At 52.6% G+C, this 57671-nt stretch carries 45 protein-coding genes, 1 tRNA gene and 2 pseudogenes (1 of these 48 running past the window's edge); 14 read left to right on the forward strand and 34 right to left on the reverse strand.

The genetic code is table 11. The features are described from left to right. Both leuB and RZS32_RS08365 read left to right on the forward strand, forming a co-directional pair. Positions 1-51, forward strand: partial view of a 3-isopropylmalate dehydrogenase gene (leuB, locus tag RZS32_RS08360; RefSeq protein ID WP_317056541.1) — the 3' end only. It extends 1056 nt beyond the left edge of the window; 51 of the gene's 1107 nt are visible here — the last part of the coding sequence; its start codon lies off the left edge, out of view; the stop codon is at positions 49-51. 333 nt (positions 52-384) lie between these two features. After that, a tRNA-Pro gene (locus RZS32_RS08365) sits at positions 385-461 on the forward strand. Between the two features lie 505 nt (positions 462-966). Here the strand turns inward: RZS32_RS08365 and RZS32_RS08370 are convergent. The 10 genes from RZS32_RS08370 to RZS32_RS08415 all read right to left on the reverse strand — a co-directional run bounded on the left by RZS32_RS08370 (position 967) and on the right by RZS32_RS08415 (position 14978). Next, positions 967-1365 (reverse strand): hypothetical protein, encoded by a 399-nt coding sequence (locus RZS32_RS08370; RefSeq protein ID WP_317056542.1) that lies wholly within the window; start codon positions 1363-1365, stop codon positions 967-969. A gap of 9 nt (positions 1366-1374) precedes the next feature. Continuing rightward, positions 1375-7581, reverse strand: coding sequence for an RHS repeat-associated core domain-containing protein (locus tag RZS32_RS08375; RefSeq protein WP_339106880.1), 6207 nt, complete (start codon positions 7579-7581; stop codon positions 1375-1377). After that, a complete protein-coding gene (locus tag RZS32_RS08380; protein WP_339106881.1) occupies positions 7557-8156 on the reverse strand; it encodes a hypothetical protein in 600 nt (199 codons plus the stop codon). Before RZS32_RS08380 ends, RZS32_RS08375 begins: the two co-directional genes overlap by 25 nt. Beyond that, the gene (locus RZS32_RS08385; protein WP_339106882.1) at positions 8153-9052 is read right to left on the reverse strand and encodes a SpvB/TcaC N-terminal domain-containing protein; all 900 of its coding nucleotides are present in this window, start codon (positions 9050-9052) and stop codon (positions 8153-8155) included. Before RZS32_RS08385 ends, RZS32_RS08380 begins: the two co-directional genes overlap by 4 nt. A 206-nt stretch (positions 9053-9258) precedes the next feature. After that, positions 9259-9603 (reverse strand): hypothetical protein, encoded by a 345-nt coding sequence (locus tag RZS32_RS08390; protein ID WP_339106883.1) that lies wholly within the window; start codon positions 9601-9603, stop codon positions 9259-9261. Then, on the reverse strand, positions 9600-9995 hold the full coding sequence (locus tag RZS32_RS08395; RefSeq protein ID WP_339106884.1) for a UvrD-helicase domain-containing protein: 396 nt from the start codon (positions 9993-9995) through the stop codon (positions 9600-9602). The genes RZS32_RS08390 and RZS32_RS08395 overlap by 4 nt, the downstream gene beginning before the upstream one ends. 325 nt (positions 9996-10320) lie before the next feature. Beyond that, a complete protein-coding gene (locus RZS32_RS08400) occupies positions 10321-11916 on the reverse strand; it encodes an ATP-dependent nuclease (protein WP_317056545.1) in 1596 nt (531 codons plus the stop codon). Positions 11917-12046: 130 nt separating this feature from the next. Continuing rightward, complete coding sequence (locus RZS32_RS08405) at positions 12047-12985, reverse strand: recombinase zinc beta ribbon domain-containing protein (protein ID WP_317057875.1); 939 nt, start codon at positions 12983-12985, stop codon at positions 12047-12049. Further along, entirely contained in the window at positions 12916-13545 is a 630-nt protein-coding gene (locus RZS32_RS08410; RefSeq protein WP_317056546.1) for a recombinase family protein, read from the reverse strand. Before RZS32_RS08410 ends, RZS32_RS08405 begins: the two co-directional genes overlap by 70 nt. Before the next feature lie 218 nt (positions 13546-13763). Beyond that, on the reverse strand, positions 13764-14978 hold the full coding sequence (locus RZS32_RS08415) for a type IV secretory system conjugative DNA transfer family protein (RefSeq protein WP_317056547.1): 1215 nt from the start codon (positions 14976-14978) through the stop codon (positions 13764-13766). Positions 14979-15112: 134 nt separating this feature from the next. Between RZS32_RS08415 and RZS32_RS08420 the strand changes: the two genes are divergently transcribed. Beyond that, the gene (locus RZS32_RS08420; RefSeq protein WP_317056548.1) at positions 15113-15643 is read left to right on the forward strand and encodes a DUF3768 domain-containing protein; all 531 of its coding nucleotides are present in this window, start codon (positions 15113-15115) and stop codon (positions 15641-15643) included. A gap of 53 nt (positions 15644-15696) precedes the next feature. Here the strand turns inward: RZS32_RS08420 and RZS32_RS08425 are convergent, their stop codons facing one another. Further along, positions 15697-16026, reverse strand: a complete 330-nt coding sequence (locus RZS32_RS08425; RefSeq protein ID WP_317056549.1) for a hypothetical protein — start codon at positions 16024-16026, stop codon at positions 15697-15699. 454 nt (positions 16027-16480) lie between these two features. Here RZS32_RS08425 and RZS32_RS08430 point away from each other — a divergent pair, with 454 nt between their 5' ends. After that, entirely contained in the window at positions 16481-16828 is a 348-nt protein-coding gene (locus tag RZS32_RS08430) for a helix-turn-helix transcriptional regulator (protein ID WP_317056550.1), read from the forward strand. Further along, positions 16815-17300, forward strand: a complete 486-nt coding sequence (locus RZS32_RS08435; protein ID WP_317056551.1) for a hypothetical protein — start codon at positions 16815-16817, stop codon at positions 17298-17300. The genes RZS32_RS08430 and RZS32_RS08435 overlap by 14 nt, the downstream gene beginning before the upstream one ends. On the opposite strand, the gene RZS32_RS08440 is transcribed toward RZS32_RS08435, so the two are convergent. The 8 genes from RZS32_RS08440 to RZS32_RS08475 all read right to left on the reverse strand — a co-directional run bounded on the left by RZS32_RS08440 (position 17297) and on the right by RZS32_RS08475 (position 27710). Further along, positions 17297-18217 (reverse strand): replication-relaxation family protein, encoded by a 921-nt coding sequence (locus RZS32_RS08440; protein WP_317056552.1) that lies wholly within the window; start codon positions 18215-18217, stop codon positions 17297-17299. The genes RZS32_RS08435 and RZS32_RS08440 overlap by 4 nt on opposite strands. Positions 18218-18246: 29 nt before the next feature. Continuing rightward, positions 18247-20409 (reverse strand): type IV secretory system conjugative DNA transfer family protein, encoded by a 2163-nt coding sequence (locus tag RZS32_RS08445; protein ID WP_339106885.1) that lies wholly within the window; start codon positions 20407-20409, stop codon positions 18247-18249. Position 20410: 1 nt separating this feature from the next. Beyond that, a complete protein-coding gene (locus RZS32_RS08450) occupies positions 20411-20917 on the reverse strand; it encodes a hypothetical protein (RefSeq protein WP_317056554.1) in 507 nt (168 codons plus the stop codon). A gap of 244 nt (positions 20918-21161) precedes the next feature. Beyond that, entirely contained in the window at positions 21162-23981 is a 2820-nt protein-coding gene (locus RZS32_RS08455) for a type I restriction endonuclease subunit R (protein ID WP_317056555.1), read from the reverse strand. 11 nt (positions 23982-23992) lie between these two features. After that, positions 23993-24616, reverse strand: a complete 624-nt coding sequence (locus RZS32_RS08460) for a hypothetical protein (protein WP_317056556.1) — start codon at positions 24614-24616, stop codon at positions 23993-23995. Then, positions 24616-25836, reverse strand: coding sequence for a restriction endonuclease subunit S (locus RZS32_RS08465; RefSeq protein WP_317056557.1), 1221 nt, complete (start codon positions 25834-25836; stop codon positions 24616-24618). Before RZS32_RS08465 ends, RZS32_RS08460 begins: the two co-directional genes overlap by 1 nt. Then, positions 25833-27401 (reverse strand): type I restriction-modification system subunit M, encoded by a 1569-nt coding sequence (locus RZS32_RS08470; RefSeq protein WP_317056558.1) that lies wholly within the window; start codon positions 27399-27401, stop codon positions 25833-25835. The genes RZS32_RS08465 and RZS32_RS08470 overlap by 4 nt, the downstream gene beginning before the upstream one ends. 111 nt (positions 27402-27512) lie before the next feature. After that, complete coding sequence (locus RZS32_RS08475; protein ID WP_339106886.1) at positions 27513-27710, reverse strand: helix-turn-helix transcriptional regulator; 198 nt, start codon at positions 27708-27710, stop codon at positions 27513-27515. A 221-nt stretch (positions 27711-27931) separates the two neighbouring features. Between RZS32_RS08475 and RZS32_RS08480 the strand changes: the two genes are divergently transcribed. Further along, on the forward strand, positions 27932-28120 hold the full coding sequence (locus RZS32_RS08480; RefSeq protein ID WP_317056560.1) for a hypothetical protein: 189 nt from the start codon (positions 27932-27934) through the stop codon (positions 28118-28120). 21 nt (positions 28121-28141) lie between these two features. On the opposite strand, the gene RZS32_RS08485 is transcribed toward RZS32_RS08480, so the two are convergent. From RZS32_RS08485 to RZS32_RS19000, 3 genes and pseudogenes are all read right to left on the reverse strand, one after another. After that, positions 28142-28450, reverse strand: a complete 309-nt coding sequence (locus RZS32_RS08485; RefSeq protein ID WP_317056561.1) for a hypothetical protein — start codon at positions 28448-28450, stop codon at positions 28142-28144. Positions 28451-28459: 9 nt separating this feature from the next. Next, positions 28460-29188 carry a tyrosine-type recombinase/integrase gene (locus tag RZS32_RS08490; RefSeq protein ID WP_317056562.1) on the reverse strand — a complete coding sequence of 243 codons (729 nt, stop codon included), beginning with the start codon at positions 29186-29188 and terminating at the stop codon, positions 28460-28462. A 51-nt stretch (positions 29189-29239) separates the two neighbouring features. Then, positions 29240-29449 (reverse strand): annotated as a pseudogene (locus tag RZS32_RS19000) (Arm DNA-binding domain-containing protein); the annotation flags it as partial. Between the two features lie 493 nt (positions 29450-29942). Between RZS32_RS19000 and RZS32_RS08495 the strand changes: the two are divergent. Continuing rightward, a complete protein-coding gene (locus RZS32_RS08495; protein ID WP_317056563.1) occupies positions 29943-31490 on the forward strand; it encodes a mechanosensitive ion channel domain-containing protein in 1548 nt (515 codons plus the stop codon). Between the two features lie 7 nt (positions 31491-31497). On the opposite strand, the gene RZS32_RS08500 is transcribed toward RZS32_RS08495, so the two are convergent. From RZS32_RS08500 to RZS32_RS08515, 4 genes are all read right to left on the reverse strand, one after another. Beyond that, positions 31498-32271, reverse strand: a complete 774-nt coding sequence (locus RZS32_RS08500) for an IclR family transcriptional regulator (RefSeq protein WP_317056564.1) — start codon at positions 32269-32271, stop codon at positions 31498-31500. A 6-nt stretch (positions 32272-32277) separates the two neighbouring features. Next, complete coding sequence (locus RZS32_RS08505; RefSeq protein WP_317056565.1) at positions 32278-33636, reverse strand: TRAP transporter large permease; 1359 nt, start codon at positions 33634-33636, stop codon at positions 32278-32280. Continuing rightward, positions 33633-34304: a TRAP transporter small permease gene (locus RZS32_RS08510; RefSeq protein WP_317056566.1), complete on the reverse strand. Its 672-nt coding sequence runs from the start codon at positions 34302-34304 to the stop codon at positions 33633-33635. Before RZS32_RS08510 ends, RZS32_RS08505 begins: the two co-directional genes overlap by 4 nt. Before the next feature lie 160 nt (positions 34305-34464). Next, positions 34465-35697, reverse strand: a complete 1233-nt coding sequence (locus tag RZS32_RS08515; protein ID WP_317056567.1) for a TRAP transporter substrate-binding protein — start codon at positions 35695-35697, stop codon at positions 34465-34467. A gap of 104 nt (positions 35698-35801) precedes the next feature. Here RZS32_RS08515 and RZS32_RS08520 point away from each other — a divergent pair, with 104 nt between their 5' ends. Then, the gene (locus tag RZS32_RS08520; protein WP_317056568.1) at positions 35802-37397 is read left to right on the forward strand and encodes a GMC family oxidoreductase; all 1596 of its coding nucleotides are present in this window, start codon (positions 35802-35804) and stop codon (positions 37395-37397) included. A 53-nt stretch (positions 37398-37450) separates the two neighbouring features. On the opposite strand, the pseudogene serB reads toward RZS32_RS08520, so the two are convergent. After that, positions 37451-38319, reverse strand: a pseudogene (serB, locus tag RZS32_RS08525) (phosphoserine phosphatase SerB). A gap of 159 nt (positions 38320-38478) precedes the next feature. Here serB and RZS32_RS08530 point away from each other — a divergent pair. From RZS32_RS08530 to RZS32_RS08540, 3 genes are all read left to right on the forward strand, one after another. Then, the gene (locus tag RZS32_RS08530) at positions 38479-39633 is read left to right on the forward strand and encodes a phosphoserine transaminase (RefSeq protein ID WP_317056569.1); all 1155 of its coding nucleotides are present in this window, start codon (positions 38479-38481) and stop codon (positions 39631-39633) included. A 61-nt stretch (positions 39634-39694) separates the two neighbouring features. Further along, a complete protein-coding gene (gene serA, locus RZS32_RS08535) occupies positions 39695-41290 on the forward strand; it encodes a phosphoglycerate dehydrogenase (RefSeq protein WP_317056570.1) in 1596 nt (531 codons plus the stop codon). Positions 41291-41413: 123 nt separating this feature from the next. Further along, the gene (locus tag RZS32_RS08540) at positions 41414-42496 is read left to right on the forward strand and encodes an enolase C-terminal domain-like protein (protein ID WP_339106887.1); all 1083 of its coding nucleotides are present in this window, start codon (positions 41414-41416) and stop codon (positions 42494-42496) included. 6 nt (positions 42497-42502) lie between these two features. Here the strand turns inward: RZS32_RS08540 and pbpC are convergent, their stop codons facing one another. Genes pbpC through RZS32_RS08560 form a run of 4 tightly spaced genes read right to left on the reverse strand, consistent with a single transcriptional unit; the run spans position 42503 to position 49991 of the window. After that, entirely contained in the window at positions 42503-44569 is a 2067-nt protein-coding gene (pbpC, locus tag RZS32_RS08545; protein ID WP_317056572.1) for a penicillin-binding protein 1C, read from the reverse strand. Then, entirely contained in the window at positions 44562-46565 is a 2004-nt protein-coding gene (locus RZS32_RS08550) for an alpha-2-macroglobulin family protein (protein ID WP_339106888.1), read from the reverse strand. Before RZS32_RS08550 ends, pbpC begins: the two co-directional genes overlap by 8 nt. Beyond that, the gene (locus RZS32_RS08555) at positions 46505-48925 is read right to left on the reverse strand and encodes an alpha-2-macroglobulin family protein (RefSeq protein WP_339106889.1); all 2421 of its coding nucleotides are present in this window, start codon (positions 48923-48925) and stop codon (positions 46505-46507) included. The genes RZS32_RS08550 and RZS32_RS08555 overlap by 61 nt, the downstream gene beginning before the upstream one ends. Then, positions 48903-49991, reverse strand: a complete 1089-nt coding sequence (locus RZS32_RS08560; RefSeq protein ID WP_339106890.1) for a PAN/Apple domain-containing protein — start codon at positions 49989-49991, stop codon at positions 48903-48905. The genes RZS32_RS08555 and RZS32_RS08560 overlap by 23 nt, the downstream gene beginning before the upstream one ends. A gap of 139 nt (positions 49992-50130) precedes the next feature. Between RZS32_RS08560 and RZS32_RS08565 the strand changes: the two genes are divergently transcribed. Beyond that, complete coding sequence (locus RZS32_RS08565) at positions 50131-52323, forward strand: response regulator (RefSeq protein ID WP_317056574.1); 2193 nt, start codon at positions 50131-50133, stop codon at positions 52321-52323. Here RZS32_RS08565 and yaaA read toward each other — a convergent pair. The 3 genes from yaaA to RZS32_RS08580 all read right to left on the reverse strand — a co-directional run bounded on the left by yaaA (position 52308) and on the right by RZS32_RS08580 (position 55526). Beyond that, the gene (gene yaaA, locus RZS32_RS08570; RefSeq protein WP_317056575.1) at positions 52308-53072 is read right to left on the reverse strand and encodes a peroxide stress protein YaaA; all 765 of its coding nucleotides are present in this window, start codon (positions 53070-53072) and stop codon (positions 52308-52310) included. The genes RZS32_RS08565 and yaaA overlap by 16 nt on opposite strands. 31 nt (positions 53073-53103) lie before the next feature. Continuing rightward, on the reverse strand, positions 53104-55143 hold the full coding sequence (recQ, locus tag RZS32_RS08575; RefSeq protein ID WP_317056576.1) for a DNA helicase RecQ: 2040 nt from the start codon (positions 55141-55143) through the stop codon (positions 53104-53106). Between the two features lie 74 nt (positions 55144-55217). After that, entirely contained in the window at positions 55218-55526 is a 309-nt protein-coding gene (locus RZS32_RS08580; protein ID WP_317056577.1) for a YggT family protein, read from the reverse strand. A 135-nt stretch (positions 55527-55661) separates the two neighbouring features. Here RZS32_RS08580 and RZS32_RS08585 point away from each other — a divergent pair, with 135 nt between their 5' ends. Beyond that, positions 55662-56216: an acyl-CoA thioesterase gene (locus RZS32_RS08585; protein ID WP_317056578.1), complete on the forward strand. Its 555-nt coding sequence runs from the start codon at positions 55662-55664 to the stop codon at positions 56214-56216. Between the two features lie 33 nt (positions 56217-56249). Further along, entirely contained in the window at positions 56250-57584 is a 1335-nt protein-coding gene (locus RZS32_RS08590; RefSeq protein WP_317056579.1) for an MFS transporter, read from the forward strand. Positions 57585-57671 lie beyond the last annotated feature (87 nt).

Here is a 57671-nt window from a genome sequence, read left to right on the forward strand (position 1 = left end):
ACATCAGAAATGGGTGACGCAATTGTCACGGCGCTAACCGCTTCCCTTTAAGTTGTCCATTTTTTGACAAGGTTCTTCTGTGTCGCGTCATGCGATGTAGAAGGACTTTTTGTACCCTAAAGCGTTTCGACTTCAACCTGAGACACCAGTGAAAGGCGAAACGTGTGCGACGATTGGGTGTCGCGCGGCGTTTCTCGATCATCCGTGACTCAGGTTTATCGCGAAACGCTTCAGATACGCGCTTGCCGCTACCACGTTTAGGCGCCCCAAAACATGAGAAATCACCTGCCGAATTCTCCAAAAACGAAATTTCAAACCATTGCTAAAAGGCTAGGCCGGACCGCTTGCAAAATAAAATCTCAATCTGGTACAGGCACATCCGCACGGAGTGTAGCTCAGCCTGGTAGAGCACTGTCTTCGGGAGGCAGGGGCCGGAGGTTCGAATCCTCTCACTCCGACCAATGATTACAAATACTTATAAAGTGTTCGATTGAAACTTGGCCAATAATTGTCTCGTTTTTGTCTCTGGCCGTGGCAACGCTAGTGACGAAACCAAAAAGAAAACGGCCCGCCGAAGCGGGCCGTTTTCTTTTCAAAGTTACATGCAGCGACGACAAACCCGACTATCATTGCCGGAATTCCTCGGCCAAGACGATCGAAGACTTGTTCGCCAACATCACCGGTCGAGTTGGTGTTAAAGGATCGCTCGAACGCACAGGAATGCTATACCGAAGCCAAGCATCACGGCAGGAATGCCACGAGTGTATCGGTCATAAATTTCCTCATCTAATTCACCCGTGCTAGTTACTCCGTACATTCGGCGGAACTTGTTGCCTACACCTCTGGCAAAGTTTCGGTCAAAGACAATACGAAGACCTAGTAAGCCATATCCAATGCATACTAGTGATACTGCCAATAAGACGATTTCCATAATTTCCATCTCTGTCATATGCCTGAAGCAAAAAGCTAAGCAGTAACGACAGAAATCAAGAAGATCGTAACAAGCAATAATAAGAAGGTTGCAACAACAACGCTCCACTTGGTTCTTTTAAAGATAACAGCATGACCAAAGCTTATAATCCCTAGTCCAAAGAAACCCCATGCGATCAGTTCCAAATCAACGAGTGAGCGAAAATCTATTTTTCCACGGAAAATCACTACAGACCCGGCACACAACAACAATAGGCCGATAATCAGCGCGTTACGCTCATGACCTGTAGGGCTAATACTGTTTACATTCTTTTCAACAAGACCACCGCGTTCAGAGGCCCATTTCGCCTGATTGGCAGCAAGCCACTTCCGAAAAACGATGAGGTAGGCGCCAATCAAAATGAAAGCTATACCAATTAAAATCTCTCTTTCCATAAGTTCTACTTATTCTGAATAATCATCCGAATTTACTTTATCATCTATCGTACGTTGTGACTGCTGAAGATCAGCTGGAACACTTCTCACGTAGTTCCAAACGTCGGAAAAGATGTTCTCTCCGCTACTGAGATCAAATAACCTGACACCGAGTGTCGAACCTCCACCAGCTGATAGACCTGCTCCGAGGCCAGCGCCGATGTTAATACTCTCCTCATATGCGCCAGGGTTGTTGGTGCTCATTGCAACATCCGCTCCACCCTTCACAACGAGGCCAGGAACTGGTGTTTGGACTGTGAATTCTGCGCCCGTAGTAACGTAATGTGGTTCAGATGGTAGTTCGCCTGAATTGTAAGTGGCTGAAAGCTCTGCTGATCCGCCGCCGCCGTAGACGCTTGAGCCAACAACATCCAGCCTTCCTTTACTCGGATCGAACCTGAGACCGATTGATCCACCCCAAGCACCTACAAATCCCGCCAGAGCGACTTCCCCATAGTCCTTCCCAGTCAGATCGACATTTTTAATCGGATTGTTCCCCGCATAAGCGTACGTATTGAAGCGCTGTGGATCACGGAAGTAGTCAGGTAATGGAATAGCTGCATCAGCGTTCATATCACCCCAGTCCCCTATCTTGAGAGCAACCGGGTCTTGACTGGTAAATCTGGCTTCAGGGCCACTCTGGTAGCGAGCACCAGCGTAGTTCAGTCCAGTTTCTTCATCGTGATCGTAACCCGTGTAGCGGTTGTTGTTCTCGGTCGTTCCGAAAGTTCCATTGGTGCGCTCTTCCCCATACGGATAGTAGCCGAGTACTTGTTCAAGGCGAGCATGCTCATTGGTCACCGTGTGGGTGCTACCGAGATGGTCAGTGTGCACGTCGATGATGGTGCCGTCTTCCCTGGTCGCTGCTAGGCGGCCACCGAGATAGATGTGGGTTGAGACGTCACCATCTCGCACTTCGTAGTGGCTGAACGGATAGTAGGTGGCGGTGTTGGTTGGACTGGTCTTCTTGATCCGTTGTCCGGTGTGATCGTAGACAAAGGTGGTCGTTGCTGTACCGTCACCGCTTTCGATCAACTCGTTGCGATAATTCCAGGTGTTCTGGAGACCAGCGCTGTTGGTCAGCACATTTCCATTGTCATCGTAGGTGTAGGTGGTGCCGCCAATATTGGTTGCTGCGTGCGGATTGGCATTGGTGGCGCTGCTGCCAATTCCTCCGCCACTGCCAACAAACTTGATGTCATCGACGTTGATGGTGGTTGGTGCCGCTGCCTCAATAGTGAACTGCAGTGAGCTATTGTGGCCATCAATTCCCAGGGTTGAGAGCGGCACTGTCACCGTCTGCCAGGTATTAGCCTGGAAGCCGCCAAGATGTTGCGAGAGCAAGACTGGGCCACCTAGGATCGGGTCTGGCCAGGCGTTCTCGCGGAAGTAGAGGTAGAGTTCGGTACCGGTGTTGTTGCCGACGTTGAGTTCGAAGGTCAGATCGTCATAGGCACTCAGGTCAATGCTCGAGTTGTAGAGCGCGAGTGATCCCCACGATGCGCTGTAGGTTGCTTCGAGTGAATATGAGCCGTTTGATACCGGACTGGTGTCAGATGGGTTATTGGTTGAATTCCATGACCAATCAGCCCACCCGCTCGCAATTGCGTCATCGTAGAGGGTGTATGAGCTGCCTGATGAGCCTCCTGCCCCTAGACCGTCATAGGTGTAGGCGGTGCCGTGTTTGTTGGTGATGTTGCCGATCTCATTGTACGTGTATGAGCGGTTAAAGTTGCCGGCTGCGCCAAAGCTCATAGTGGCGTTGGTCAGACGATTGAGGTCGTCGTAGGTGTAATCAGTAGTACCTTCACTGAAGCTATCGCTCACATCCACGATCTTGGTGATGTTACCCACGTTGTCGTAGGTGTAGGTGAGGTCTTGGGTGAAAGTGGTAGCTTCACCCGGTAGTGGCCCGCCACCGCCACCAGAGGTGTCACCAATAAACGCAGTATCGAAGACCGCGTCATCGTAGTAAGTAGTACTCACCGCTTCTGGTGAATAGGTGACCCCAACATGGATATCGTCGACATTATCCGTACCAGTATTCACGTTACCTGAGCTATAGTCTGGGCTTCCCGCAGTGGTGTTATCGACCCAGATATCAACCGCGCCGTCAGTGGCACCTTTCTTGAAGCGAACTTCGACGGTATTGACCGCCCCTTTAGTGAGGTTCACCCCAGTGTTTGTCCATGGCAGCACGTCACCGTTGATGGTCAGGCGGGCGTCTCCCCAGTCTTCGAGTGCCATCGAGAAGACAGTTCCATCAGCCACGTCCTCGAGGCGAAGGAGGCTGTAGTAGCCGGACGCGCCCCAGGTCATATTTGACGGGACATAGACTTTAAACTGGACATAGATTTCATCTTCGTTCTGGTCAGTGAGCTCAAGCGCTCCAGAACCTGAACCGGTCACCACTTCTTTAAGTGACTTAGTGCCTTCGACCTGGCTGCCGCTGTCTATCGACGCAGTCACCCCGCCCCAAGTTGAGAGGTTATCGAATGAACACGGCAGTGTGCTACAGCTTTCAAAGTCTTCGGTGTTAAAGAGATACGCCCCGGCTTCTGCTGGTCGGACAATTTCCTGCAGGGTCTTGCCGAGCTTCTTGGCTTCCATGGTAGCCCACTCGCGAGCGGCACTGTGTACCGGAGCGCCAGGCATTTCAATGTACCGGTCTTTGGTGAGGGCTAGTTCGGCTTGGTCGTAGCCATGCATGGCTGCTCGGTAGGCTTTGGTACCTTCCATACCAAGTGCCTTCATGCCCTCGACCCGCTCCCGGTGATATTTCTGCAGCACGCGGGCTTGCTGGCTGTTTTCGAGCTTGAGTTCGATCTGTGGTTTTTTGCCTGCCAGTCGTAGAGCTCGATCATTCACTGTGGTGGTAATTTCAGTTGGTTTGGTGACCCGTTTGTCAGTGGTGGTCTTGATGGCCGTGTCGAGCACGCTTGACGTAGTGGTTGGGCTTGATGTCGCGAGATCAAAGATTACTGCCGGAGCTTCGATTGCGGTTGTGCTGCTGGCGATCGGTTCAGTTTCAACTGGCACTTCAGCTGGTTCGGTGGTGGTGCTCACCGCTGGTTCAGGTGCTTCTTCGATCTTTGTGCTACTGGCCTGAGCTGGTGGCACTTCCGGTTCTTCGATCACTTCAGGTACCACCGGGGTTTCCACCACCTCAGTAGCGAAGAGCTCCGCTTCGAGCGCTTGTAGTTCAGCTCCTGGCCCACCAGAACCTGGCCCGGTGTCGATTGAGCGCAGGCGGTATAGTTCTCCGGCGTCGAAGGTGTAGGTTGAGGCAATACCACTGGCTCGTTCGATATACGTTTCTTTTCCGTGTGGGCCGTAATCGATATCAACGATGAGATCAGTGAAGCTGCCGCCATTCTCTTTTTCTTCAACCGTTTCCACCGCGCCAGCGGCGTTGTGCGTGTACCGCACCACGTCCCCGTTCGGGTAGGTCAACTCTGTCTGGTTGCCTTGTCGATCGTAGTCGTAATTGGTGGTGTAGGTGGTGCTGTCGATCGTCTTGCTTTCACTCTCAACCAGGTTGTTATCGGTGTAGGTGTAGGCAGTTGTCACATCAGTATTAGCGGCGCTGCAGAGCTGCCCCACCCCATTGGTACAACTGTCATAGGTGTAGGTGATCTCGGTACCGGCTGCACCAGTATAGTCTTCGGTCAATTGGCGGTTGAGATCGTCATATGCCCAGTTGATGGTTTGACCATTTGGATCAGTCTGACTGGTGAGGTTGCTGGCGTCATCGTAGGAGAACGTCCAGGTGCCAAAGGTGGTATCACTCGGATCGTGCAAGTCTTCGAGGCTGGTGCGGCGTGAGAGGCCGTCGTACGCGATGCCACGTTCGTGGCCAAGCGCATCGGTGATCTTAGTGAGGTTGTCGCGACTGTCGTAGCCATAGTCAGTGTCGAAGGTATTGCTGCCCTCATGTTCAGTGACAGTGACCAGGCGGCCATAGGCGTCATAGGTGAAGTCTTTATCGGTGCCAGCGGTGTCGGTGACTGTTTCTTCCCACTGATCGTAGCTGGTTCCGGTATTACCAACGACGGTTGCGACATTGGTCACCCGGCCAAGTGCATCGTACGTATAGGTACTCAAAAGATCAGTGTTGGTGGTTGCCGTGGTGCGGGCGCTGCCAGCACTAAAGTACGGCAAGCTTTCTGTTTCCAAGAGGCCATTGTCGCCATAGCTGAAGTCTCGTACCGCGTAGTCACCCTCCCCTTCCTGACGTTCTTGGATCACGTTGCCAAAGCCGTCGAGGTAGGTGATCGCGTCGGTACTGAGGACGCTAGTGAGGTGATTGATTTGCGTGACTGAAACTGCCCCGGCCGTGTCTGTGTATGTCCACGCTGTTTTTGTGACTGGACTGCCGGTTTGTGGATCAGGGATGGTCTCACTCGTCGGTCGGCCAAAGCCGTCGTACGTGGTGACAAACACGTGACCATTAACATCTGTGGTCGTGGCCACCTGACCGGTGCGGTAGTCATATTCGTATGAAGTGGCCTGACTAAGATCGTTAGTGATCGTCGTCGGATGCAGGTTGAAGCTGTCATAACCATAGGTGGTGACATTGCCTTCCCCATCAGTCTCGGTGAGCACATTACCGTATGTATCATGAGTGAAGGTCTGATCTGCATATGAACCGCCACTGATCCAGGCTTCTTGTTTGGTTAGATTGCCGGTTGTGACACTGCCGAGCGCTTGATTATCGTAATAGAAACGGGTCTCAGCCACAGTGGTGTTGCTGTCGTCCTTTAGAGTTTCCGTGGCTGGCAGAACCAGATCACCGCCGGTGGCATAGGTGTACGTGGTGCTGCGATCGTCACTGCCGGTGTCACTCCAGGTGCCATCGCTCGACGCATTCACCTCGCCATGCTGGGTGACAGAGAGAACTGAGCCGTGAGTGTTGCTGTAGGTGTATGAGGTGGCTCGGGCTTTCTCGTCGCTATCACCGTCGTAATCTAGGATCACTTCACTAGCGAGCTTAACAAAGGTGCTGCCGTTCCCGAGATCATGGGTGTCGTAGTCAGTCTGGGAGTGAGTGAAGAGGTTATCTGAGAGATCAGTGATTTCTGTGCGATAGGCGCGGCCAATCAGAGCTTCTTCGTCACCTGTCTCGCCACTGGCGTTATCGTCACCGTTAGCCTGGTGGTACCAGGTGATTTCTTTCCCGAGATCAGTGGTTTTGGTGACCTGTCCGAAACCAGCGAAGCGGCGATCGCGGACATCCGTCTCGTCAAAATACTTATGGTCGTCTTGGTACGCAAAGGTCTCAGTGACGGTATTACCAAAACCATTGTCAGCAATCGTTTGGGTAACTACCACTGGGTTCGCAGTTGAAGTGCCGATCTTGCTGTACGTTGACTGTACGGTAGCAAGGTAGCCGTCATAGTCGATGGTGGTTATTCCCCCTTCCGGTTCGGTAACTTCCACGACGATGTCTGGCAGATCATTCGTGTTAATTCGCGCATCACCACCAGAAACTTGGTTAGTGATGTGGCCAGAAAATTGTAGGTTCCACGCATCAACAATCGTGTCACCATCAAAATCAATCAGAGCCTTGCCAGCACTATAAGCGCGATACCCTTGCGTGAGATTAAAGGGCAGACTGTAGGTCTCCTCCGACCAGCCGTTTCCAATGTTGAGATAGTACTCTTTAACTGGGTTGTTGTGCACTTGTGATCGAACAATCTCAGGCAACCGATCGCCATTCAGATCAGCGATGTTATAGCCTGCCGTAACGGATGGGTTATCTGGATTGGTAAAAATAATTGGGATGGCACCGTAGCGTTTTGGCATCTCCCAATCCGTCGTTGTTGCCCAGGTGCCATCGCCCTGGTTTAGGTAAACAGAATTCTCATCATAGTCGGGATGCTGTGCCCCATTTTCTTCTTTGAAAGAGCGGATCACGTCGACCAGGCCATCCCCATTTACATCTGCAAAGCGAACACCACTTTCATGGAAGTTAAACACGCGGCCGTATTGGTCAGGATACATCGCGAGGAACACTGGAAGTTTTAGCGTACTCAGCTGCCAACCAGACCCAGTATTTAACCAGATGGCGCTGCTGACATTCTGACTTGGATGAGTTGCGGTATTATCTTCCGTATCAATACCTCGCACGATATCGGGCAAGCCGTCTCCGTTCACGTCAACAAAAGCGGTGCCCATGTTGCGAAATCTATCTTCGTTAATGTCCCACTGCGTGAGTGGTTGGAAACCAGTCCAAGATGTGTCTTTGACGAAACCAGACCCAGTGTTGATGTACACTGCTGGGTCAGAGTACGGGATAGAGCTAAGTGGGAACTCATTACTCCAACCTTCACAATCGTAGCTAGAAAAAAGCGTTTGTTGCATTGGAAAGTACTGACAAAATCATCTAGTCCATCCCCATTCACGTCGATAAGTCGCGACCCCATATCAACACGAATATGGTTTGATCCACTTTCTTGATGATAAAAGAAAGGTACGTCGATGTCGTCCCAACCCCACGCAACATCAATATCCCAAGTACCATCACCTTTATTAATATGGACTCGTCGAGTATCGATAGTATAAAAACCATCGTCATTCTTTTTCTCGTAACGAATGATATCAGTTAGACCATCACCGTTGAGGTCACCAAACCGGGTACCGTTGTCGCGGTCTTCTAAGTGTTCTGGAAAATCTACCGTGCTGTTTGTTTGCCAACTTGGTGTTTTAACACCTTCATAGTCGAACTCGGTTGGCGGTAGCGCAGTCGTCACTCCCCTTCAATACTGTTCTCAGTGATGCTCGAAAGAAGATCGCGACTGCCGTTGATGCCATCGGTGTACGCCATGTCATAGCGTTTGAAGACCGTGCTATTCTCACTCAATTCGATCTCAGCAATTCGCTGATCGCGTTCACTGAGAAAGCCAAGTGCAGCACTGGTGTGTGGGTCAGCGGCTTCGAGGGTAAAATCAACTTGATATGGTCCGTATGAGATTGTGGAAGGATACACGACGCCCGTGTCTTCGGTGTACGTGTAGGTGATGACGTTGCCGTTCGTGTCAGTAGCTGAGCTGAGGTACCAGCGAGAGATCGCGGTGCTATCGTCTGGATCAGACTGTTGAGCTGCAGCATTAGAACCAAAGCGGTATGTAGTCCCTGACTTGTCAGTAGTTGTCCATTCGTTTGAGCTGAGCGTGTATTCGAGGAAGCTGCCATCTTCGTACTTGGCAACATAGTCACCACCATCAGCAACCAGCTCTCCAGACAAGCTTGACCAGAAGGTCGAGCTGGCACCAAACATTGCTTCCGAACCAAACTTGTTGATCTGCTCAATGTATGGGATCGACAGACTGAAGCCATATCCAGTCGGCTGCATATCTGAGGCGGCTTGGTTGTTGTATGACAGACCGAGGGTTGGTGTGTGTCCGTTAACGCCAGCAGGCAAACCAAAGTCATAGTCGTATGAGAAACCACCACTCGCTTCGTTTACTTCCGCGGCCGAGAGACTGGCGCTGCCGAGTGATTGAGTGTTGGTAATGTATCCTTCGTCACCGTTGGTAAGAACAGACGCAAAGGTGAGGTGAGTAAACGAGCTGAGCAAAACAGAAACCGCTAGCACAAAGCTAGCGGTTTTGTTGACCCAACTCCGCTGAGTGCGGAGTGTTTTCATAGTATCGAAAGTATTAAAATTATAAGGCCACATATCCAAGTTGAGGAATATAGCTCAGTGTACCAAATCCAGGCTGCGGCCTGAGTTTCTGAAACCGGGGATTTCGTGTGGAAAAGCTAAGAATTTGCCTGATACATCTGAGTGTTCCGAGACATGCTACGTCGAGCAGAACGAACTGAGCCGCTAAAAAGGTACTCGGTCAGTCTTCACTCTGGAATGTATCTCTCAACACCTTGAACGGCGCATTCGTCTTCCAAAACAAAGGCTACACTCTGCCTAGCACGAGTAGCCGCAACATAAAGCAATTGTGGTTCTTTGAGAGTCTTTGCTTCTCCTGAAGCAAGGAAATCTCGAATGGACTTATGTGGGTAAATCAGTACTCGCTCAAAAGTTAGCCCTTTCGAAACACGAAAGTTCATTGCTGGATAGCCGTTACACTTTTCAGTCTTGTTGTACCTCAGAACCTGCGGCCTATACTGCTCAACATAGTGATCGACGTGTTTTGGAGACACGACGAATACGCCATCGTGGTCAGTAAGAGTTTCATTCATTGATGTTGTTTTTGGACTTTCAGGGAAGCACTTGTCAGAAAAATCACAGATTTCTTGCCTGCAGCGGTGAGAAGAATCCATGAAGTCCAAAGATACACGATCCTTTTTTCCCATTCCTCGAACAGGCTTATGATCCCTGCATAACGGTACTTCTTGTGTTTCGGCGATTGGTTCGTTGCTAGGGTGGCTTGTCTATGATCACCGACCATGGTCACCTTCAGTTTCGAGGCCAGGAAGAGTTCCAGCAGCTCTAAATCGTATCCAGCCAAGTCTTGAACCTCATCAATGTATAAAGCATTGAATTGGCTTTCTAAACGTCGGATAACTCGACCATCTGATTGCTGCTCACAAGTCAGGGCAAGCTCCGAAAGTTTGTCTGAATAAACGTCCAACCCATTGCCAAAGAAGTAGCGTGATTTATCGGCCCTCGGCGCATACGGATCAGAGCGGCCGGATACTAGGTTTACAGACCGTACTCGGCATGGCCTGAAAAAGTGATTTTGGTACGGACGAACGAGCTCTCGCAACACGAACGTGAACCAAGGCAAGATTGTCACTCGCTCAGGAACGTACCCATTGAAGTCGATAAATTTGCGTCGGATTTCTGCCACGTTGCTAAGTGTGAACGTCGTTACCAATGCGTGCTCATCAGGTTTTTCGAGTATTGACGAAACAATATTCGTAGTCTTCCCAGAACCAGCGCAGGCGATTGTAACGTTACTTTGCGATGGCATGTTGAATATAGTCGGGAATGACCATCGCCGTTTCGCTTTCGAAGAACTTTAATGCACAATCAGTCTTGTGACCTTCCATGTACTCAACCAGCTGTTCGTCTGTTGCAAAGTCCTTGCCGAGAATTTTGTTAGTCAAATTCCGACCGTTGTACTTAACGAGTTGTGGTTCAAGCGTTGGAGCTCCCTCATCATCGTCAAATGAGATGAGTACGCCATCTGCACCCAGGTAATCCCCATACTTTTTCTTCAGTTTGGCGACATCCCCATCGTTGTCAGTGATAACCCGGATATCAATATTGAGTAGACGTGCAATGTCCAAGAACCGTTTAAAAGCCAAAGAACGAACGGAAATGATTTCTGTACCGTCAGCAAGCGGCAACACCCCGTGTACGTCCTTGTACGCCCTTTGCACTAGCAACTCATCAGACGGCCCTTCGACCAGAATGGCACGCTTTGATAGAATCAAACGCAACGTGTCATGGCCAGACAACTTTAGGAAGTAGTTCTTGGTGTCTTCAGGCAGGTCCATCAGCGTAGCACCGGCCTCACCGTCAAACAAAACCGTGCCATCTAGACCCAGTTTATTGAGGACAAAGCTACTGTGGGTGGAAACTATTATCTGGTTCTCACCGGCCTTACCGAACATACTCTCGAGAAGGGCACTCAAGTTGGTATGAGACTGATGATTTTCAGGCTCTTCGACCAAAATCACTCTGCTTCCTTCAGCCTTTTCCAAAGCAAGCTTGATTTTAGTACTTGTTTGTTCTCCTTTACCCACAAGTGAGAATGGGATGTCGTCGAGATGTGGTATTACCCCAGCTTCCCACTTTGCACGGGCAGTGTTGTCTAAGCCAATAGAGATGGTCTTGTCAGACACCGTACCCTTTGCTTTTTCAAGCTCGGTGTTGATGGCAGTAATACTAGGATCACCCAAGAACAGGTCTTTCATCTTGCGGTAAGACAGCCCAAGACGCGCGAGATCGTGCGGCTCGAGATAGTTGGCCATGACCTCCGTCAGATAGCGGTTTGCGCCCAAATCGTGACGCACGGTCGTTGCGTCAATAAGTGAACAACGAACCGGCAAGCTTCGTGCAGTTATATCTTGGTCAGCAAAGGTTCTCCAAACAACCTTCATGTACTCGATCGGGATTGAGGTGACATCGGCAGGATTGGCAATGTAGTTGGCGTACTCATCTTCAAACTTTGGATCAAACTCTATGGTCAATGATACTCCAGGACAGTCCTCACCGGTGCTATTGATGCTCCCTTTCAATGATCCTAGCTCGTCGTGCTCGGCAAAGTATAACTCTACCAAAATCCTTGGCGGCATTGGGTTCGTACCTTCCAAGAGGCTGGACAGATACTCAGAAGAAGAGATTGAATTAAACAAGTATGGGTGTAACTCATACCCAATGTGCCGCCCGTTCAGCTGTGCAGTAAGTCCAAGGTTGATGGCCTCTAGCAGCGTCGTCTTTCCAACTTCATTGTCACCAACAACAATGGCTATCTTATCAGGAAAGCTTACCGTCGCATCCTTTAGGGACTTGAAGTTTTCAATGTGTATCTTATTGATTTTCATAATTTACTCTCGCGACCGCTGATCGTAACAGACTATCAATCTCAGATCTTCTTGCAACCAGGAGCTGTCTGCCAAGCAGACGTGCGAGTTTTTTGGCATTCATGAATGGTACTGGACTTCGGTAGACAGGCTATTGTCGTGGCCACTCATGAAATTCGTTGAGAACATTTTGGATATGTTCCTTAGTTCGAGCTGTGTCTCGGTCTGGTGGACCACATAAGACACTTATGGCCCATAGCTTATTGGAGAGCCATTTCTGCGGCTCAAGATAAAGGTTTTTTCCCGTGAGCGTTCGGTTCGAGAATAAGATTTCAGTGAGGCGACGCTTTTGTTGCTTGTTAGAGATTTGGTACGTCAGACAAACGTTTTTTACCAGTTCGAGAAAATTTCGCGCTAGTTGTTCATCGCCGTCTGTGTCGTCTATGTTCCTGAGGGCATCAGAAAGGTCTTGCTTTTCATTTTCCAACCGTACTCGTCTCTCTTGAAAAGCTGACTTGTCGATCAAGCCATCAAGTAGTGCATCGGTCAGCTGTTCCTTACGACGATCTAGGTTCGATAGTTGAAGTTGTAGAGCACGCCGATCTGAAGCTGTATTTCTTCTTGTGAGCAAAACTTGCAACTCGCGTTCTAGTCTTTTTCTATCGTGCCTACCCAGTTCAAGCTCTAGGAGTTGTCGACTTATTGCACCCTCCAGTCGATCTTCTCGGATCGTTGTTGTCGGACATCCCTTAGTGTGGCATCTCATGTAAACTTGGCCTTTTTGCTGCTCACCGTACAACGTACGATCACAGCAACCACAGACGACCAGTCTTCTGTAGGTGTGGTTGTGCAGCGAAACTTTGCGATTGTGTTTGCCCGTCTTGACCTCTTGCACACGATCAAACAAAGACTTGTCGATGATTGGAGTATGAATCCCATTAAATAGCTTTCCTGAGCGTTTCATACGGATCGTACCGTAGTAAAATGGGTTAGCTAAAAGGTTCTCTAGACACCCTTTACTTATTGGTTTGCCCCCCGATTTCGAAAGCCACGCCGATTGAGCTCTTTGATCAAAGCAAGGAACGAATATTGTTGTGTTGCGTACAGCTCGAAAGCTTGTCGTACAAACGGCGCACGCTCCGGGTCCAGTATTTTTGGTTTTCCTGGACCTTGGTCGAGATACCCTATCGGAGAGCTAAACGGGAATAGTCCTTGCTTAAGGCGACCTTCGATGCCTTTTAGACACTCCTCACGAAGATTGCGAACATAGTCGGCCGCGATAACAGCTTGGATGTCGGCGGTGATGCGACCTCCGCGACTAGTGAGATCAAGGCTTTCATGCACAAAACGTACATCAATGCCTTCATCAAGCAGTTCACTGATTGCAGCCCAGTCGTATGGATTTCGGGCGCTACGGTCGATTTTATGGATTATTAATCCATCAGCTTTCCCTGATCGTATCGATCTGAGCATGTCTGAGAAAACCGGCCGACCACGTTTAGCAGCAGTCTCCTTTTCTTCATACCAAGCACTAACCATCAATTTGTGTCGTCTGGCGTATTCGTCTATCGCATCGTGCTGTGCTTCGAGGGAAACACCATCACCTTGTTTCACCGTGCTGACACGGGTGTAGGCAAAATAACTTTTCATGATCAAATGGTTAAAGTTCTTCGGACTCTATCAAATTATCAGAATTTGGCGAATCTTCGTTCCAAAGCCAAGTGCCATTAGCGACCATTTCCAAATACAGTTCCTCGCAGATACGAAGATATTCGTAGAATGCGTCTTCGGACATCCTTGGTTTGAATTCGTCTGGTCGCTCCATAATGCAATGGTACCGACGCGACTATCTGTTGCTAGCAGTCAACTTATTCCCTCCCATGATACGGTGGATACATAGACGCGGTGAACGGCTTCAGCCGCTCACCGCGGCAAGTGAGTAATACGTTGGCCCGGTGGTTCGGTTGGTTCTGAAAATCGAAAGCCGAGAATGTCCGCATCTGTCGTTCGAAGAATGTTGCGTCATTGGCACCAACGCGAAAGACAATTTGGTTGCCGACATTGCCAATGATGGCGTCCCGCACGTCATTGTCGATTTGTGATAGATGCTGATGGGCCAGTATCAATCCAAGCCCGTACTTGCGGGCTTCGGACAACATCCCCGCAAAGGTCTTGGTGGTGAGATTATGGAATTCATCGACATATAAAAAGAACGGCCGCCGCGCTGCCTCAGGCAGACTATGTCGAGTGAACGCCGCTTGCATAATGCTTGAGGTGATCAAACCTCCCATCACATTCGAGACATCAGAACCCAGCCTTCCTTTGGCCAGGTTTACAATCAAAATTTGCCCACTGTCCATGATTGAACGAAAGCTCAGCACTTTCTTCGGTTCGCAAAGTGCAGTGCGTACCGCCGGATGTGCTAAGAATGCTCCCAGTTTGTTGGCAATCGGTGACACCCCGTCCGCGCTGGTTTGGTAGTTCATTGCTGGAAATTCGTGCTTCCAGAAAAACCGGACCTGTGGGTCGGTGAGTGTTTCGGTGATCTGGCGGCGATATCCTTTGTAGATGAAAAGGCGCATGAGATCGCGCAGATCAGCGGCTGGCTGTTCGAGGAGTGCCAAAATCGCATGTCTCAGCAGGTGCTCCATCCGTGCACCCCAAGCTTCCGGCCATTGCTTCTTGAGCGTCTCGATGAAACCTGATGCGACTAATGGACGATACTGCTCGCCAACGCGCTTGAGCGGGTTGTATCCCAGATGGCAGCCTTGGTCACCGACATCCCAATACAAGTGTGACGAATTGATGTGACGGTGAAGGCTTTCGGCCAAGTCGCCATGAGGATCAATCAAGCAGTAGCAGTTTCCGTACTGGGCATCTTGCCATGCCAGGTTTTGCAGCAGTGTCGTCTTTCCTGTGCCGGTCTGCCCAATCAAGTAGGTATGCAATAGGCGTTCGCGAGTACCCACGCCGAAAGGTGCTACATCTTGATACCGACGGAAAGCTAAGCCGATGATAGGTATGTGCATCGAACAAGTATCGGTGATCTCACTGGGTTCGCTAGCAGCCAAGATATTAGTCATAATCTGAGCGCATATCTTGACCGCTAGTCACTGCCTTTCGCACCCGGGACAATGTTCTTAGACTGTTCATCCATCACCTTCAGTGGAGCGCGCGGGACTACCTCCTGCCCGCTCCATGCTGAAGGAGATAAACCATGGGAATACTACAAGATGACGTGGCCGGTGATATAGGCTCTGTGCCACGCTGCGAAAAGTGCGGGTCGGAACGCGTCGTGAAAGACGCCTGTGCCTGTTGGAATCCGGACAGCGGGCTGTGGGAGCTGGAGAATATCTACAACGACGCGCATTGCCACCAATGTGAAGGTCAGACAAAACTGGTGTGGTCCAAACAAGAACACCCGCCACACCAACGCATCCGCGAGCTCAATGACCAGTTTCGAAGAGACGGCATTGGTCGGGGGTCGATCATGCTCACTTTGGGAATTCAGGAGAATGGAGGCGAGTTTGCTGTAGCAGCGGTCAGAGCTGTCCGTGAATTCGATGATTTCTCAGATGATAATGATCCGTGGGGTGAGCATGACTTTGGCGCCATCAAAGTCAATGGCCAGAAGGTGCTTTTCAAGATCGACTATCTTGATCCATCGTTAGAGAAAGTTTCAGAAAACCCTGCCAACGAAGGCTGCACGCATCGAGTGCTTACCATAATGCTTGGTTCTGAGTATTGAACAACGCCGTCCCCTTGTGGGCGGCGTTTCTTATGCTTCGTAAGTAACAGGTTTCACTCACCGCTATCGCTGTAGCCAGTGAGCTTTCCGTCCTTATTGTAATGTCGACGTTTTCCGCTCATGCCTGGAGGATCAGAAGGACCGGAGTAGCCGCCTGGATCAATATGGTTTGCCCAGAAATACTGGCCTACAAAGCACGCCAGCATGAAAATCACACCAAAATTGTCGTCAACGTTAATCCATATAAGGATTCCTCCAACGACACCTAGCACCGAAGGCCAAACACCCCAGAGCATCAACAAGCCAATCGCTCCATAAATCACCACCCAGAAAAGTAGAGATCCAGCTATTACCAACCCAACTATCCAAAGAAGTACTTCCATTGGCCCTCCTAACCCAAAACAGGAAAAACGTAGCCGACTTTTGACGTTTCATCAACTTTACAGCCACTAACTTGTCATCTAGTCACCAAGCTTGCCATGTGCCGAAATGTGTACCGCTCTGTTAGAATTATGTTTCAAGCGCGTATACTAGATATCCAGCCTCGGCTAGTTCAGCCGCTCTCCGGGGCTTAGAAGCATCAGTCGCGAGATGTTGCTGAGCCCTGTTCTTTCGCATTTGTAGAGACGAACACGCAGTTGCGAATGTTTGCTGGTTACCGGACCCATGAGGGGTCCGGTTCTGCGCACCCGCACAGCGCGATACGTTCGTCCTGCAAAACACGATCCCGCCGAACCTATAACGTCAGACCATATCTTGCCTGCTAGAGATAGGCTCCTTGGCGACATAGACTGAGAATCCTCACCACGAGGTTTTAGTCACTTAGTACAACAATCTATGAGTTCTCAATTTGCCCTCGACTTGCGTTTGGCACGCAAGAAAGCGGGCTATACCCAAGATGATCTGGCACATCTTCTTGATACCCATCAGACAGTGGTCTCCCAACTGGAACACGGCAAACGTCGTCCCAGCCTCATCGAGATCATTGATTTGTCACTCGTCTACGGCCGTTCCTTCGAAAGTTTCTTTGCGGAGGTGATGGCCGAGCGGAAGAAGCACTTGTCAGTCAGGCTCTCTACGCTTCCGGCCCCTGGTCGCAAAGCCATGAGCACCTTTAACCGTCCCGGTTCTCTGTCGCGCATGAAACGTCGTTTGGCTGAGGGCCTCGATCATGGCAGCGCTTAAGGTGCTGTCCGTGGCGGTGTCATCGGGGCGCGTTGGATATGTATTCCTGGAAGGCACACAATTGCTCGATTGGGCGGTAACCACGACCGTATCAAACAAGGCCACAAACTTGGTTGCCTACGTCCAAGAGCTCATCAACACGCTCCAACCCGATGTTGTTGTCACTGAGAAGTGCAACGATGACTGTCGCAAAGGTAGCCATTCTAAAAAACTCATCGCTTCCATCGCAGAACTAGCTAGCCACAACTATGTTCTCGATGTGCAGGTGTCCCGTCGGCGTGTCTTTCAGTCGAAATACGAGGAAGCTGAATACGCGGCGAAGCGACATCCTGATTTGATCGGGCACTTGCCGAAGAAGAAGCGTCGCTTCTTTGAGTTTGAGCCACGCAACATGATCGTATTTGAGGCGTTGGTTTTGGCCGAAGAAGTAATCAACGGTCCACCGGATAAATTGGCAGCCGCCATGGGTTAGACGTCGCCAATCAAGAAATCAGAATATCCAACCCGTGACCACGCACTCTCTAAGAGTGCGTGGTTTGGTTCCGGCGGCCGCCATGGCGCTGCAAAGTCTTCAAACGTCTGAAACAGCTGATAGGAACAAGGACCCAACTGTCGCTTAGTCTGCTTAAGCATCAAGTTCATACGATCGCGGTCCGGTACTATGTCTAAGACTAATAACGGCGCGGTGAGTTTCAGCATCTCTTTGTATGCATCTTGAGCAACGAACATCTCATATTGCTTGAGATGGCGCTCGAAACTCTTGCGATTCCAATTCCGTGATGTGACTGGCTCTGTACCACGGTCGACTTCCATCGCAAAAAAGCGAAAGCGATCTCCTTTTGTAGTGTGGTACGTGAGACCAAAAAGTGCATCTGGCTTAAGGTCTTTGCGTACCGGCCTGTCGCTATCTTTCTCTTGGATGCGCAAAGGAAACGACAGACCTGCACCTGCGCGCTCCAAAATCGCATGTTGTGGGATGAAGGACAGATTACTTCGTTGAAGAGTCGCCAATTCAACAGAGGCAGTACTACAGGCGACCATATGTCTGTGTAGCCACGGACCATGGTGACCTGAGGTTTGGTGCCAAAGATTTTTCTCTTTCAACGCTCGAACACCAGTGGCTGAAACCTGATGGACGATTTGATTGTACCCAGCCTTAAGTGTTGCAAACTGCTGAGGCGCACGGTCGATGTAAGCTCCACCATGAGCTGTATTCTCCTCATGGAAGAGATCACCGAGACGTTCCTTTTGCCGTTTGTCGCTCGTCCGTAACACGGCTGAATAGGCGAGCAGATATGAAGTAGATAGCGGGCCGTGTTGGTGGAGTTTCTCAAGCCAGAGAAGGTCGCGATCTGTCAGACGTACCCGCTTACCAGTCGACTGTCGCACATGAGCGGACCGGCGTCCAAGACCATCCCTTACCACTGATCACTCGCATCCGTGTCTGGATCGTCCTTATCTTTACCAGAGCGCTGGGATTGCTCTTCTGTATCATCTGGCCCCTGATCGGCCTCGCCCCCGTCTGGCTCGGTACCATCTGCTTCAGCCGAGCTGGCCTCATCCGGTTCTACCTCTTCAGATGCCCCGAGGGCAGAGTAGTGAACTGCATAGCGCTCGCGCATCTTTTTGCGCAAAAGGTCAGCGTCCTCGGTATCCAGACGTTCTTTATCTTCGAGATATCCCAATGGAAACGAGAGAGGTACGGCACCAGAAGACACACCTCGCACATAAGCCGCAAAACTGCCTTTGGGCTGCTGTTCGATCAATCTGGGGTCGGTATAGAGCATTGGTGCCAGCGTTCGGGCGTCCTTGGCGGAAACGCCCCCGGCAAACTTAACGGATGTGTTGGCAGCGAAGGCTTCTTGCAGTTTCGGATCAAGTTGCCCGAGATATTGATGCGCCAGCACCATCCCTACCTTGTACTTGCGTGCCTGCGCCAGAATAAGCCCAATATTGCGGTCAAAGTAATCAGCGGCCTCGTCGATGTAGACAAGTGTTGGTGTCCGGTCTTTCTCCCTTATCGTGGCACGTTCCTGAGCCGCCTGGGCAATCAATGCAATGAAAAACCGGCCGAAGATTTGGCTACCCTGCTCTTTGAGCAAATCCTTGGCAGTATTGATAAGGATCACTTTACCCGAATTCATTTCTGAGAATAGATCGAGCTTAGAGCGCGGATGCGAAAACATTCGTTCAAATGTTTGGTTCTCGAGAATGCCCCAAAGACGTCGTAGTACTTGCTTCTTGGTTTGCTCAAACTCCTTTCCGGCAAACTCTGTTTCAAAGAATCGCCGCGCAGTTCCCTCAAGCTTGGCGATGTGTTCGGCAAAGGCGACTTCGCTGCCTGGCTCCATCAACTCACGAAGCGTATGAATGGTGGCATCGGGGATATGTAACATGAGCCGAGTGACATAGCGGAAGATGACATTTTGTTTTTGGGTCATCTCTGCTGCCAGCAGTGTGCCTAGTACAAAATCATACAGTTCTAGGATGGAGTTGGTCAGGCGTTCGCGTTCGAGAAGCGGGTATTCCTGTAGACGTTCGAGCCCCACATCAAATAGGTTGAGTGAAACGGGGTATTCAACATCCGTTGGGTCGATGATGACCACTCGGTCGTGCAGCTGTCCGCCCGGTGCAAACTCCTTCAGACTGGCGATGTTTCGAATGAGGTCACCCTGGCTGTCGAGCACCACGACGCTTTGCTCGCCAGCCGCCACGGCCTCGAGATCGTTGGCAATCAGATACTGCAACGTCTGCGTTTTGCCATGTCCACTGCCCGCTACGATGTGGTGGTGCTCGAACCGCACAGACTGAGAAATGGTATAAGTGACGGTCTGATCGAAGATCGACGCCAACGGCGTTCCAGCCAGATACGACAGAACGAGCCTCACTGGGTCTTTCTCGTCAGATTGTGATGGGGTCTTCGGTTGCCGTGTGAACGAGCCAGGATCAGCCGGATTTCCGCCAGACGCTGCCACCAGGTTGCGTTCTAAGCGATCCGCCAGCTTTGGGAACAACCCCGCTGCTTTGATGTCTTCATTGAACCCAAGCTGCAAGCAATGCTCGACTGCGCGAGGCAGGTCAGTGTGGCTGTGCAAGAGATCAGTGGGCACGGTGATACCGCCCGAATTGTGCGCGGTATTGAGCAGAGCGGGACAGCCGTCGAGCAATGGACGAAAGACGTATACCGAGGCGTCTGTGATGAGATGGAGGGATTGCTCGAAATTCTCCAAGAGTGGGCGTTCAGCATTGAGCGCATCCCGTACCTCCCACCATTCAGTCACGGATCGGCTTTCCGACCAGTCGATCTCGGGCAACACAAAGTGATCATTCGCCTGTAGTAACTGAAAGGCTAAGGTATGCAGTACGACAAACTGCGGATGTATCGTCGAGATATCGAGCGCTTCAGCCGCCCGCGTCGCGGTGCGCCTTGCGACCTGCACCTGTGCGGTCTCGGGATCAAGGCCCGATTGCCGATAAAGTACACGCAGTCGTTCATAGAGCGCTCGGGTCTCATCCTTGTCGCTGGTACGAAAGAGTCCATGCACGAATGCATGCATACGCTGCGCTAAATGAGCTGGCATTTCAAATGCCCTTGAGGATCACCTGCCGCGCCTCTTCTTTGGGCAAAGGCTCAACGGTGTGTTGCTCGGTGCCATCCCAGTGTTTGGCACTTTCCATGACTTGGCGCAGGTACGACACTACCGTTTCTAACCAAGCTTCTTTGCGGGCCAAGTCCACCACGCTGTCACAGGTAAAATGGCGTCCGTGCAGTAAGTCTTTCACATAGATGGTTTCACGGTTCTGGTGATACCAGAAAAAGCCCGCGCCTATTCCGGCAGCGACTGCAAGCAGCAAGCCGATAACACCCATGTCTCGCACGGCAATAAACGCAATGACGAAGACCACTACGCTTACAAAAGCTGATCTTCCAAACAATCCCGGTTGGTCAACGTCAATTAGCACCGCATCAGTGAATTTATACTTCTTCATGATGTCTGCTTCATCAAAATCGATTTGTATTTTCCCCCAGAGTTTAAACTTAACGCTCCGACCGCTGTACCCTTGCTCACGCTTAAAAAGTAAATCCAAAGTTCTTCCCCATTCCAAGTCTTGGTCTTAGTCAGTTGGGACGTTCAATACCCCACAAAACCCTGCCCGCCTGGCGGGGGTGGGTCAAGAATGATTCAGGTGGGGGTTGTTCACAGGTTCGGGTGATTTCAACAGCAGTATTTGTATGAAGTCATTTGAAAGCGACGCGGAAGTTGGTCAGCAGTGCTACGCAACGAGTCGCTATGGCTGAGGATCGGGGGAACCGGTCTATGGGGATACAGGTTTAGTCAACCCCATCTACGAATGTCTCAACGAAACCTTTGATCTTTTCCACTACACGCGCGGCAACAGTCTTGCGCTCACGCAAACCTGGCCTGCTGTTCATCAGTGCGATTACATCATCACGCATCGGTGGCTTTTCGGTGAACAAGTAATCACCAATTACCCTCTCTAAACCTTCTGGGTTCAAATCTTCGTCTTCACTAATCGCTTGAAATGCTTTCCTCCGCTCGTCGTTCCAGTATTCATCAAATACATCGCCAATGTCTGACCCTTGGGGAACCTGTGGCATGTGCTCTGAAATAAACCGTTCGATGAGTTCTTTTTTGCTACGTAACTGTGCCTCGCTATCGAGGATGTCCATAATGGTTTTACGTTGTTTGGCGCGGTCTTCGGGTCGAGCTTCAGCCATCCTCTGCAGCAGATTGATGATGTAGCTTACGTTAATCTTGTCTCGCGTGATCAATTCGATCTCGAAGTCAATGTCGTCCAGAACGGAAACCTTTTCCTTTTCGCGTTCACTTTGCACCTTCTGATAGAGGTCCAGATATTTGCTGCGAAAGTCAGCGAACAGTTGCTCATCTATAGGCAGATCGTCGAACGTGAACTGGGTGAAGCAGTCAAGGACGTTTTTGATGCGAATGACATCCCGAAACGCTTGAATAAACTTCGCCTCATCCTCCTCGGTCAAAAGATTATCAACGCTGGTAACGTCTGGAGTGATAGCGAAAAGGTTAGTCACGGCCCCCTCGAATTTCGCCACGTAGTCCTCGTATGGAGCGAGGATGATCTCTTCTTGAGCTTCTTTGTTGGCGAACAGCTCAATTGCTTTGTCAGTTGCGGGCTTTAGGTTACGGAAACAAACCACATTACCCTGAGACTTCTTGCTACCCATAGTCCGGTTTGTGCGCGAATACGCCTGCAGGAGGCCGTGGTACTTCAAGTTTTTGTCGACATAAATCGTGTTCAAAGGCTTACTGTCGAAACCAGTCAAGAACATATTGACCACGAGCAGGATGTCTATCTGCCGGTCTTTCACACGCTTTCCAATATCCTTGTAGTAGCCGTAGAAATTGTCGGTTGAATAGTTGGTCCCAAAACTGCCGTTGTAGTCAGCAATGCACTCGTCTAGTTTTTCTCTGCTATGTTTGCTGACGGGACCGCTTTCGTCTGGCAGGTCGCCACCCCAAATCCCTTCTGCTTCTTGATCCTCTTCATTGGCCTGGTACGAAAAAATTGTCCCGAGCCGGAGATTGTGCTCGCCTGCCACCCGCTTAGCTTTGAAGAGCTCGTAATATGCAATCAAGCTCTTGACGTTGGCGACGCACATAATCGCCGTGAACTCGCGCGCGTGGGTTTTTCTACCGTGATTGGCAATTATGTAATCGACCACTTTCTCCAGTCGCTCAGGCGCTTCCATGACCTCTGCGGTGTCAATTGCCTCAACTTCGATGTCGACGATGTCATCCTTACGCTTGAAGGTGCGAATATACTCCACGGAGAACTTGAGCACGTTTTCGTCACGGATGGCGTCGGTGATGACGTACCGATGTAAACACTCGCCAAAAAGATCGCGTGTCGTACGTTTCCCTAGTGCATTCTTAGCCGCATTGTCAGCGAAGATCGGTGTTCCTGTAAACCCAAACAACTGCACGTTTCCGAAGAACTCGGTGATGCGCCGGTGCGTGTCTCCAAACTGACTACGATGACACTCGTCAAAGATAAAAACCATCCGCTTGTCGCGCAGATCGTCCATAGTAGTGAGATGTCGATCTCGAGTGATGGCAGTATTAAGTTTTTGTAAAGTTGTAACTATGAGTGGCGTATCATCAACAAATTGCTTCACCAGCGTAGAAGTTTTGGTCGTCGCGTCGACACTACCGTCCTGAAATGAGTTGAACTCCTTGATGGTCTGAAAGTCCAAATCTTTTCGATCAACCACAAAGACTACCTTATGTATATGTGGGCTCTGCGTCAGAATTTGTGCTGCTTTAAAAGATGTAAGGGTCTTGCCCGAGCCGGTTGTGTGCCAAATGTATCCGTTCTTGGTGGTTTGCAGCACCCGCTCTACAATCGCTTCAACCGCATAGTACTGGTACGACCGTAGAGCCATGAGCATTTGCATACTTTCGTTTAGCACCACGTATTTCGTGATCATCTTGGATAGCTGGCATTTCTCAAGAAACACCTCAGCGAATTCGCTCAGCTGCGTGACCCGCCTGTTATCCGTATCTGCCCAGAAAAAGGTTTGTTTGAAGTCACGGCGGTTCACCGGATTGTTGGCGTAGTACTTGGTGTTTACACCATTCGAAATGACAAACAGCTGGATGTATCCAAAAAGGCCGTAGCCAGCCGAGAATGAATGCCGGTGGTATCGGTTTGTCTGGTTGAAGGCTTCCTTCATTTCCAGACCGCGCCGTTTCAATTCGATCTGACACAGTGGCAGGCCATTCACTAAGAGAGTCACATCATACCGGTTGGTGTACTTGCCGGTCATCGTGACTTGGTGTGTCACCTGATACTGGTTTTTGCACCAATGGACTTGGTTAATTAGTTCTACGTAGCCTGTCGTCCCATCGTCCCGAGCGAAGTCGATCCGGTCACGTAGTATCTTTGCCTTCTCGAAGATATTGCCTCGTGCCAGTTTGTTGAGGATTTGGTGAAACTCAGCATCTGAAAGCTCGGTGTTGTTGTGCGCTTCCAATTGGCGTTTTAGGTTCGCGACTAGTGCCTCCTCGTCTGGAATAGACACCTTTTCCCAACCCAGTTCCTGCAACTGGTCGATCAGAGCTTTTTCGAGTTGTTGTTCTGTCTGTGTCGTCATGAAATCAGTTTCTACTCATCAGCAATGGATTGAAATTCATCAAAGAAAGCTTCGTAGGCATCATAGTCATGCTGGTACAATAGCCAACTATATGAAGCACCACCGATCCGGTCACCTTTTGTGTTCAGCCACTCATTGAAGCCTTCTTCTCCGGCATACTCGTCGTAGTTCATCTTACCAGAAGAGAGTTCCAGAATGTGGAAGTAGTAGGCCGCAAAGGACAGTGCCAAATTGAGCGACATAGCAGCGTGCGCCGGGCTTAGCTCCTTCTTAGAGGGTAGATGTCCATGGGAAATGTCACCGCTGGTGCTCCTATTGCCCAGAATTCGCCCGGCTGGTGTAATTAGCGCTGAGAAAATATCTTCGTAGTAATCGGGGTCATGCTCTTCAAAGAAAGCTTTGGCTCCATTAAGGATAGCAGTGATCTTCGCGGTTTCGATCTTGCTATCAACTGGTGCTTCAGCGGTATTTGCCCAGGCATTCTTGCCGACACACTCGTAAATTGCATTGGCAAGATCGATCTGTTTGCCAATCGTAGACTGACCATTGTACGCCTCTTCAAGAGGGACTCGAAAAGCCTCAATCTCAGGAAAGAAGTGTTTTAAGCGATCGTAGACGGAGAAGGCATCCAACATTACACAAACATCTGTTGTAGAAGGCCTTTTTTGAAATCTCGAGCTGCTTCCGACTCATCTGCGACGAAAGTAATCTTTGTATCAATAGCACCGAGAAAATCTGCGATTTTTCGCTGCTCGTCGGGGCAAGGTAACTGAACGGTCACCTCAGCTAAATCATTGGAGTTAATTGCCGGATAATTTGTTCCAGTACACCGTTCCAAAACGCGGTTAACGAAACCAGTTTCGTGAACTAGTTGGTACAAAAAAGCCGGGTTTTCGTAGGCGCGTAGTTGAGCGTAACCAGTCGACGCTACATGCAGTTCCGCACTCTGAAAGAAGAAGTTGTTCTTCTGGTAAGGCCGAACAAGCTGAAAGAGAATGTCGCCAGATGCGAGTAGTCGTTGTGCTCGGCTTGGGGCTTCCGATTTCAAGGTTAGTTTTGCAGCGGCTAAACTACCCTGAGAAACACTTTCTAGGTCGATATATAGGAACTCATCTGGCAAGGAATTTGAACGAGGGTTTATTTCCGCTACATCTCCCAGTCTCTTTTCGCGCCAATCGGGAAAGTCTTTACCTTGATCGTCCTTGAAGCGTAGTTTGCGTGTGAAAAGCTGTTGCATGCAGCCTTTTTTGTAGTCTTCCAACAGCGCCTTTTTGCGTGTCAGTTTTTCTATTCTCCCATCTACCGCTCCAAGAAACGCCGCGATTTTTTGTTGCTCGTTTTGATCAGTAGGGACAATAACTTTTACCTGGGAAAGTGAGTCTTGACCGACGTTGTATCGAGTACTTCCGCCGCTGCGAGCGGTCATGTCACTGCGGACCGCAGACGTTTTCAATAAACAATCAAAAAATTCAGGGTGGCTTTCTTTTACGGTGCGCCCACGAATAACAAAACCTCCGAAAGTTGCTGAGTGTTCGCGGTCCAGGTAAACATTGCTTTGTCCGACTTCCTCTCGGGTTTCGGAGCTCCTTTGAAAAAGAATATCGCCGTAAACGACTTTATTCTTTTCAAATTCAGCATCAGAAATCTCAACGCTTCCGATGATGTTGTCATGTAAAATTGGACCTGCGGCGATAATGTCCAAAACGTTAATGAACTTTCGACCGCTGCCATACGCGGATTTATCTGCGTTGATCCCATTTTTGAATGTAAAATAGTCGCCTAGTTGCTCTTCTCGCCACTTTTCCGAAAACTCAGGAAATCGCAGCTTCGGCGTGTTTGCAGTCTTTGCACTCATATGACAAACGGTGTTGAAATTCCGAGCTCAGCACAGAAACCCGCGATGGTTTTATCGGTTGTTTTGATGTCCCTTTCGAGAGCGTGAAGCGTTTTTGCCACGTCATTAAGGTTGATTTCGTCCTCTTCTTCAAAGGTGTCGACGTACCGCGGGATATTGAGGTTGTAGCCGTTTTCAGCAATTTCACTAAGCGGCGCTGTGTACGCATATTTCTCTACTGGAATACGGTTCTCGTACGTCTCGATGATTTTATGAACGTGCGCGTCAGTCAATGCGTTTTGATTGCCGACTTTCTCAAACTCCGCACTTGCATCAATGAACATGATGTTGTCGTCATGGACGCGGCATTTCTTGAACACCAGAATACACGCCGGGATTGAGGTGCCGTAGAAAAGGTTTGGCGGTAGTCCAATAACAGCATCAAGATAATTCAGTTCTTTTATGATGTATTCGCGAATGACACCCTCAGCTGCGCCACGAAATAACACTCCATGCGGTAGAATAACGGTAGCGGTACCGTTCTCAGCCAGTTGATAAATCATGTGCTGCACGAAAGCGAAATCGGCTTTCGAGCTCGGTGCAATCTTCCCATACTGACTGAAACGATCATCTGTCTCATTCAGCGGATTGTTTGATCCCTTCCATTTTGCGGAGAAAGGCGGATTGGCGACAATCACTTCAAATCGTTCATCTAAGTGCTGCGGTTCTTCGAGTGTGTCTTCCTGCCGAATGTCAAAACGCGAAAAATGCACGTCATGCAAGATCATATTCATGCGCGCAAGGTTATATGTAGTACGGTTCAACTCTTGCCCGTAGAATGCACCAACCTCTGCCTCTTTTGCGACGCGCAGTAGCAAAGAACCAGACCCACACGTAGGATCGTAGGCAGATTTTATGCGTTTCTTATCTAGTGTAACCAGCTTTGCTAGGATGCGGCTAACTTGTTGGGGAGTATAGAACTCTCCAGCCTTCTTTCCTGCACCACTAGCAAACTGAGCGATCAGGTACTCGTAGGCGTCTCCGAGAACGTCAGCGTCGACCTTATCGAGCTGGAAGTCGATGGCATCGAGGTGTGCCAAAACTTTGGAGATCAGCTGGTTCCGAGCATTCGGAGTACGTCCCAACTTCGTGCTGGCCAAGTCAATGTCTTCGAACAGCTTATTGAAGTCGTCTTCGCTCTCATTGCCCATCGTGCTTTGCTCGATGGCATTGAGAATGCGTTCCAGCTCTTCGAGAATGAAGTTGTTTCCACCTTGGACATCAGCGTTGCCGCGACTTGTAACCGCAGAAAAAAGCTCATTCGGGCGCAAGAAGTACCCAAGCTTCTCGAGTGACTCTTCACGAATGGCTTCAATGTCACCCTCGTCAGCGAGATCATTGTATTCCTTTGTGTCTTCTGTTTCGAGAAGCTGATTTGCAAACAAGTGCTGCTTCTCCGAAAGGTATTTGTAGAAGATGAAGCCAAGGATGTAGTCGCGGAACTCATCGGCGTCCATTTTCCCGCGCAATTCATTGGCGATGTTCCAGAGTTGTCTTTCAAGGCGGAGTTTTTGCGCTTCGGTCATGTAAATATTGTACTTTCTGCTCAAGGTAAGCGCAAAGTGCCGACGTTGATGGGGCTTTGCAAGACAGATCGGGTGACCGGGTTTGCAACCCCGATCACCCTGCTCCTGGTATCAGGAGTGTCGGTATGGTTCTTCTCGACGCGCAAGACGTTCTTTGAGCCATTCGAGCACTTCATCCTCGACCCAGCCCACCCGGTTCGGGCCCAGCGGTACCCGCTTGGGGAATTCGCCTGCCTTCTCCAGACGAGCTATGTGTTGGGGTGAGTACAAGACCAGCTCCTTGACCTGGCGTTTTGAAAGTATCCTCATCACGATGTTCTCCATGATTGAAGAGCATCGCGATGCTCGGGTTTCGACAAGTCTCCCGAGAGGGGTGAAGCGTAGCAGCGAATCAACCTATTGCAACAGGCTTGAATTCTCACCTTCAGCGGAACCTTCACGGAAAATAAGCAGCTATGTTCAGCCCTGTGCATCTGCCGGAAGTCTTCTCAGCAGCCTAAAATGGAGGGACTAAATCAAGGAGAAAAACCATGAAGATTATGTCCAAAGCAGAACGTCAGAAAGTCCGGAAAGAATACATCGAGTACCGCAACAAAGAGTTCAAAGCCGTGGCCAAGGAAGTAGGCAAAGAATACTGCAAGATTGGTGCCGGAGTGGTCAACGAACTTGGGTTCCTCTTCACAGGTGTTCGTGCCACCGCAGCGAAGAAACGCCGTTAAACCGCTCGGAAGCGGCTACCACTAGGCCGCTTCCATTTCACGTTCCTCCACTCCTGGAAATTCATCTCGTCTACTATCGTAACGAGGATGATTGGGCTCAAAGCGATAGCATTTGGCCTCCAAGTGGTTCAGATCATCAATTGATTGTTCGTAGTCTTCCGTTGAAATAATGCGCTCTACTGCTTCACGCATTTCTGATGGCAGGCACCGCTTTTCAATGATGCGGTCTACTTCTTCTTTGGTGTATCCCATATACTTGGAATCTATACGAAAAATGCCAAAGAGTCGAATCTGATAGCGAGTCAGAAAACAGGTTTCGTCAAGAGTCAAACCTGAAGCCTAGTTGGTAATTTCGGCTATATGGCTTTCGTATTTTGTAAGCGCCTCACGCATCTCATCCAAGAATGTATAGCGGTTGTAGATAGCCGCCACCCCCGACACTTGTGAACGGTGATCAATGATTTCCTCAGTGACGTGGAGCGGTACACCGAGGCGTGCCATGGTACTAGAAAAATAACGACGACAATCGTGCAGCACCCAATCTTTCACTCCTGACCGCCGATCCAGCCGAGCCTTGGACTTCGACCAGCTATTGAAGGAAAATGGTTTGTCGGGGAGGTGGTGGCCAAATCCGGTGATAGGGAGGGTATGGGGGCGCTTGCTTTTCATGACGCTACTTGGAAACGTAATCGTGTCAACCTCGATCCACGCGGGATCGTAACGCCAAATTTGATTGCGCCTTTGTCCGGTGAGTATGAGCAGTCGAACTATGTCGGAATAGGGTGCTTGCTCTACGTTCCAAATCGCTGCGACTTCCTCGTCAGTTAGCAGTCTATCGCGAACGTTAAATATCACTTTCCGTCGAATGAAAGGATTGCGATCGTAGTATCCCCGGTCGATACACCAATTGAACAAAGCTTTGAGGGCTTTGATTTGGTTAGGATCGGCAATGTCGGTAGACAACTGATCTAACTTTGTATCTGCGATACCTTTAAGCGCATATTGGTACCTTTCGGCGGTCGCTGGTCGCAGCCTAGAATGACAATCAGCCAAAAAACGATCACGCATGTCACCAAACTTTGGGGTCGTGCGAACAGTAGGAGGCGTCGCTAAAAACTGCCTGGCAGCCTGCCGAGCATCTTTCAGTGACAGGTCCGGCCATCTACCCAATGTCTTAAGGCGGCGTTGCGCTCCGAACATAACAAAAAAGGACTTAGACCGAGCGGAACACCTAACACCAAACCCTGGCAGCGCAGCGTCGAAGTGCTTTTCGCTTCCTCGTTCGGGGTTCGCCAATTTGCGAATTGAAAGTTCGGTTAGTGTCGCCATCCGTGTTTTGTCTCAGTTTTGTCTCGGGAATGTCTCGCGCAATGGCGGATTACAATTTGGCGCTATGTTCATCTGAATATCAGATAAAGCCATATAAATAAAGATTTATGTGTATTAATGTTCAGCTATGATTTTGAGGACCACTGTCTTCGGGAGGCAGGGGCCGTGAGTTCGAATCTCGCCACTCCGACCAGCTTGCTACTTTGATCTCCAAATCGCATCGGATGCCAAACCCACCCTGACTTTGCGCGCAGTCCACTGCCGCAAACAAGGTGTGGTTCGGAAATGGCCCATGCGACCGGGCGCGCGGACACTCGTTGTGTCCTTTTCCAAACGCCAAGGCTTGACCCTGAGAGGCTGTATCATCGGAAAGTGACTTAGCGGTGTTTCATAGCTAAACAGGCCCCACTCGTCAAAGTAACTGAGTGTCAGGCTTTTATTCCCTTTGTGGACTAATCAATTTGCCTGCAAGGCGGAATTGGAACTACGAAACATGTTCGACACCGATATCTCTATGGATACGCCCGTACGGGAAAGCCTGATATTTGCTGGAATTGCCTTGCTTGTTGCCTGTTTGTGGGTGGTATTTCGAAGTACGGGTGCCGGAGCGAGGCTTTTGTCGCGGTATTTGTGGATTGAGACAGCTGCGAATTTTCTGATTATCCCGCTGACAATTTTCGGCGTTGGTCGCCTCTCGACCGAAGTCCTCGAAAGTTTTGATCAGACGCGGCTTGCGGTCGTTTCGGATACTCTGATGCAGGCGTTGTTGTTTGTTGCGGTGGCTGTTGGCCTTGGCCGGATTGCAGAGATTTGGTTCAGCGTGAGCCATGTCGACGACGACAACAATGACGGGCGTTTGCCGCAGCTTATTCGTTTGATCCTGTATGGTCTGTGTGTACTGGGCGGCCTCGCAATTTTTCTGACACTGAATGGATACCGCCCGACTGAGCTTTATCTATCCACTGGCGTTCTGGCTGCGATCCTTGCTTTTGCCTCACAGCAGACTTTAGGTGATTTCTTTGCTGGCCTTACCTTGGGTCTGGAGAGCCCTTTCAAGTTGGGTGACTGGATTGTTCTGGAAGATGGCACTGAGGGCGGTGTGACAGATATCAACTGGCGGACAACGCGGTTAAAACAGTGGGACAATGCGACGCTTGTGATACCGAACAGCGTTTTGGCCAAAACGCGCATTCGTAACTTGCATGACCGAAAACATCCCTATGCGCCATGGTACACAATACGCCTCTCGGCCGACTATGATCCAAGGGCGATCAAGGTTTTGCTGTTTGACGCCGCATCGCGTTGCAAACGTACTCTGCCCGGCACAACGCCTGTCATTCGGTTGATAGAGGCATCTCAATCCCCATACACCTATATGATCTGGGTGCATTTCGCCAACTATCCCGCCATGTTTGCCGGCCGTGAAGAACTTTTCCGCGAAATCCACGATGCTCTTGGCGCGGCAGGCATCCAAGTGGCTGTTGACGTGCAAGAGGTGCGCTACACACGCGCTTTGCACACCCAAATCGAACCACCCAGTGTTTTGATGGCGCTCAAGTCTCTCGATTTCGCAACGTTTTTGAGCGAAGAAGACTTAGCCGATATCGCTGCGAGAAGTCAGCGCACCTTTGTCGAGGCGGGTAGTGTGATACTGGATGAAGGTCAGCAGGCTGATGGCATTTATGTGATTTCCAGCGGTGTTGTAGATGTGTCTGTCACATCCCAGACGAATAAAAGACACACGCTCGAAGAGTTGAATCCGGGCCAGTATTTCGGCCTTGCTGCGATGCTGACCGGTGAGCCCGCCGCGATGCAATATGCAGCACGATCTGATGTGTCCATCATCCGAGTGGACATTGGATGTTTGCGGCAGGTCGTGGCAGGCAAAGAAGGTATAACTGAGCAATTCGCTGAGCTGGTTCAACGCCGCCGAGATCGGGCGGATGACGCAAAATCTTACACTACCGACACTGAGCAGGCCGTGACGTTCCAGGATTTGGTCAGAAGAGTTGATCGTGTTTTTCGGGGCAACCTGCGCTAATTGGGCGTCAGATAAGCTGCGCCAACTGTTCGCAGGCTAGCTTCAGCGCTGGCAAATGGGACTTCAAATCATTCAGGCCCTTACGCTGGATCGGCGCATGAATTGACAAGGTCGTCAGCAACCGACCTGTGTTATCGTCAATGCCTACGGCAACCGCCGCCATGTCTTCCATGAATTCTTGATCATCCGTGGAGTATCCACGCGCGCGGGTCTCGGCTAGCTCGGCCAATAGATCTTTGGGATCCGAAATTGTGAATTCGGTTTTCTTTTCAAGCGTGACTGTCGACATCCACCGATGCAGCCGGTCATTGCGCAATGACGACAGATAGAGCTTCCCACTGGCTGTGCAGTGGAAGGGCACTTGTGTGCCAACTGGCAGCTGAATGCGCAATGGCCAATGCGTTTCGACCCGATCAAGGTAGACCATCCCATAACGGCCTGGTGCAGCAAGGTTGCAGGTTTCGCCGATCTGCTCTGCCAGCTTTTTCATGATCGCCAGCCGTTCTGTTCGCATGCGTTGTGATGACAGGGTATTGGCCGACAAACGGCGCAGTCGATGGCCGGGCCCAAAGGACCGCCCATCGACATCTCGTTGAATAAACCCTTCGTCTTCCGCCGTGGCCAAAAGACGATGAACGGTTGGTTTGGGAAGGTCCAAAGCGAGGCTGAGGTCGGCCGGAGACATAGGGCCTCCGGCCTTTGCCAACTCTTCTACGAGTAAGAGCAAACGCAGGTTGGTCGGGATTTGACCTCGGGTTTCGTTTGCGTCGCCTTTTGCCATTGGACCTTACCGTTCAGGCAGCAACGCCAAAGCTAGATCTGGCACCAGCGCCACGATGAACCATACGCTGATCAAGGCGAACAGGTAAGGCACAGTATACCGCAACAATCTGAAATAAGGCACGCCTGTCACGCCAGACGCGACATAAAGGTTCAAACCGTAAGGCGGTGTGATAAAGCCGATCGACGCGCCCACGAGGAACACCACAGCAAAGTGGATCGGATCAACCCCGATATCAGCAGCAATAGGGGCTAGGATCGGCGCAAGAATGATCGTCACCGGCAGGGATTCCAGAACCATGCCAAAGATAAACACAATGGCCATGGCAGTGAACAGCACCGGATAGAACCCACCCATGGAGGTCACGAAGTTGCCGATCACCTCTTGGGCACCAAGCAGCGACAGGATCTGCTGCATCACCACCGAAATGGCGATCAGCGGTGCCAGGATGCCAGTGATCTGCGCCGAACGCATGACGATGTTGGGGATTTGCGGAATGGTGAAGCCTTCGACCACCAGCATCGCCGGGACCGACTTCTCAGACCAATCCTTGTCCTGGTCCATGTTGAAGACCTTAGAGACGACCCAACTGACAAGGCCTGCGATGATGCCAAAGCCCACCGTCACACCCGCCGCTTCTGTGGGCGAGAACTTCCCGGTGTAGATGCCCCACAGCACCAGACCTATGGCGAAAAAGCCCAGCCACGCGCCCAGCGACGTCTTGAACACCCGCCAGGGCGACAGGGCGATCAGATATCCCCAACCATTGCGCCAGCAGATGATGAAACAGGCCAGCATCATGCCACCTACCATCATCGCACCCGGAACGATCCCGGCCACAAACAGGTCCGAAATCGGCAGGTTCATCAAGAAACCGTAGACGATAAAGATAATCGACGGCGGAATGATGATCCCGACCGTACCACCGGCAGCCGCGGTTGCGGCACTGAACCGCTCGTCATAGCCACCTTTGACCATCTCGGGATGCAGCATCGAACCAATCGTGGCCGTCGTGGCCGAGTTTGAGCCCGAGATCGCAGCGAAAAGACCACAGGCCCCAAGGCTTGCCATCGCCAGACCGCCGCGGATCCACCCCAGACAGGAATATGCAAAGTCGCTCAAACGCCGCGCGATGCCGGACTTGTTGATCAGGTCCCCCGTCAAAATGAAAAGCGGCATGGCCAGCAGGGCAAAGCCGTCGGTAAAGACGTCCTGCAGGGCCGCGCCCATGTTCAAAAGCTGCAACTCCAGCACGAACGACATGCCGATAACCCAATAGGCGATGACCAGAAAGACCGGCACGCCCATCATGAAAAAGATCGTGGCGCCGATTGAGATCAGCGTGATGATGGTTGGATCGCTCATGCGTCACCCCCGATCACAGCTTGCTCGATCATTTCACCGCCCTCGCGGTAGACACGGACATCGCGCGATACATTCTCAAGCACACGCGCCACCAGCAGGATAAAGGCCACCGGAACGGTGCCCAGGAACCACCACTGCATCACGTTGTCCGTGCCCAGCATAATGGCAAAGTTTGCCGCGGCACGCACGGTCTCTTGGAACGTCGTGACAACTACGATCCATGCAAACCCAATCCACAGCACTGCATCCAGCATCAGGCACAGCATCTGCCCGGTCCGGGGCAGCGCCTTGCGAAACTCTGAAAACGCCAGGTGTGTACGCAGCTTGACGTTATAGCTGCACCCCACCCAGGTCATAATCAGGAACAGAAAGGGCGGCAGCGTGGTTGACCAGGCGGGCTGGCCGCTCAAGTAAAACCGCTGCACGACGCCTGCGAAAATGATATACCCGATGGCCAGATATGCCACGATCATCACCGCCGGTTCCAGGTTGCGCTCTATGAAGGGCACGGCTCTGTAAATAAATGCGACCAAAGCGCCGCCGACCAACGTGATGATAAGCCCAAGCGGCCAAAGCCCTGCGTTGCCACGCAGGGCCGTCTGTAACTCGAACGAGTCGCCGCTAAGCAGGGCAGAGATGATCTCTCCCATCCCTCCGATGAACTCCATGGTGCCCCTCCCTATGTCCCATAAGTCCGCGATTATGCTTTTAAATTATATCACGAATGTCTGGGGAATGTGTCAGAAATAGCTTTGATGTTCCGGGCGCGGCATGCACGCCCGGAACGATAGTCCAAAGATCTTGGACAAAACACGCGTCTGGCGCGGCTTAGCCTTTCCACCAGCGGCGAGGTTCGACATTCTCCGCCAGAGTGATGTCGTGCTCGCGCACAGTGTTGTAGATGTCCTGGTATGTGTCGATGCCATCGGCCCAGCCGTTGATCCGCTCGCGCCACTGCTCCCACAGTTGCGGTTGGAACTCAGGCGAGCACTGCTCTTCCGCCTTTTTGATCTCTGCATCCGACAGCGCGGCAACGCGAACGTTGTTTTTCGCAAAGATCGTGTCCGGGCCTTGGTGCGGATGGCTAAATCCAACCGTGTTGACCAGTGCGGCCTCGTTAGCGGCCTGCACATGCACCTGCGCCAGGTAGGACGATTCCATCACTGCGTCTTGCAGTTCGCCGCCCAGGCTGTCGAAGGTGGCCGCGTTCATCGCGGTGTGCTCGGTGCCACAGAAGAACCGCAGGTCCACACACTGGCTGACCACGGGCGACATGTTGGCGTATGCCACGGCCGAGGCCCATGTTTCCGCACCGTCGATCAGACCCTGCTTCAGACCGTCAAGGGTTTCTTCCCATGCAACCGGCACTGGGTTCAGACCCAGAGCGTTCATCGCAATCCGGCCCAACTGAGTGCCCGTCACACGGTTCTTGGTGCCACGCAGGACGTCGATGTTATCCACAGTGTCCTTGTCTTCCCAAGCCAGACCCAGCTGGATGCCACGCAGTTCGGCATGGGTGAACAGGAATTTCAGCCCGTGACGCTTTTCAAAAGGATCCCGCAGGATACGCTGCGATTCAGGATGGTACATGAAATAGTACTGGTCCGCGCGGCTGCGGAACATATACGCATAGTCCAGCACGTTCAGGTATGGCGCACCACCGGCAGAGTTTTGGGTCGACGCCGCATAGATATCCACGATGCCCTGCTGCGCTTTCTCAACACAGCTCAGCTGACCACAGATTTGGTTGTTGCCGATAAATTCGACGCGGATTTCACCGTCTGTGCGCTCTTCCAGATCACGCGCAAATTCGAGACAGCCAGCGCGCTCGATCAACAGGTTGTCTTGGTTGAATCCAGCGGCACCAAACTTCAGATTAAACTTTGGCTCTTTCGAGAATCGTTTGTCATAGGTTGATTCTGCTGCTTTCGCCAAATTGGCGGCTGTCATAGCGCCCCCAAAGGCACCTGCGGCCATAAGCGTCGAGCTCATGCCGTAAGTCCCTGCTATCTTAAAGAAATCGCGGCGTGAAACACCTTTGATGCGATCGTAAACTCCCATTGCGTCCTCCCATGATTGCAATTATTGAGACGTTTTATATCAAAAAAGACTAGATTAGCTTTCCTCTTTTGGCTAGTCTTTTTTTCGTCTGGAGGAACCCTACAATGCAAGCTGACTATATCATAGTGGGTGCTGGCTCTGCCGGTTGTGTTCTGGCGAACCGTCTAAGTGCTGATCCAAAATCGCGTGTTGTGCTGCTCGAAGCGGGTCCGGTTGATCGCAATCCCTGGATCCATATTCCAGTTGGATACTTTAAAACGATCCACAATCCAAAAGTTGATTGGTGCTATGAAACTGAGCCTGAACCAGGCTTGAACGGTCGCTCCATTGAATGGCCGCGTGGCAAAGTGCTCGGTGGGTCCTCATCCCTGAACGGGTTGCTATATGTGAGAGGTCAACCACAGGACTATGACCGATGGGCTCAAATGGGCAACAAGGGATGGTCCTGGGAAGATGTCCTGCCACTTTTCAAGCGCTCAGAGAAAAATGAGCGCGGTGCAGATGAGTTTCACGGTGATCAGGGTAACCTCTCGGTCTCAAATATGCGCATCCAGCGTCCGATAACCGATGCGTGGGTCGCGGCGGCGCAGGCCGCAGGATATCCGTTCAACCCAGACTACAACGGCGCGACCCAAGAAGGCGTTGGATTTTTCCAACTGACCTCACGCAATGGGCGGCGGTGTTCTTCGGCGGTAGCCTTTCTCAACCCGGTCAAGAGCCGAGAGAACCTGCAGATCATCACTCATGCGCAGGTGGAGAAAATTGAGGTTGAAGGCAAACGTGCCGTAGCTGTGAAATACAAAGACCGCAGCGGCAACTGGCAAACGGTGCATGCCAACAAGGAAATCATCCTTTCAGGTGGTTCCATCAACTCTCCACAGCTCTTGATGCTGTCGGGCATCGGGGAAGCCGAACAGCTTAAAGAACACGGCATTGACGTGATCGCCGATCTGCCCGGTGTGGGCAAAAACATGCAGGACCACCTGCAAGCGCGGCTTGTCTATAAATGCAATGAACCGACCCTGAATGATGAGGTCTCCAGCCTCTTTGGTCAGGCCAAGATCGGGTTGAAATACCTGATGTTCCGGGCCGGACCAATGACCATGGCCGCCAGCCTCGCCACCGGTTTCATGAAAACCAGCGATGATCTGGAAACGCCTGACATTCAGTTCCACGTCCAACCGCTTTCGGCGGAAAATCCGGGCAAAGGGGCTGATCCGTTCTCAGCTTTTACCATGTCGGTCTGTCAGCTGAGGCCTGAATCAAAGGGCGAAATTCGCCTCACCAGTTCTGATGGCCGGGCCTATCCAAAGATCATCCCGAACTATCTGAGCACCGAAACCGATTGCCGCACGGTGGTGGCTGGCGTGAACATCGCCCGCACCATCGCCACGCACGCGCCCCTGAAATCGAAAATCTCCGAGGAGTTCCGCCCGCATAAAGACCTTCCGATGGACGATTACGATGCCACATTGGATTGGGCGCGCAACAACACCGCCTCGATTTACCACCCAACCGGCACCTGCAAGATGGGTCAGGATAAAATGGCGGTGGTCGATGCAGACCTGAAAGTGCATGGCATCGAAGGGCTGCGCGTGGCGGATTGTTCGATCATGCCAGAGATCGTGTCAGGCAACACAAACGCTCCGGCGATCATGATCGGGGAAAAAGCCTCAGACCTGATCTTGGGCACGGCATAAGCGGAAACAAATCTGCAGGGCGGTACGTCTGCCCTGCATGCATGCCTCAAACTTCACTCAACAAATTCACTGCGCGCGTAGCCTTGCAGGAAAAGCAGCGCCGTCAGATCCCCATGGTTGATGCGGATATCGCATTCTGCCTGCACGGAGGGTTTGGCATGCAGCGCCACGCCCGTGCCCGCCCGGTCTAACATACCCAGATCATTGGCCCCATCGCCCACGGCAATCACATCGCTTTCCGCCAATCCGCGTTGCGCTGTGATCTCCTCCAACGCCTGCACTTTCGCTGCACGTCCCAGAATGGGGCGGCCTGCTTCCCCGGTCAGCTTGCCATTCTGCATCAAAAGCGTATTGGCGCGATGCTCATGAAACCCGAGGCTGGCCGCGACACGTTCGGTAAAGGCTGTGAAGCCGCCCGAGACAAGTGCCGCATAGGCCCCCGCGCTGCGCATCGTGGCCAAAAGCGTTTTGCCGCCGGGCATATAGGTAATCCGATTGCTCAGAACCGTGTCGATCACATCCACACTCAGCCCTTGCAGCAGGCCCACGCGTTCTTTCAGAGCCGCTTCAAAATCGAGATCTCCATTCATGGCGCGCGCAGTGATGTCTTTCACATGTGCGCCCACCTCGGCCTCCTCGGCCAGCTCATCAATGCATTCCTGCTCAATCATGGTGCTATCCATATCGGCCAAAAGCATGGATTTTCGCCGGTTTTTAGCAGGCTGTACCACCAGATCGACCCGCTCTGCCTGCAAGCTCTCCCAAACCTCCCAAAGATTTGATGGGGTCGCAGGCATGTCGAATTCCGCCGCCTCATCGGGTGATAACCACAGCGCCTCACCACCCCCCAGGCATTGCGCAAATTCTCAACCAGAGCAGGCTCTAGGTCGCCAACAGGGGCGATCAGGGTCGTGGTAAACATAGTGTTAAGTTTCCGATCGTAGGCAGGGGTGTCGTAATTGACCGCACATGCGGCGTTCTAGCGCCATTTCTGCACTTGCGAAAGAGTGTGCTGCCGCGTATCCCGGTCAGTGGGACACCCTTCCCCAACGAAGGGCGCATATCTGGAAGGATACCACTGATGGTACTCGAAACACCGGCGACGCGGCCGGCTAATCCGCGTTTTTCATCTGGCCCCTGCGCCAAACCTCCCACATTTGAACTCAGCAAACTTGCCGACGCCCCTTTGGGCCGGTCGCACCGTGCGGCCGTAGGGAAGGCTAAATTGAAAGCCGCCATTGAAGGCACGCGTGAGGTCCTTGGCATTCCGGCTGATTACAAGATCGGCATTGTACCCGCATCGGACACCGGCGCTGTGGAAATGGCGATGTGGAACCTGCTGGGCGCGCGCCCGGTGGAAATGCTCGCCTGGGAAAGCTTTGGCTCCGGCTGGGTGACCGATGTGGTCAAGCAGCTCAAGCTCGATGCAGAGGTAAAGACCGCTGAGTACGGTGAAATCGTTGATCTCAGCACCGTGGACACCAACAAGGATGTGGTTTTCACCTGGAACGGCACAACCTCTGGCGTGCGTGTGCCGAATGGTAACTGGATCAAGGCCGATCGCGAGGGGCTGACCATCTGCGATGCCACCTCAGCGGCTTTTGCGCAGGACCTGCCTTGGGACAAGCTCGATGTTGTGACGTTCAGCTGGCAAAAAGTGCTCGGCGGTGAGGCGGCCCATGGCATGCTGATCCTCAGCCCCCGTGCTGTTGAGCGGCTGGAAAGCTATACGCCAAGCTGGCCTCTGCCGAAAATCTTCCGCCTGACCAAAGGCGGGAAACTGATTGACGGTGTCTTTGAAGGTGCCACGATCAACACGCCTTCCATGCTGGCGGTTGAAGATTATCTGGTAGCGCTTGATTGGGCGCGCTCAGTTGGTGGGTTGCAAGGGCTGATGGCCCGCGCCGATGCCAATGCAGCCGCTGTGGCAGAGTGTGTGGCGCGCGTGCCATGGCTCGAAAACCTCGCGGCCGATCCGGCCACGCAATCCAACACCTCTGTGTGTCTGAAGTTCAACGACGCACGGATCAGCGATGGGGCAGCTTTTGCCAAAGCCGTGGCCAAACGGTTGGAAGCTGAAGGAGTGGCTTTGGATGTGGGTGCGTATCGCGATGCTCCTCCGGGTCTGCGCATTTGGTGCGGTGGCACGGTGGAGACGTCAGATGTCGCCGCCCTGATGCCCTGGATCGAATGGGCCTTTGAGGCCGAAATCACCAATCTCGCCGAAGCGGTGTAGCGCACCGACGTTATACCGACGCGATATCGACGTAAAACCGACATTAGAAATGGAGCCCAAAATGGCCCCCAAAGTACTCGTCTCTGACAAGCTTTCAGAAACCGCCGTTCAGATCTTCCGCGACCGCGGCATAGATGTGGATTTCATGCCTGATCTGGGCAAAGACAAAGAGAAGCTGCGCGAAATTATCTCGCAATATGATGGGCTTGCCATCCGCTCAGCCACCAAGGTCACGCCGAAAATCCTGGAAGCCGCCGACAACCTCAAAGTCATCGGCCGTGCAGGCATCGGCACAGACAACATCGACAAGGACGCCGCCTCCAAGAAGGGCGTCATCGTCATGAACACCCCCTTCGGAAACATGATCACCACCGCCGAACACGCCATTGCTTTGATGTTCGCAGTGGCGCGTCAGATTCCAGAAGCCTCCACTTCAACCCATTCAGGAAAATGGGAAAAATCCAAGTTTATGGGCGTTGAACTCACCGGCAAAACCCTCGGTGTGATTGGAGCTGGGAACATCGGTGGCATCGTTTGCGCGCGCGCGCTTGGTCTGAAAATGAAGGTGCTGGCATATGACCCGTTTCTTGGTCAGGAAAAGGCTGATCAGATGGGCGTAGAGAAAGTCGAACTTGATGAGCTCCTCGCAAGAGCAGATTTCATCACGCTTCATGTGCCCTTGACAGATCAAACACGCAATATCCTAAGCCGCGAAAACCTCGGTAAAACCAAGCCGGGTGTCCGTATTGTGAACTGCGCCCGTGGGGGGCTAGTCGACGAAGCGGCGCTGGCCGAGTTGCTGAAATCCGGTCATGTGGCCGGCGCTGCATTCGACGTTTTCGCCGAAGAACCCGCCACCGAAAACCCGCTTTTCAATCTGCCAAATGTCGTCTGCACCCCGCATCTTGGAGCGGCTACAACCGAGGCGCAGGAAAACGTCGCTCTGCAGGTTGCTGAACAAATGTCGGATTACCTTTTGACCGGTGCTGTGACCAATGCGTTGAACATGCCGTCCGTGACCGCAGAAGAGGCCAAAGTCATGGGCCCATGGATCAAACTTGCGGATCACTTGGGCAACTTCATTGGCCAGATGACGGATGAACCTGTGAAGGCCATCAACATTCTTTACGATGGTGTAGTCAGCGGCATGAACCTTGATGCACTAACCTGCGCCTCTGTCGCTGGGATCATGAAGTCGGCAAATCCAGAGGTAAATATGGTGTCTGCGCCGCTTATCGCCAAAGAACGGGGCATCAAGATATCCACCACGCGCCAGGATAAATCAGGTGCGTTTGAGGGATACATCAAGCTCACAGTGGTCACATCCGAGCGTGAGCGCTCAATTGGTGGCACCGTGTTTAGCGATGGTAAACCTCGGTTCATTCAGATCAAAGGCATCAACATCGATGCCGAGATTGGGCGCCATATGCTTTATACGACGAACCACGATGAACCCGGGATCATCGGGGCGCTGGGTCAAACCATGGGAGAGAACGATGTGAACATCGCCAACTTTACCTTGGGGCGATCAGCCGTAGGTGGTGAGGCAATTGCGCTTCTCTATGTTGACTCGCAGGTTCCGGACACCGTGATCGCCAAGCTTCATGAGACCGGTCTCTTTCAACAGATTCGAGCCCTTCAATTCGACGTCGCTTAGACCCTGAGAGTTTGGGATTTCAAAGCCTCGGCGGTCTGTCGGGGCTTTCATTTTGTGTGGTGCCTCGACTTTGACAAACGAACCCGCAAGAGTGTGGACATCTACGACAATGAGACATTCGGCATGACCTATAGCTTGACGATCAAATCTGTTTCCGCGCGCCCAGCGATGGTGCCTTTGTCGCGGCCAATCACGACGGCCAAGATTGTCATCGACAAAGCCCCTTTGGTGCTGATCGATGTATATGCTCAGGAAGGTGTTACCGGCAGAAGTTACATCTTTGGTTATACGCCTTTGTCGCTTCGTCCGCTGACGGCAATGGTGGAGAACATTGCCGACACGCTGATTGGCAAGACCATCGACCCTGTGACACGATTTGCCGAAATGGAGGCGATGTTTCGTTTGCTGGGACGGCAGGGTGTCGTCGGCATGGCCATGGCCGGGCTTGATGTCGCGTTTTGGGATGCGCGTGCCAAAGCGCAGGATATGTCTGTGGCCGCTGTTTTGGGTGCCGAAGAAAGGCCAATCAAGTGCTATGACAGCCATGGTTTCTTTGACCCAAAGCGTGATGAAAAGGATCTGGAACTTTCTCTGTCACAAGGCTTTGACGCGTTGAAATTCAAACTTGGGGCGGAGACGGTCGACGACGACCTTGCGCGACTGCGTGCGGCAAAGGACATTGTCGGGTCTGACAAGGCACTGATGCTCGATTACAATCAGGCTTTTTCATCCGCCGAGGCCATTCGAAGGATGCGTCGGATTGAAGAGGAATTTGATCTGGATTGGATCGAAGAGCCGGTTCTTGCAGAAGATTATGCCGGGCATCGCGCGGTGCGTGCAGCCCTTCGAACACCGGTTCAAACAGGCGAAAACTGGTGGCTGCCCGATGACGCTGCACGCGCGGTGCAGGCCGAGATTTGCGATCACGCGATGCTTGATCTGATCAAGATTGGCGGTGTGACCGGTTGGATGCGGGCGGCGGCAATCGCCCAAGGTGCTTCGTTGCCAGTGTCAAGCCACCTGTTCCCGGAGGCGAGCGCCCATGTTCTGGCTGCAACGCCGAACTGCCATCTGCTGGAGTGGATGGATGTGACCGGTGCTATTGCCGTTGAGCCATACGAGATCGAGAATGGGCATCTTGCGCCAAAGGGGCCGGGGTTCGGCCTTGAATGGGATGAAAAGGCATTGGCAAAATACTTGCTATAATACGCCTTACTCTATCCAGACGGTCACACTTGCAGAACGTCCTTTGGAATCAATCACCGAGAGCTTTGAAAAACCTTGGTCTAAACCACTGATCTGAGTTTCGCGACGTCTTTCGCCCGTTTTGACAGGCATACCGTTCGCCAACCATGTAAATGGTCCAATGCCGTCTCGCATCTTTACTGTCAGGTCTGTGTTTTCCAGAAGCAGTTTTGCGCCATCGGGTGGGAAGATCAGCTTTGGAGCATCCTTGGCTGTTTCAAAAACCGCGGTGCGGCCAGCAAATCGCCGCAGGGGTTTGGGCAATTGTGCGGTTGACAACAAAAGTGTCTCAGGTGGTGGTGGCGGCAGTGCATCCTGCGATGGTTTGATCCTTTGGAAGATCTCAAACAAAACAGGAGCCGCCAGCTCACCTCCAAAGGCACCCGGGACAGGCGTGCCGTCGGGCCGTCCGATCCAAACCGTCGCAACATGGCGGCCATCGAACCCTACAGCCCAGGCATCCCGGTGGCCGTACGAAGTGCCGGTTTTGTAGGCCAGGCGCCGAGACTGAAATCCGCGCGGCGGGGCGAGCCCGGCGAGGATATCGCCAACTTGCCATGCTGAAGACCGAGAGAGAACGGGTTGTGCTTTGTCGTTTGCATGGCCTCTACGCCAGTGCAGTCTTTGTGCCTGACCCTGTCCGGCAATCATCGCATAAAGCTGCGTCAAACCTTCTGGTGTGATGCCGATGCCACCCAACCCTACAGCAAGCCCGGGTGTGTTCCCGGGAAGCTTTGTTGGAACATGACTTTTTCGCAGAGCGTCAAGCAGGTGCGCAGGACCTAGTGCATCCAAGAGGAGAACAACCGGAATGTTGAGGGACTGACGCAAAGCTTCTGAGACGATGAGGTCTCCCCGAAAAGCGCCGTCAAAATTCTGTGGTGCATAGGTCCCAAAGCTGACCGGCTTGTCCGTGATCAATGTTTGAGGGTGCGCCAGACCCCGGTCAAACGCCATGCCGTAGATCAATGGTTTCAGGGTGGAGCCAGGCGACCGGAAGGCTTGTGTCATGTCTATGAAACCCTGCCGGGCGTCGTTTGCGCTATAGTCTGCGGATCCGATGGAAGACAGGATTTCACCCGTTGTGTGGTCCGCGACGACGATGGCCACGGACACACCGTCTGGCAGCGTGCGAACAGTGCGTTTGGCCAGATTTTCCAGACTGATCTGCAAAGACTTGTGAAGCGTCAAGTCTTGGCGCTTTGCAGCCGGGTTCTCCTGCAAGGCACGATCCGCCATATGTGGTGCGACGCTGGGAAACGCACGGCGTTTGTTAGGCAATACTTCTTTTAGAGCAGAGTGTGCGTCCCCCTGAGATACCACACCGGCCTTCAAAGCACGCGCCAGAACGCGGTTTCGTGCGGTCGCAGCGCTTTCCGGAGACGTGTCAGGCCTGCGCGCTTCAGGGGCTTGTGGCAGCGCGACCAAGAGACCTGCCTCTGCTGGCGTCAAGCGCTTGGGTTCTTTGCCGAACCAAGCGTAGCTCGCCGCGCGTATGCCTTCTAGGTTCCCGCCGAAAGGTGCGTGTTCCAAGTACAGCTGCAGAATCTGGTCTTTGGAGAGGGTTCGCTCAAGCGCCAGCGCCACCCGCATTTGCCGAAGCTTTCCCGAAAGCCGACCGGTGCCCGAGTTTTCCAAAAGCCGTGCGACCTGCATGGTCAGGGTAGAACCGCCTGAGACCAGCTCTCCGTGCCAAATGGCTTGCCCAAACGCACGGACAAACGCCATCGGGTCGACCCCAGGATGGCTGTAGAACCGCTTGTCCTCATACGCGATGAGCATCTCAACATAGGTCTGGTCAACCATGTCTGGATTGACCGCCAACCGCCAGCGCCCGTTTTCCACAGTGTAGACGCGAAGCAGCTCACCATCCCTGTCGCGCACTTCTGTTGAGACCTCGCGAATGATAGGCGGCAATTCTGTTGTCGTGATCCACTGATCGAGACGGTCCCGCGCGCCGCCGGTTATCAGCAGCAACAAGGCAAGCAAGCCGGGCTTCAGCCAGCTTCGCTTATGACGGGCCTTACTACTCATAAGTGACGGTCATACGCCCTGTGGCCGATCTGGCGCGATATTGCGGGCGATACATATCCTCTACTGATGCCGCAGGGTGGTGATAGTCCCCGGGCGCCACGGCTCGCACGATATATGCGAGGCGGAATGGTTTGTCGGACCTCCAGTCGACGGCTGCCAGAAATCGCTCCGACCGGAATTCAGTGTGTTGCGTTTCCACCCGTTCCAGCCAGCTGAGCGAGCGGATGTCCCCCGCACGCAACAGGTTCGGGTTGTCTATCTCAAACCCGGCAGGCAGAGGGTCGTTCACCATCAACCGGGCTTCGCCTTTCTCAAAAGGCTTTACTGTGAGAACCGTCACAAGTCGGGTACCGGTTACCACTTGCGCAGGGTCAACAGACTGACCATCGAGATCGTAGTAACTGCGATCAATCGCGTAGCCATATCCGCCAGCTTCCGGTGCGGTCTCTGGAACGCCCAATGTCGTCAGTGTGATCTCTGTCGGAGAGTTACCCTGATTTGTGATCGTGTGCGTTCCCAATCCGCCAGCGTCGAATTTATGGATTAAAGCGCTTTCAAGTGGCGCGCCATCCAGAGTGAGATGTGATGCATTTGGGTTTTGCAAGAGGCTCTGAGTCGCCAGAAGCGACCACGCTTGCTCTTGCGTTGACATGTTGGGTCCAGAAGTCGCCAGGCTTTGAGCGAGTGTTTGAACATTCACTGCATTGCTTCCTGCTTCTGAGGCCAGGGTCAAAACGCCTGCTCGATCTCTAAGCCGGGTTCCATAGTCGACACGCCAAACCTGGGTCTCTGTGTCCGATGTCTGGGTGACCATGGCGACGGCGAGAGTAAACATGCGGTCTGCGCGTGTCTGGTCGCCGTAGTAGGCCAATGCTGCGCCAAGCTGCGCCAAAGCCAAGGGTGTGGCCAGCGCCCCTGCCTTGACGTCCGCATAATATCGCAAATCGCCCATACGCGCGGCCCCTTCGCGGGCCAGAACCATCAGAGCATAGGCAATATCCTCGCCGCCTTTGTCAAAGTCCGGAGCGTAGTTCACCCGATTACGGAGATTGTCCATGGCAAGCGTGTAAGCGTGGTCCGGCACATCGTAGCCTTCATCACGTGCGCGAGACAGAAAATCGGCTACATAGGCATCCAGCCAGAAGTCACCAGAACTGGCGCGCCAAAGGCCAAATCCGCCTCCGCTCGATTGACGTGTGAGAATGCGCTCAATTGACTGTGTGATCCTGAGCTTGGATTGATCCGCATTGCCTAGACCAAGTGCACTCGCCATGTCCTGGAAATAAAGGAGCGGCAGTGCCTGAGAGACGACCTGCTCGGTGCAGCCATATGGATAGCGTTCTAATGCGCTTAGCAAGCCTGGGGCATCCAGTTTGGCAAACGCACCCGATGAGATCAGTACCTCTGCGGTGTTACGTCTTAGACCTGCGAACACATCTTCATTGAGAGTGAAGGTATCTCCGGGAGCGAGTGAGAACCGGCGCGTGCTTGATACTTCTGGATCAAGCGATCTAACACCTAGCGTGAGGTCTTTGATCAGTTGCTGACCGTCCGGAGTTGTTAGGGCAACGCGCAGTTCATGGTTCCCGACTTCTTTGGCGGAAATGGGAATACGCAGCACCGCTTTTTCTTGTGCAGACAGATCGAGACCAGAGGGGACATTCCCGGCAAGCGTCAGGCCCTGAGCACTGATGTCCAGGCCCATACGCCCTGCGGGTCCTTCGGCATGGGTGATCTCCAATAGAATTTCACTCTGATCGCCGGGGGCCATGAACCTTGGCAAAGAGGCTGTGACGACAACCGGATCCCGGATGATTGTATCGGCTTCGGACTGACCAACAGACGTGTCTGACCAGACCACAGCCATGAGCCGTACGGTTCCATTGAAATCCGGAATGTCGAATTGTGCCTCTGCACTGCCATTCGGCCCTATCTTCACAGGGCCTGTGAAAAAGGACACCAACTCTTCGGTCGGAGGTGGTGATTGAAGGTCCATTTGCGCCCCGGCATCCCCCCGGACCGCACTTGCCCTTGTGCACCGTTCATCCCGTCGATCAGGCGTCCATATAGATCGCGGATTTCCACACCAAGGCGGCGCTGACCGAAATAGTGCGCTGATGGATCAGGGCTTTCGAAACCTGTCAGGTTCAAGATGCCTAGGTCCACCGCTGCCAGCGTCATGTAGGCGGTTTCGCCTTCTGGTATGCCATCGACTTGCACACTGACCGGTAAAGTTTGACGTGGCACGGTCACATCGGGTGCCAAAATGCTCACGCTCAACTGCTTTTTACCGGGATCAATTTTTGCGTAGGACAGGCCAAGGGCGCGCGCGGGATTTTGGCCGGAAGCTACATCCATAGGTCGAATGACTTGCGCCGTCACATAGGCTCCGGCACCCCAGTCGTCTGTTACCGTCAGTGGGATCAGGTTGTCGCCTGCGACGACCTCGTAGGCCTCCATGTGGATGACCCGGTTCGACATGACAGTGACAAGTGCAGTGCCGGCATAGCGTGGGACAAGGCGTAGATTGGCGGTATCACCGGGACGGTAGTCTTCACGATCCAGAGAAAGCTCAAGAGTGTCGGGCGTACTGCTGGCGTCGGCAGGGGCATACCAGCCTGCGTAGAACTCGGATGAGGACGCGACATAGGCGCCGTCTGTGCGCTCAACGACGAGCTCATACCGCCCCCACTTGACCGGTCCCGAAACGTCCAACGGCTCATCGCCCAGGGCTGCCGTTCCTGTCGTAACCTGTTCTCTTGTGGTGATGGGTTCCCAGTTCCAGTTGCCGAAAGCCTGATACCATTGGTATCTTGTTTCAACGCGGTTCAGAGTCCAGGTGACGTCCATTTGTGACGGTGCCAGATCAGGGCCAATTCCAATAATCTGAAACTCAGCGCTGCTGTTTTCTGACACGACACCCTCAAAACTCGGGCGAATTCCAATCATAGGTCCTGACGGCGCCAGCGCCTTGGTCAGACGTCTTTCCACGGGTCGGCCGGATCCTTCCTTGAGGGATATGGCGAACCGGGCTTCGTAAGGCCGGTCATCTTGTGACGCTTCGGGCATTGTCGCATTCAACGTTAGTGCGCCACTGGCATCTGTTGTGCCACCCTCAAGAAAAGTGGTCTGCGGCGACACCCATTCATCGTGGCGTCCAAACGTGTAGCCCGGATAGGCATCAAGTGACTGAAGAGCGCTCAAGGTGACTGACCCTTCCGCTTTCAACCCGGCACCCGGTGCGCCAAAGAGATACCTTGCCTCAACGGAAAGCGGTGCGGTGTCGCCTGGTTTGATTGGGGTCTCAGCCAAGCTGAGATCAAAATCAATGCGTTCGGGCAAGAAGTCTTCAACCAGAACGGTTTGGCTCGCAACAGGTGTCGCGGTGGGATCTGTCAGAAGGTCGATCGTCCAGGTTCCTCTTGGGACCGTCGCACTGACTCGGAACGCAAAGACATGTCCTCCAGACTGGCTTTGGTTTGAGACCTTGCGGGCGTATTCCACCCCGTCCGGACGTTTGAGAATGGCTGTTAAAGGCAGATCAGGAATGGCTTTGGCGTTGCCGTCGCGGGCAAGTGCAGTGACGTGAATGGTCTCTCCTGCCCGATATGCGCCGCGATCAGTTGTGGCAAAAAGGTCAATTGGAGGTGCGGCGGGCCGTCCTTCGACACCGCGGTCAGAAAGGTCGAAAGCAGGATCGGTCAACGACAGGAACGCCATGTCATCTTCGCCCTGCTCGACGATCACCATCGCAGGTGCCGCACCGCCTGTTCCACGCGCCAATCCGGGCGCAAACAAAGTGTGACCTTCAGCATTGGTTTGGCTTTCCCCCAGAACCCTGTTGGCACGCGACAACAGGGTGACTTTGACGCCGTCCACCGCAGCGGCGTCGCTGAGTTGGCGCACAAACACATGCAGCCCATCGGTGCCTTTGAGCGTGGTCAAACCAAGGTCGGTCAGCACAAACCACTGTGTTGCGCCTGGGTCTTCGTACGTGTTCGCACCCGGCACATGCGCGGTCAGAGCGTAGACCCCCGGAGCCTGCTCAGCGAGCACGTCGCCAAGCGGCAAGCGCGTGGTCATCGTCTGGTTCAACTCGTTTTGAACGAGCCCTTCGCCGGTCCAGACCTCTTCGGCCACATTTGAAGAGAATTGCGCGTCCTCATAGGCGCTCAGTGGGCGGCCAAAATAATTGTCCTGAATGGCACGCAGCAGATTGCGGTCGCTGACACGGCGCAAAACCAGATCTACTTCGTCAAGGTTTACGGTTTCGATCGGAAGCGCGGCATCCGCGGATTTGGGCAACACGTAGGCGCGTCCGGCAAAGCCCACACTAGGGCTTCTGGTCGCGAACATATTGTGCAATCTCCACGTCGCGGGTGAGGGTTTCGCCACTGGCTGCGGGCAGACCCGCGCGGAACGTGATGCGATACCGTTCGCCATGCTCGACACCGCTGATGCAGATTTGCTGTGTATCGGCCTGCACCACCAATCCGGCATCGGGCAGGCGCACAAAAGGTGTGTAGTCTACACCCGCCTTGACCAAAGGATCAGAGAACTCCGCACAAACACGCGGCACTGCACTTTCGTGATCAGAGCGATGCTGAACGATCCGGAACCCATACTTTGCGATTGCAGCCTCAAGAGCAGTCACCACATCCTCACGCGGTTGGATGGCCTCTGCCAGTCGCAGTGCAGGCACCATGTTGCGACCGCGTCCAAGTGCTTCTAGCGCATCAGCCATTTGCAACAGGGCATTGGCGCGCTCCGCATCGCGTAGACCGCGTAAATAGGCATTGGTCGACGCCTCTAACGCCTGTTGGGCATAGCGGCGCTTGTCATTCGCATTTTGTGTTTCAATTGAGCGCGACAGGCGGGCGTACTCCACCCACTGATCCGAGAGGTCAGACCGCGCAACAGCGGCCCCCATCCAACGCATTGCATTCAGGTAATCTTTTTGAGCAACCCTGTCCTGTGCGGCTTGCACCATTGTTGGTGTATCCCGCTGACCGCCGGGATGACGCGCGCCTATGTCCAGGGCCAGTTGACGGGCGCGTTGCAAATCATTTTGAGATAGAAAAGACAGGTCATTTGCGCGAGCCTGAGCTTGGTTCAGAACTCGGGTGTCTGTTAGCAGAATCTCGGCTGACACAGCACCCTCGTAGGCTTGCGTTTCTGTTAGAGCGCTCTTGGGAAAACACGAATTGGCACGTGCATTAAACGTGTAGGCCTTGCAACTTTGGTTGGCAAAACATGCATTGCGGCAGGCCTCGACGGTCGTGTCAAAAAGCGGCTCAAGATCTGATCCAAAGAAATCCGTATCTTGTGTCACGACCTGACGTTTTTCGGGCACGGGTGACTGAGCAGAAACAGATGTGGCAGTGAAAGCGATTAACAAAAGACATGCGAAATGACGGAGCATGACACCCTCCTTCTTTAATGGAGCTATCGTGCCACGCCTCTTGGCATCTGACAACGTGCGGTCGGTGCGTTTAAGCTCTTGTTCACCATAATCGCCGAGTGTGGTCACATTCGTTAACAGGCGTGGTGGAGACCGGCAGATGAGCCTGGCCAACAAACTTGCGGAGGAACGTCGCGCGCGGCTGGCCGCAGAGCGGCTTTTGGAGCAAAAGCAAGCGGAGCTTCAGGCGGCAAACCGCAAGCTGGGCAAGCATGCGAAAGCCCTGAGCGAGGAAATCGTTGAAACGCGCGCCGAAGTACAGAATGTACGTGATGAAAACGCGCGCGTGAAATCCGATCTGACGTTGGCCCACCAAAAGGTTGAGATCGCCGAACGCCGCCTTTGGCATTCCATTCAGACCATTCAGGATGGTTTTGCATTCTTCGATGGCGAGAGTCGCATGATAGCAGCCAACCAAGCCTGGTTGGCGGTTTTTGATGGCCTCGAGGATGTCAAGCCGGGGATCAGCTATATAGAAATTCTTCAATATGCTACCGAGGAAGGCATCGTCGATATCGGAGATGCAGAGCCGATTGAGTGGCGGGAAAAGATGCTTGATCGTTGGCAAACCGCGACCCCGGAACCGGCGATCATTCAGCTATGGAGCGGGCAGTACATCAAACTCATTGATCAGCGTGGGGCGGGTGGCGATGTTGTTAGTCTTGCGCTCAACATCACCGATACGATCCGTTACGAGCAACAACTCAAAGATGCGCGGCACAAAGCCGAAGCGGCCAATCGCGCCAAGTCATCATTCCTTGCCAATATGAGCCACGAGATTCGGACGCCGATGAACGGTGTTGTTGGTATGGCCGAGTTGCTCACCGATACAGCGCTGGATGATGAGCAAGAACTTTACGCAAATACGATCAAGAACTCTGCTGAAGCGTTGCTTGTCATCATCAACGATGTCTTGGACTACTCCAAGATCGAGGCGGAAAAGCTGGTGCTGAGAGAAGAGGCATTTGATCTTGAGCGTTGCATTCATGAGCTTGTGATGCTCTTGCAAGCAAATGCACGAGACAAGGGAATTGATCTTGTTGTGGACTATGATCTGTTCTTGCCTACATCGTTCATTGGAGATCCTGGTCGCATCCGACAGGTGATGACAAACCTTTTAGGCAACGCTGTGAAATTTACCCAGACCGGGCATGTGTTGGTGCAGGTTGTCGGCGTACCCGGTAAGGGAGTGGATGCAACTCAGGTCAACGTCACTGTCCAGGACACAGGCATTGGAATTCCCGCGTCCAAGGTTGATCATATCTTTGGTGAATTCAATCAGGTGGATGACGAGACCAACCGCAAGTTCGAAGGTACCGGGCTTGGGTTGGCCATATCACAAAAGCTGATTTCGCTAATGGGTGGCAATATTTGGGTTGAGTCTGTCGAAGGCGAGGGGTCGGCCTTTGGCTTCTCTCTCAAGTTGCCACATGCAGATGCGCCCGACAAAGACATGGCTGGTGCGCCCGATCACCTGCGCAAGGTCTTGATTGTGGAAAACCACGCATTGACCCGCTCCATACTTGAGCGCCAATTTGGAACACTAGGTGTTGAAACCGTGTGTTGTGAAAGTGGTGCGGAAGCGCTTGAGCTTATCTCTTCAGACGTCGATTTGGTTTTGACCGATCATGTGATGATGCACATGGATGGATTGGAATTGGCCGAGGCTCTGCACAGCCAAGGTTTTGATGTGCCGGTTATCCTTCAAACATCGAACACACGCAGCGCAGAACAGGACCCTGACCGTAAGTATTTGCATGCGATTCTTCAAAAACCTGTTGCACGTGCAGAGCTGTTTTCTGCCTTGGCAAAGCTGCCGGTCCGCTCAGTTGAGACCGCCGAAGAGGAACAGCTTTCTATACCCACTCCAGACACCGAGCCACGTCCGATGCGCGTTCTTGCAGCAGAGGACAACAAGACCAACAGGCTGGTTTTCAGCAAGATGCTTAAGGGCCTCGACCTTGAAATTGAATTGGCGGAAAACGGGGTCGAGGCGGTGAACCTCTATCAAAGCTTCGCACCTGATCTGGTTTTTATGGATATCTCAATGCCAGAAATGGATGGCAAAGAAGCCACGCAGCGCATTCGCGAAATTGAAAATGCGTCTGGGCGACATGTTCCTATCGTCGCAATGACAGCACATGCCATGGACGGAGATGCCGACAGTATTCTAGAGGCGGGCTTGGATCACTATTTGACGAAACCTTTGAACAAATTGGACCTTGTTGATCACGTGCTGAAAGCGTGCCCCGAAGATGTGCGTAATCCAGAACCTGTTCAGTCGGTCGCGTAGTCTCTCAGAAACACCAGTCGATTTTCCGTTGATGTATCGGGATCAAATTTGTATCCGCCGCTATCAAAACCCTGCAGGGCGTCGAGCTCTGTCAATCGGTTCTGGATGATAAACCGCGCCATCGCGCCCCGCGCACGTTTGGCGAAGAAGCTGATGACTTTGGGCGTGCCATCCTTCACTTCCATAAAGACAGGCGTGACGACTTTCAGCTTGAGTGATTTTTGATCAACTGCTCCGAAGTACTCCTGGCTGGCGCAATTCACCAAGACGTTTGTCCCCACGACATTGGCTTGCAGGTTCAAAGCTTTGGAGAGTGTATCTCCCCAAAAATCATAGAGCGACTTGCCACGCTTTGTCTTAAGGCGGCTGCCCATTTCGAGCCGGTAAGGTTCAATTTCGTCAAGCGGACGCAGAATACCATAGAGACCGGAAAGAATGCGTAGATGATCCTGCGCCCATGACATTTCGTCTTGATCAAGACTTTCTGCTTCCAAACCTTGGTAGGTATCTCCGGCAAAAGCATAGGCCGCCTGTTTGCGGGGCATGTTGCCGAAATCACGGAAACGTTCGACATTCAAGGCAGCAAGGTTGTCGCTTATCCCCATCAGCTTTTTCAGATCGCCGGCTTTGAGCTCGCGGGCGGTCTTAACAAGCGTTCCCGCGTCACCCATGAACTCAGGCTCCGTCCGCGGTGCATCTTCAACTTGGTTCATGTCCAGTTTCTTGGCAGGCGAAACAACAATCAGCATACGCGTCCCCAATAAAGCTCTTGAGGCTGACTTAGTCCGCTATCTGCAGAACGTCCAGAAATGCAGGGCCAAATCTTTGCGCTCTTTTGTCCCCCAGGAGCCGTTCAAGGTCGGTAAGCGTCCTGGGCCGTGTTGAAACAACGCGCGCCAAAAGAGATGCTGAACAGCTTAAGGGTTTCTCCATACCGTCTTCACCGCGGGATAGGTCAGCCTGTACTTCGAGCAGGCGGTCGTACAAAACGCCGGTTTCCCGCCCCGCCATTTTACGGCGTCTTGGGTGCATGTCTTCGGCTTCGCCATTGATCACCTCCAAAAATGCGGCGCCATATTGCTCCAGCTTTTTGGCTCCGACGCCACTGACCTTAGCCATGCCGTCCAGAGTTGCAGGCCGGGTTTCAGCCATTTCGATCAGAGTGCGGTCTGTGAAGACGATGTAGGCCGGGACTTTGGCGGCTTCAGCAAATTCGCGTCGTTTGGCTTTCAGAGCAGACAAAAGTGGTGCGTCTTCGTCTGAAACCAGCGCTTTGGCCACTGGCCGGCGTGACTTTGTCACAAGCGTGTCGCGTCGAAGTGTGATTTTTTCCTTGTCTTTCAAAATAGGTACAGCTTTGTCGGTCATGCGTAATGCGCCGTGTCGAGACGGATCGGGACGTACCAGATCATGACCCATCATTTGGCGGAAAACTCCTTGCCACGTGCGCTTGTCCGTTTCCTTACCCACGCCAAAAGTTGGAAGTTGATCATGCCCTCTGGCACGCACTTTGTCTGTCAGAGTGCCGCATAGGATATCTATGAGATGGCCCGCGCCGAAATACTCGTCAGTTCGTAGCATGGCCGAAAGCGCTTTGCGCACGTCTTGGGTACCATCGAAAACTTCTGGGGGCGTCTGGCAAGTATCGCAGTTGCCACATGGCTCGGCGTTTTCGCCAAAGTAGCTCAGCAAGGTACAACGCCGGCACCCTTGTGCTTCGGCCAAGCCCAGTAAGGCATTGAGCCGTGCGTGATCTGCGGAGCGCCGCTCCGGAGGTGCCAAACCTTCGTCAATCTGACTGCGGCGCAGGCGGATATCATCCGCCCCGAACAAGGTTAGTGTGTCTGCTGGCGCACCATCGCGCCCGGCACGGCCGATTTCTTGATAGTAGGCTTCGATTGATTTCGGAAGATCAGCATGCGCCACCCAGCGGATGTCGGGCTTGTCCACGCCCATACCAAAGGCCACCGTGGCGACGACAATCAACCCGTCTTCTTGCGCAAACCGGGCTTCAACCTCGCGGCGCAATTCGGCCTCCATCCCGCCGTGATAAGCACAGGTGCTATGCCCTGCGTCGCGCAGCGCTTGCGCCAATGTCTGGGTCTTGGCTCTCGTGCCACAATAGACAATGCCACTTTGTCCTTCTCGCGCTGCGGCAAATTCCAGGATCTGCTGGCGTGGAGAGGACTTAGCTGTAAATGCAAGCCGGATATTCGGTCGGTCAAATCCCTTCAGAAAGATCTCGGGTGGCTCGCCGTCAAAGAGTTTTTCGATGATTTCGTCACGGGTTTCCGCATCTGCTGTAGCTGTGAACGCCGCCAGGGGCACATCCAACGCTCTGCGCAGATCGCCAATGCGTAGGTAGTCGGGCCGAAAGTCATGGCCCCATTGGCTCACACAATGCGCTTCATCCACAGCAATCAGCGAAACACCAATCCGGCGGAGCATTCCAAGAGCCGACCCAGCAGCAAGACGTTCCGGTGCGATGTAGAGCAGCTTGAGCTGCCCGCTCTCGAGCGCGTCCCATACGGCCTGCGTTTCTTCCTCGGTATTACCAGAGGTCAGCGCCCCGGCATTCACACCCACGGCACGAAGCGCACGCACCTGATCGCGCATCAAGGCGATGAGCGGTGAGATCACTACCGTAACACCATCGCGCATCAAGGCGGGCAGCTGGTAGCAAAGAGATTTCCCGCCACCGGTTGGCATGATCGCAAGGGTGTTATTGCCAGCGGCAACTGTCTCTACAATTTCACCCTGTCCGGGGCGAAACGCGTCGAATCCAAAGATATCTTGCAACAGCGTGGCAGCGCACTGCATTTGAGGCCTGTAAGTTTTTGTTCTGCTCTTACAGGAGACCTTTTCACATTAATGTCCGGTTAATCAACCTGAGATCAGCCACAATATGTCAATCGGTTCCCACCGCACAGAAGCTCTGGAAGAATGAAGTCACGCAGAGACAGCAAAATGATAAATGCCACAAGCGGAGCGAGGTCCAGCGGATGGGTGTTGGGCAGAAAACGGCGAATTGGCGTGTAAATCGGCTCTAACAGACGATTTAGCCCGTACCAGATTTGCGCCACGAACTGTTGGTGCAGGTTGAGAACCTGAAAACTGATCAGCCAGCTCATGATGATATGGATGATCATAATGAAAAACGCGACATCAAGGATCAGGCCGATAGGCCCCGCGATTGCCTGCATCTGTTTGGTTCCCTTCCAGTGTTGAACCTAGGTAATCAGGGTCGCGAAAAACCGCAAGGTTTACGCGAGGTCGTGGGTTGACGTTGCCGCAACTTACGTCAACTTCGAAAAAGCTAACTGCAAAGGATTACCCCCATGTATCCTGTCTTCAGAATGGTGTGGCAAATATTCAAGGTGCGCAATGCTGCTCCGCTCAAACTCGGAGAGGCGCATATCTCGCACCACATCTGTCTTCCCTGGGACATCGACATCTGGATGGAGCTCAACAACGGACGGACACTGACGCTTTATGATTTAGGGCGCATCCCATTCGCAATCCGATCTGGGCTTGTAAAGGTAATGCGCAGAGAAAGCTGGGGTTTGACCATGGCTGGTGCAAGCGTGCGCTACCGTCAACGCATAAGGATGTTTGAGGTGGTTGAAATGCGCTCTCGTGCTGTCTTTTGGGACGCGCGTTTCATGTACGTCGAACAGTCGATGTGGAAGAAGAACGGTGAATGCGCAAACCACATTGTCTACCGTGCTGCGGTAACAAGCGATGCCGGTATCGTCGCGCCCGTGAAAGTCGCGGAAGCAATGGGCGTTGATCCTCAGCCGCCGCTGGCTCCTGAATGGGTCGCAGCCTGGATTGCAGCGGATCAGGTGCGTCCATGGCCACCCATGCAAGAAGACCTTGCCACTCCAAGCTGAAGCTAGTCATATCGCTCTGCACAAGGGGGCAGTATGGCTCAGGTTTCGGCACGCAAGCGCATTTGGGGTTGGTTCTTTTTTGACTGGGCCAGCCAGCCTTACAATACACTGTTGATTACCTTCATCTTTGCGCCGTTCGTCAAGGAACTCATTGACGATGGTGCGCGCGCGCAATCGGTCTGGGGCTTCACAGTTGGGGCCGCGGGGCTGACCATAGCGCTGGCCGCTCCGATTCTAGGGGCAATTGCCGATACCTATGGCAACAGGCTCAAATGGATTTGGTTTTTCTCTGTTTTTTATGTGCTTGGAGCGTCCGGCATCTGGATGGCTAACCCAGAGGATCTGACACTTTGGCTGGTGTTGTTGTGTTTTGCCATCGGTTTGATTGGTATGGAGTTTGCCACGATCTTCACCAACTCCATCTTGCCCGATCTTGGAACGCGAAAAGAAATCGGTCGGATTTCTGGGAAGGGGTGGGCTTTTGGCTATCTCGGCGGGTTGGTTGGTCTTTTGATTATGTTGGCCTTCTTCGCGGAAAACGCAGAAACCGGACAAACCATGCTGGGACGAGATCCCGCTTTTCGCCTTGACCCGGATCGGCGAGAAGGCACGCGGTTTGTCGGGCCGCTTACAGCGATCTGGTATGTGGTCTTTATGATCCCGTTTTTCCTCTGGGTCAAAGATCCGAAGGTTGATGCGCCAAAGAGCGGCGCTTTGAAAGATGCGATGCGGGGACTTCGGAGCACAATCCGCAGTTTGCCGCAAACACCATCGCTTTTTGCCTATTTGGCTTCATCTATGCTGTATCGAGATGCGCTGAATGGAATGTACTTCTTTGGCGGAATTTATGCAGCTGGGGTTTTGGGCTGGACCGTCGTGGATACTGGTGTGTTCGGTATCCTTGCAATTGTGTCAGGCGCTCTGTTTGCTTGGCTTGGCGGCTTTGCAGATGACTATTTTGGCCCCAAACCGGTGATCCGGCTTTGCATTCTTGTGCTATGTGCTGTTGCAATTTCGATTGTCTTCGTGTCCCGCGACAGCGTCTTCGGAATCGCGGTTGATCCGACTTCCCGACTTCCCGATTTGGCATTTTACATCGTTGGAGCCGTGATCGGCGCGGCAGGTGGCGTGATCCAATCGGCCAGCCGGACCATGATGGTCCGTCAGGCACGGCCAGACCGCATGACAGAGGCTTTTGGTCTTTATGCTCTGGCGGGTAAAGCCACCAGCTTTCTTGCGCCGCTTTCGGTCGGTGTCGTCACCGGGTTGAGCGGAAGTCAGCAAATCGGTGTGACGCCTCTGATTGTTCTTTTCCTGCTGGGTTTGCTGCTGCTACGCTGGGTGCATCCAGAAGGGGAAAATGCATGATGCGACATGGGTTGAAGATGACGTGCCTGGCCGTTTTACTTGCGGCTTGTAGCGCTTCAACAAATGACTCATCAGACCTTTCGCAAA

Origin of the sequence: Roseovarius sp. W115 (assembly GCF_032842945.2) — a bacterium.
Taxonomy (GTDB): Bacteria; Pseudomonadota; Alphaproteobacteria; order Rhodobacterales; family Rhodobacteraceae; genus Roseovarius; species Roseovarius rhodophyticola.

Coding starts and splice junctions, on each gene's coding strand:
- RZS32_RS08370 (WP_317056542.1), bottom strand. CDS start 1,365: ATGGAAAGAGAGATTTTAATTGGTATAGCTTTCATTTTGATTGGCGCC.
- RZS32_RS08375 (WP_339106880.1), bottom strand. CDS start 7,581: ATGGGCACCGCTTTTGTTGACGTGAACGGAGACGGCTTGCCCGATATC.
- RZS32_RS08385 (WP_339106882.1), bottom strand. CDS start 9,052: ATGAAAACACTCCGCACTCAGCGGAGTTGGGTCAACAAAACCGCTAGC.
- RZS32_RS08390 (WP_339106883.1), bottom strand. CDS start 9,603: ATGAATGAAACTCTTACTGACCACGATGGCGTATTCGTCGTGTCTCCA.
- RZS32_RS08400 (WP_317056545.1), bottom strand. CDS start 11,916: ATGAAAATCAATAAGATACACATTGAAAACTTCAAGTCCCTAAAGGAT.
- RZS32_RS08410 (WP_317056546.1), bottom strand. CDS start 13,545: ATGAAAAGTTATTTTGCCTACACCCGTGTCAGCACGGTGAAACAAGGT.
- RZS32_RS08415 (WP_317056547.1), bottom strand. CDS start 14,978: ATGACTAATATCTTGGCTGCTAGCGAACCCAGTGAGATCACCGATACT.
- RZS32_RS08420 (WP_317056548.1), top strand. CDS start 15,113: ATGGGAATACTACAAGATGACGTGGCCGGTGATATAGGCTCTGTGCCA.
- RZS32_RS08425 (WP_317056549.1), bottom strand. CDS start 16,026: ATGGAAGTACTTCTTTGGATAGTTGGGTTGGTAATAGCTGGATCTCTA.
- RZS32_RS08430 (WP_317056550.1), top strand. CDS start 16,481: ATGAGTTCTCAATTTGCCCTCGACTTGCGTTTGGCACGCAAGAAAGCG.
- RZS32_RS08435 (WP_317056551.1), top strand. CDS start 16,815: ATGGCAGCGCTTAAGGTGCTGTCCGTGGCGGTGTCATCGGGGCGCGTT.
- RZS32_RS08445 (WP_339106885.1), bottom strand. CDS start 20,409: ATGCCAGCTCATTTAGCGCAGCGTATGCATGCATTCGTGCATGGACTC.
- RZS32_RS08455 (WP_317056555.1), bottom strand. CDS start 23,981: ATGACGACACAGACAGAACAACAACTCGAAAAAGCTCTGATCGACCAG.
- RZS32_RS08460 (WP_317056556.1), bottom strand. CDS start 24,616: ATGTTGGATGCCTTCTCCGTCTACGATCGCTTAAAACACTTCTTTCCT.
- RZS32_RS08465 (WP_317056557.1), bottom strand. CDS start 25,836: ATGAGTGCAAAGACTGCAAACACGCCGAAGCTGCGATTTCCTGAGTTT.
- RZS32_RS08470 (WP_317056558.1), bottom strand. CDS start 27,401: ATGACCGAAGCGCAAAAACTCCGCCTTGAAAGACAACTCTGGAACATC.
- RZS32_RS08475 (WP_339106886.1), bottom strand. CDS start 27,710: ATGAGGATACTTTCAAAACGCCAGGTCAAGGAGCTGGTCTTGTACTCA.
- RZS32_RS08480 (WP_317056560.1), top strand. CDS start 27,932: ATGAAGATTATGTCCAAAGCAGAACGTCAGAAAGTCCGGAAAGAATAC.
- RZS32_RS08490 (WP_317056562.1), bottom strand. CDS start 29,188: ATGCGTGATCGTTTTTTGGCTGATTGTCATTCTAGGCTGCGACCAGCG.
- RZS32_RS08495 (WP_317056563.1), top strand. CDS start 29,943: ATGTTCGACACCGATATCTCTATGGATACGCCCGTACGGGAAAGCCTG.
- RZS32_RS08500 (WP_317056564.1), bottom strand. CDS start 32,271: ATGGCAAAAGGCGACGCAAACGAAACCCGAGGTCAAATCCCGACCAAC.
- RZS32_RS08505 (WP_317056565.1), bottom strand. CDS start 33,636: ATGAGCGATCCAACCATCATCACGCTGATCTCAATCGGCGCCACGATC.
- RZS32_RS08510 (WP_317056566.1), bottom strand. CDS start 34,304: ATGGAGTTCATCGGAGGGATGGGAGAGATCATCTCTGCCCTGCTTAGC.
- RZS32_RS08515 (WP_317056567.1), bottom strand. CDS start 35,697: ATGGGAGTTTACGATCGCATCAAAGGTGTTTCACGCCGCGATTTCTTT.
- RZS32_RS08520 (WP_317056568.1), top strand. CDS start 35,802: ATGCAAGCTGACTATATCATAGTGGGTGCTGGCTCTGCCGGTTGTGTT.
- RZS32_RS08530 (WP_317056569.1), top strand. CDS start 38,479: ATGGTACTCGAAACACCGGCGACGCGGCCGGCTAATCCGCGTTTTTCA.
- serA (WP_317056570.1), top strand. CDS start 39,695: ATGGCCCCCAAAGTACTCGTCTCTGACAAGCTTTCAGAAACCGCCGTT.
- RZS32_RS08540 (WP_339106887.1), top strand. CDS start 41,414: ATGACCTATAGCTTGACGATCAAATCTGTTTCCGCGCGCCCAGCGATG.
- pbpC (WP_317056572.1), bottom strand. CDS start 44,569: ATGAGTAGTAAGGCCCGTCATAAGCGAAGCTGGCTGAAGCCCGGCTTG.
- RZS32_RS08550 (WP_339106888.1), bottom strand. CDS start 46,565: ATGGACCTTCAATCACCACCTCCGACCGAAGAGTTGGTGTCCTTTTTC.
- RZS32_RS08555 (WP_339106889.1), bottom strand. CDS start 48,925: ATGTTCGCGACCAGAAGCCCTAGTGTGGGCTTTGCCGGACGCGCCTAC.
- RZS32_RS08560 (WP_339106890.1), bottom strand. CDS start 49,991: ATGCTCCGTCATTTCGCATGTCTTTTGTTAATCGCTTTCACTGCCACA.
- RZS32_RS08565 (WP_317056574.1), top strand. CDS start 50,131: ATGAGCCTGGCCAACAAACTTGCGGAGGAACGTCGCGCGCGGCTGGCC.
- yaaA (WP_317056575.1), bottom strand. CDS start 53,072: ATGCTGATTGTTGTTTCGCCTGCCAAGAAACTGGACATGAACCAAGTT.
- recQ (WP_317056576.1), bottom strand. CDS start 55,143: ATGCAGTGCGCTGCCACGCTGTTGCAAGATATCTTTGGATTCGACGCG.
- RZS32_RS08580 (WP_317056577.1), bottom strand. CDS start 55,526: ATGCAGGCAATCGCGGGGCCTATCGGCCTGATCCTTGATGTCGCGTTT.
- RZS32_RS08585 (WP_317056578.1), top strand. CDS start 55,662: ATGTATCCTGTCTTCAGAATGGTGTGGCAAATATTCAAGGTGCGCAAT.
- RZS32_RS08590 (WP_317056579.1), top strand. CDS start 56,250: ATGGCTCAGGTTTCGGCACGCAAGCGCATTTGGGGTTGGTTCTTTTTT.